Raw genomic sequence first — 57,671 nt, forward strand, 5'->3', positions numbered from 1 at the left:
CGGCCCGCTGGGCATCGGTCACCGACAACGGCGGAATCTTCGGACCCGGACGACTCATGCCCAACCAACGACGAACCTCCGACTCAGGTCACTAGTGTCCGGCCGCCGCCTTCACCAGGGCGACGGCCAGGCCGATGGCGGCGTCGACCAGGCCGGCGATCAGTGCCGGCACCGTGCCTCCGCCCATCCGCAGGCCGCCGACGCAGCCCCAGACGAACAGCGAGGCGATGCCCACTCCGGCCGCCGTCAGCAGGGCGGTGTCCAACGACATGACGTCGAGCGCCGCCAGGGCGATGGTGACGGCCGGGCCCACGGCACAGGACAGCAGGGGGCTGCTGACGTAGAGCATGCGCCGCAGTTCGCCGCCGGTGGCGTAGCGGCGGTGGACGGTGCGGTGGGCCTGCTGGTCGGCGACGAGGGCCGCGAGCCACAGGGCGAGGGCGGTCGTCACGACGGTGGCGATGGCGCCTCGGGGGCCCGCGTCGCTGAGGGACAGGCCGATCACGACGGCGATCATGGTGATGGTCGCGTAGATGCGTTCCTTGAGGCGGCCGGCGACGGCCGCCGTGTCCGTGCCGTCCGCCGGTCCGGCCGGGCGCGGCTGTTCCCGTTCCCCGTCGGTCATCCGGCGGATCCGCCGTCCCCTTCGGCGGGACGCGGCGCCCGTTCCCGGCCCGCTGGGGACGGGGCGTGCGGCATGGCGAGGTGGGCCAGGTCTCCCGGGGGCGGGCTCGTGTGCGGCCAGAGGGGCGCGGGCATGCCGTCGGCGACGGCGGCCGGGGCGTCGGTGAGGTTCATGCGTTCACGGAGCCGGCCGTAGAAGTCCATCGGGCCCAGTCGCGCGACCCGCAGGCGGCGCGGGGCCGCGTAGACGCCGATCCAGTCGCCGGGGTCGAGGACTCCGCGCAGTTGGCCGTCGATGCTGACGGCGGCGCGGCCCGACCGTTCGAGGACGCGCAGGCCGACAGGCTCGTCCGGGGCGGCCACGACCGAGCGGTCGAACGTCATGTGCGGGGCGACCGGGGTGAAGACCAGCATCTCGGCGCGCGGGGAGACCACGGGCCCGCCGGCCGCGAAGCTGTAGGCGGTGGAGCCCGTCGGCGTGGCCACCAGCAGGGCGTCGGCGGAGTAGGACGCCAGCAGCCGGCCCGCGAGGTAGACGCCGACCGAGACCTGCCGGTCCCGGGCGAGTTTCTCCAGCACCACGTCGTTGAGTGCGGCCACGTCCAGCGGCACGCCCCACTCGCCGCTGGTCTCGCAGTCGGGGCGCACACTGGTCGGCGGCAGCAGGGGGCCGCGGCCGTATCTCATGAGGGCCTCGATGTCCGAGGGCACCTCCAGACGGCGGGAGGCCCGCAGGGTGAGCAGCATGCGCTGCTCCACCTCGACGCGGTCGCCGTGCACGGCGTCCAGGGCGGCCCGCACGGTCGTCATGGGCACCTCCGTCAGGAAGCCGACGCGGCCGAGGTCGACGCCGAGCACGAGCGCGTCGACGGCGGCGGCCAGCCGGGCCCCGCGCAGGAACGTCCCGTCGCCGCCGAGGGTGACGACGAGGTCGGGATCGCCCGCGGCGGCCACTTCCTCGCGGGCGCTGCGGCGTCCGCCGTCGGCCCACACGTCGATGTCCGTACACACGACGCCGTGTCCGGCGCACCAGTCCCGGACCGTGCGGGCCGCCTCGGCGGCCTCGGGGCGTCCGCCGTGGACGACCATGCCGACCCGGGTCACCGTCATCTTCGCCTCCCGTGCATCCGTCCGTCCGGGAGGCCGCCGGCCCGTCCCGTCCCGTCACGGTCCGTGGGCCGCCGGGTGCGGTGCGGTCCGGGGATTCCCGGTCACTCACCGCCCGCCATACTCGTCCGACGGCGGCGGGGGCCCGGTGCGCCACGCCGCCCCGGGCGGTCCGTCACCCACGGCGCGCACGCACGACGGACGGCCCGGTACCGCGCGTGCGGTACCGGGCCGTCCGGTGCGGGAGCGGCGCGTCAGCCCTGGCGGGCCTTGAAACGCGGCTCCCTCTTGTTGATCACGAACGTGACGCCCCGGCGGCGTACCACCTGGGCGCCGGGCCGGGACTTCAGCGAACGCAGGGACTTGCGTACCTTCATCGTGGCTTCCTCCGCGAGCGGTCGGGGTGCCGTGCCTCAGCCGCCGCCGGCCCGGGCGGCGGCGGGGGCAGGGGCGAGGGCGAGGGCGAGGACCGGGGTCAGCGTTCCTCGCGGAACAGGACATGCCCGCCCGCGACCGGGTCGTACTTCCGCAGGACCAGCCGGTCGGGGTCGTTCAGCCGGTTCTTCCGGGTCACGTAGGTGACCCCCGTACCGGCCGTCGACCTCAGCTTGACGACCGGACGTGTCGTGCTGCGTGCCATGGGGTGCTCCTTCCGCCACTGCCCGAGCCATTGACTCGAACATGTCAGACATGGTGGGAAACGGCGTCGGGGGACGCCGTATTCCGCTGCTGCGGGGCCGTGGAGGGCGGTCGCCTGCGCGGCGAAGGGCTCTGCGGGGCTTCAGCCGGACGATCTTCCCCGCAGGCTGGGGGTGAGGCCCGGGGACACTGTCCCCTGCACGGCCACGCACCCCACAACACGGCACCCGTCGCGGTTGTTCCCGGGCGGCGGGTCGGGGGAAAGGCGTGCGCGCGGGCGCGGACCGTAGTAGGCCTGGGGAGGTCGTGTTCGCCCGTCCTTCCCGTCTCGCCCGGAGGCTTTCGATGACCGTCCGCCGTGTCGTGCCCATCGTCCAGTCGGACGCCCTGCAGGAACACCGGGAGTTCTACGGCCTGCTCGGGTTCGAGGAAGTGATGGACCTGGGCTGGATCGTGACGCTCGCGTCGCCGACCGTGCCGGCGGCGCAGGTCAGCATCATGACCGCCGACCGGACCGCCCCGGTCACCCCGGACATGAGCGTCGAGGTCGACGACGTGGACGCGGCGTACGCCGTGATGCGGGACAGTGGCGCGGAGATCGTCCACCCGCTGCAGGACGAGGACTGGGGCGTACGGCGGTTCTTCGTCCGTGCCCCGGACGGCCGGGTGGTCAACGTGCTCGGCCACCGCCGCTGACGCCCGGCCGGCCGGGTTCCCTACAGGTCGGGCACACCGAGCGGCTGTTCCGTCCAGATGATCTTGCCGTCGGGGGTGTAGCGCGTCCCCCACCGGCCGGCGATCTGCGCCACGATCATCAGCCCCCGGCCCCCCTCGTCGGTCGTACGGGCGTGGCGGGGACGGGGCGAGGCGTTGCCGGTGTCGGAGACCTCGCAGATGAGGGTGTCGTCCCGGATGAGGCGCAGGGAGACGGGCGGCGCGGCGTAACGGATGGCGTTGGTGACGAGTTCGCTGACGATCAGTTCGGTGGTGAACGCCAGATGGTCCAGGCCCCAGTCGGACAGCTGGCGGACGGTGAGGCTGCGGGCGTGGGAGACGGCGGCGGGGTCGCTCGGCAGGTCCCAGGAGACGACCTGGTCGGGGGCCAGCGCCCGGGTCCTGGCGAGCAGGAGGGCGGCGTCGTCCGGCGGCTGGCCGGTGATCAGGGCGTCGACGGCCCCTTGGCCGATCTCCTCCAGCGCCGTCGGTCCGGGCGCCGTCAGGGCCTCGGTCAGGCGGGCCAGACCGGCGTCGATGTCGCGGTCGTGGGTGCCGACCAGGCCGTCCGTGAAGAAGGCCATGAGGGTGCCCTCGGCCAGGCGCAGCTCGGTGGACTCGAAGGGCAGGTATCCGAGGCCGAGCGGCGGCCCCGCGGGCAGGTCCAGGAGCTCGGCGGTGCCGTCGGGGCGGACGACCAGGGGCGGGAGATGACCGGCGCGGGCCATGGTGCAGCAGCCGCTGACCGGGTCGTACACGGCGTAGAGGCAGGTCGCGCCCATGAACGCGGCGCCTGCTTCGGCGTGCTGCCCGTCCGTGGAGGCGGGGCTGCTGTCCGGCCGCATGAGGCCGTCGACGAGGTCGTCGAGGTGGGCGAGCAGTTCGTCGGGGGCGAGGTCGAGGTTGGCGAGCGTGCGCACCGCGGTGCGCAGCTGTCCCATGGTGGCCGCGGCGTTGAGGCCGTGCCCGACGACGTCTCCGACGACGAGGGCGACCCGGGCGCCGGACAGGGGGATGACGTCGAACCAGTCACCTCCCACGCCGCTGGGCGCGTCGGCCGGCTGGTACCAGGAGGCGACCGTGACGGCGGATCCGCCGCTGAGTCCGCGCGGCAGCAGGGAGCGCTGCATGGCGCGGGCGGCGGTGCGTTCGCGGGTGAAGCGGCGGGCGTTGTCGACGCAGAGGGCGGCGCGGGAGACGATCTCCTCGGCGAGGCGTATGTCGTCGTCCTGGAAGGGGCCGGATCCTCCGGACCGGGCAAAGGTTGCCACGCCCAGGATGACGCCCCGGGCCCGGAGCGGGACCACCATCAGGGAGCGGAAGTCGTACTTCAGGAGTGAGGCGCCGAGGGTGGGGTCCTGGGTCACCCACGGGCTGGCGACCCGGTCCAGGCTGCGTTCCACGAGGGTCCTGCCGTCCTGGAGGCACCGGGTCACCGGGGAGGTGTGGGCGCGCCGGACCGCCTCGCCCACGGACAGGGTGGCTTCGGGGCAGCCCGCCCGCACCGACGCCTGCCCGGCCCGGCGGATGACGGGTGTCATGCCCACGGGTCCGGGGGCGGGTTCCTCGCCGCGCATGACGGAGTCGAGCAGGTCGACGGCGACGAAGTCGGCGATGGGCGGCACGGCCTCGTCGGCCAGTTCCTGCGCGGTCCGGGTCACGTCCAGGGTGCTGCCGATGCGGGCGCCCGCGTCGTTGACGAGGGCGAGGCGTTCCTGGGCGCGGTGGCGTTCGGTGGCGTCGATGACCATGTAGAGGATGCCGACGGTGCGGCCGTGGCGGTCGCGCATCGGGAAGAACGACACGGAGGAGGCGCGTTCGCGGCCCGAGTCGTCGGTCTTGGTGCGGATCTCGTAGTCGGTGACGGCGTGGCCGGTGTGCATGACCCGGCGCATCCGCTCCTCGAGGGGTGCGGCCTCCGCCGGCGGCAGGATGTCGGCGGCCCGTCGGCCCAGGCGGCGTTCGAGGGGGATGATCCGGTTCAGGGTGGCGTTCACCCAGACGTAGCGCAGGTCGGTGTCCAGCACGGCCATCCCGATGGGCGCATGCATGACGAACGGGTTGAGCATCAGCTGGCTCACGCCGCCGCCGGGCACGCGCCAGAACGCCCGCCCGGGCGGTCTGCCGACGTAGCGGCCGAAGAGGAGGGCGGCGAGGGTGGCGACGAGGACGCCGGGGACCATCTCGTAGATGCCCGACTCCAGCGGGCCGAGCAGCGGGTTGACCCACTCCCACAGCAGGACGGTGGTGGCGCCCGCGACGATGCCGGCCATGGCCCCGGCCCAGGTCATGCGGGGCCAGTACAGGGACAGCAGCACGACGGGGCCGAAGGCGGCGCCGAAGCCGGCCCAGGCGTGGGCGACGATGCCCAGCACCCCGTCGCCGCGCAGGGCGACGAGGCAGGCCACCAGGATCACGAGGACGACGGCGCCGCGCCCGATCCGCACCAGGGACCGGTCGGTGGCGCTCCGGTTGAGGAACGCGCGGTAGAAGTCCTCCGTCAGCGCGACGGAGGACACGAGGAGCTGGCTGTCGGCGGTGGAGATGATCGCGGCCAGGACGGCGATCAGCATGATCCCGGCGACCCACGGGTCGAGCAGGGCGCGGCACAGGGCGATGTACACCGTCTCGGGGTCGGTGAGCGGCACTCCGAGCTGCCCGACGCCCGCCAGGCCGACGAGGGTCGCCGCGGCCAGCACGACGACGACCCAGCCGGTGCCGATGCGGCGGGCCGCCGGGATGTCCCGCACGCTGCGGATGCCCATGAAGCGGGCCAGGATGTGCGGTTGGCCGAAGTAGCCGAGGCCCCAGGCGAGCAGCGAGATGATCGCGAGGGCGCCGAGCGACCCGTCGGCCGTCCACTGGCCGCCCTCGTAGGCGACGCGGACGCCCAGCCGGGTCATGCCGGGTTCCGCGCGGTCGAGGTCGTCGCCGAGTTGCCCGAAGCCGCCGAGGGCCGCCACGGCGGTCAGGGAGACCACGACCAGGGCGACGGCCATGAGCGTGGCCTGGAGGACGTGGGTGAGGCTGACCGCGAGGAACCCGCCCAGGCAGGAGTAGACGACGATGAGCAGGGCGGTGAGGGTCACGCCGACGCCGAAACGCACGTCGAAGATCGTCTCGAAGAGCAGGCCCCCCGCGACCAGGCCGCCGGCGACGTACACGGTGAAGAACACCAGGATGACCGCGGCCGAGACCATTCTGAGCATCCGGGTGCGGTCCTCGAAACGTTCCTCCAGGTAGGCGGGCAGGCTGACCGCGTTCTCGGCGCGTTCGGTGTAGGTGCGCAGCCGGGGCGCGACGAACAGCCAGTTCAGGTAGGTGCCGATGGCCAGGCCGACCGCGATCCAGACGGCGCCGATGCCCGCCGCGTACACGGCGCCGGGCAGGGCCAGGAACAGCCAGCCGGACATGTCGCTGGCCCCCGCCGACAGGCCGGACACGAACGGGCCGAGGCGGCGCCCGCCGATGGCGAAGTCGGCGAGGGTGCGGGTGCGGGTGTACGCCCAGAGGCCGGTGCCGATCAGCGCGCTCGCGTACAGCACGAATACCGTGACCGTCGGAGCACTCGTGGGGAACATGAACGTCCTCGTCGGCGAGGTTCACGATCAGGGGTGCGCCATTTGCTCCACCCGATCAGTCGGCACCTTGTTCCCAAATGTACTCACGCATGTCGCCTGCCAGCATCCGGCCGGGACGGCCCGTCCGGCGGGGAGAGGGCTTCCGGAAGCGGCGGCGGCCCGGGGACGGGCCTGCGGGGACCCGCTTCGGCTGTGGCGGGAAGCGGCTCGCGGAGGAGGGCCCGGCGGGAGAACGGGGCGGCCCGGGCGACGGCGGGGCGGGCCGCGGCGACGGCGGTGCGCGCCTCTGCCGGGGCCGCTCAGGCCAGGGCGAACCGTTCCGCGTGGATCTGCCGGCCCGGCACGTCCAGCGCGCGCAGGCCGCGCAGCACCGCGGAGGTCATGGCGGGCGGCCCGCAGACGTACACGTCGCGTTCGGTGATGTCGGGGACCAGGCCCCGGAGGTTCTCCGGGGCGAAGGGCGGCCTGTCCTGCTGCGTCCGGCCGGTGAGCAGGTGCAGCCGCCGGCCGCGGACGGCGACCAGGTTCCGTATCTCGTCGACCAGGACGGCGTCGGCCTCGCTGCGGGCCCGGTAGAGGACGACGACGTCGCCGTCCGGGTCCTCCTCCTCCAGCAGGGCCCGGACGGGGGTGATGCCCACCCCGCCGGCGATCAGCAGCGCGCCGGGCCGGGTGCGGTGCAGGGAGGTGAAGGCGCCGTAGGGGCCCTCCAGGTACACCCGGCTGCCGACCGGGAGGTGCCGCAGTCCGGCGCTGGTGCTGCCGACGGCCTTGGCGGTCAGCCGCAGTGTCCGGCCGTCGGGGGCCGCCGACAGCGAGAACGGGTTCGCGAGCCACCAGTGGTGGTGCCCGGGGAACCGCCAGACACAGAACTGGCCGGCCCGGGCGGGCAGCCGGTCGAGACGGTGACCGGTGACGTGGACGGACACCACGTCGTCGGACTCGGGCACCACGGCCTCGACCCGGAACCGGTGGTAGCGGTTGCGCCACACCGGCAGGACGATCCGCCCGGCCAGCAGGGCGCCGAACGCGAACAGCCACATCGCCCACCAGTACGCCATGGCGAACGCCGACGACGTGAACGTGGTGGTCTCCAGGAGCTGGTGGGCGAAGGCCAGGGCGAGCACCAGGTACAGCAGCAGGTGCAGGGCGTGCCAGGTCTCGTACCGCAGCCGCCTGCGCAGGGGCCGGGTGGACACGGTGGCGACGAGGACGACCCCGGCGGCGGCGAGCATGCCGAGCAGGGACGCCGGGACCCCGGCCAGGGCGCCGAACGTCCTGGCCATCGACGCGTCGTCCAGCCGGGCGTAGCCGAGCACGACGAGGACGGCGTGGGTGAGCACCGTCCACAGCAGCGTGAAGCCGGTCCAGCGGTGCCACACCGTCAGCCGGTCCATGCCGAGGCGGCGGTCCAGCCACGGCAGCCGGGCCACGAGCAGGAGCTGGAACAGCATCAGCAGGGCGGCGTGCAGTCCGAAGAACTTGGCGACGGTGAGCGTCCCGTTCTTGCCGCTGCCGCCGGTGAGGAACAGTGCCTCGACGATCACCACGTTGAGGACGACGAACGCCCCCAGTGCCCACCGTGCCGCGACGACCGGTGGCACCGTGCCGTGCCGTTGTCCGGAACCCAACGCCGCCATCGTCGCCCCCTCGCGCCGAGCCGCCGGTCTCCCGGCGCGGCGCGGGCGCACGGCAGGCGCGAGCATGCCGCGGGTCCGGTCGGGACGGGAGCCGTGAACGCGGAACAGCGTACGCGGGCGGGGGCGTCACGTCCCTGATGGATGGAGGGGACAGCCAGTCCACGACCGGGTGGACGGGACGCCGGGGGCTCCGGGGGCTCCGGGGGCAGGGGGGTGACGTCCGGTGACGCGGCGGGCGTCTCGGGCGGTGGTCCGGTCGGCGGGGCTCTCGGTGGTCCGGCCGGGGGTCTCGAGCGGTGGTCCGGCCAGGGGTCTCACGCGGTGGTCCGGCCGGAGGTCTCGAGCGGTAGTCCGGTCACGGGTCTCACGCGGTGGTCCGGCCGGAGGTCTCGAGCGGTAGTCCGGTCACGGGTCTCACGCGGTGGTCCGGCCGGAGGTCAGGAGCGCGGCGACGGCCGCGGCCGTGGTGCGGTGCCAGTGGCCGGCGCGGCGGAGCATGGCGTGGTCGCCGCCGGGCACGGTACGCATCGCGGCCCGCGCGCCGGATTCCCGGGCCCGCCGGACGAACGCCGCCGACGCGCGGGGGTCGGTGACCCGGTCGTGGTCCCCGTGCAGCACGACCACGTCCTTGTCCCGCAGATGCGCCACCGGCTCGCCCTCCGGACACCAGGGCGCGAGCGCCACGACGCCCCGCACCTCGGGTGCGTCGGCGGCGCGCAGGGCGGCCCGGCCGCCCATGGAGTGTCCGACCAGGACGACCGGGAGGTCTCCTCCGGCGAGGCCGGTCAGTTCCCGCAGCGCGCGGCGGGTGTCGTGGACGGGGTCGGCGTCGGTGCCGTTCCAGCCGCGGACGCGGTAGCGCACCTCCGCCAGCAGGACGTCGCCGGGCACGGTGGCGGCGACGGCGCGCACGAACGGCCGCATCCGGAGCGGCGCCGGGTACCAGGGGCGGGAGACGGCGCGGCCGGTGTCGCTGCCGCCGTGCAGGAAGAGGACGGCCGCCCGCGGGTCGCGCGGGGTGTGCCGGGGCCGCAGCGCGGCGGCGGGACCGCGCGCGGTCCCGGGCGGGCGTGGGCTCTCGTGCCCTGGCATGTGTCCCCTCTCCTGGGTGGGCCCCATTCTCATGGGTGGGCCCGGTCGTGCCGGCCCCCGCACGGTGGCCGCAGGCGGAGGGGCGTGGCCGATCCCGCTCCGTCCGGCCCCCCGTCCGCGGTGCCGCACGCGGCGTGGAGGTCTTCGTATCACGCGGGTCTGTGGGTGCCGGGCTCCTCCCCCGGGCCGGTGGCCGTCCGAGGGCCGTCCGGGGCCCGGGCGGGTGGTCAGGCCAGGCCGCCGGTCCGCAGGGCGAGCCACAGGTGGCTCGCGACGTCGGGGTCGTCGAGGTCGGCGCCGAGCAGCCGGGTCGCGGTGGTGATGCGGTACCGCAGAGTGTTGCGGTGCACGCCGAGGTCGGCGGCGGTCGGCGGCGGCGACGTGGACGGCGCCCTGTACGGGCACACCGGCCCGGTGCCCAACTCCTACGGCGTGGACCCGAAGGCGGACGCGTACGCCTTCGCCGCGATCCGGGCGGCGGAGCGGGCGGGCCGGCCGGTGTTCGGCATCTGCCGGGGGTCGCAGCTGGTCAATGTGGCGTTCGGCGGCACCCTCGTGCCCGACATCGAGGACTACCGGCTGCACCGGGGCGGCCCCGGCCGGCCGATGTTCCTCGACGAGCAGGTCACCGTCCTGGAGGGCACCCGGCTCGGGGCGATCACCGGCGAGCGCCGGCTGACCGTGCGGTCCGGCCACCACCAGGCGGTCGACCGGCCCGGCGACGGGCTGGTGGTCGCGGCCCGTGCCGACGACGGGGTGGTGGAGGGCGTGGAGCATCCGGACCAGTGGATCGTCGGCGTGCAGTGGCACCCCGAGGACCCCGACGGTTCCGACGAGCACCGGATGCGTCTGTTCGACGCCTTCGTCACCGCCTGCCGGGGGCGGTGACGAACGGACTTCGGTGCCCCGGATGCCGCCAAGGCCGGAGGCAGCCCGCTGGGGCCGCCCCCGGCCGGTGCCGTTGCCCGCCGGGGGCGGCTGCGCCGGGCGTTGCCGGACCGGATCCTGCCGGGGCCGGCCGAGGCGGCCGGTGGCCCCTCCCCTACACCCGCCAGTAGCTGCGGCGCAGCAGCACCGCCAGGGGCACGATCTCGATGCGCCCGAGGAACATCAGCACGACGAGGATCACCTTCGACAGCCCGCCCAGCGGCGCGTAGGAACCGAACGGGCCCGTCTCACCGAACGCCGGACCCACGTTGCCCAGGCAGGAGGCCGCCGCGCCGAGGGCGCTGAACGCGCCCGTGCCGGGCGGGCCGGGTTCGGCGTCGAGGGCGAGTCCGAGCGTGCCGAGGGCGAAGACGAGCAGGTAGAGGACGGCGAACGCGAGCACCGAGCGGAGGGCGGCACCATCGACCACCCGGCCGCTGACCCGCACGGGGACGACCGCGTCCGGGTGGACGGCCCGGTCCAGCTCCCGGCGGGCGAAGCGGAACAGCACGAGGTGCCGGACCACCTTCACCGATCCGCTCGCCGACCCCGCGCAGGCCCCGACGAACATGAGCAGCAACAGGGTGAACATGGCGAGCGTCCCCCACGTCGACCAGTCCAGGGTGGCGAATCCGGTGGTGGTCGTCACCGACACCGTCTGGAACACCGCGTGCCGTACCCCGCCGAACCCGTCCACCAGCCCCTCCGCGAACAGTTCGGCGCCGAGGACGGCCGTGGCGACGGCGAGCAGGGCCAGGTACAGGCGCAGTTCGTCGTCGCGGGCCGCCGCCCGTACCTGGCGCAGCGCGGCGAGCCGGTACAGCCGCAGCAGGTTCACCCCGGCCACCACCATCAGCCCGCACAGCACCCACTGCGTCACCGGGGCGAGCCCCCGGGCCGAGTCGGCGTCCGGGGTGAACCCGCCGAGGGACACGGCCGACGTCGCGTAGGAGAACGCGTCGAAGACGCCCATCCGCCGGTCCAGTCCGGCCCAGCCGAGTGCGGCGAGGGCGAGGAAGCCGGCCGCCGTGACGGCGAGATAGACCTTCCACAGCCGCTGGGCGGTCCCCCGGACGGTCGCGTCGAGCGACTCGACGGCGACCGGGCCGGGCAGCTCCGAACGCAGCAGCTCGCGGCCTCCGATCCGCAGTCGCGGCAGCACCGCCAGGGCGAGCACGATGATGCCCATGCCGCCCAGCCAGTGGGTGAGCTGGCGCCAGAACAGCATGTCGGCTCCCAGCGCCTCGACGTCCGTCAGGACGGTCGCGCCGGTGGCGGTGAAGCCCGACATGGCCTCGAAGTAGGCGTCGAGCGGGTGGTCGAGCTGCGGCACCCCTCCGAGGACGTACGGCAGCGCGCCGAAGGCGGGGACGAGCAGCCAGACGGCGACGACGACGAGGAACCCCTCGCGGACGCCCAAGGGGGGCCGCCTGCCGGTGAGCCGCTTGAGGAGCAGAGCCGTGGCCGCGGTGGCCGCTCCGGCGGCGAGGAAGGGCCACGGCGGCCGGCCCGTGCCCAGCGCGACGGCCGCGGGGGCGGTGAAGGCGAGGGCGAACCAGATCAGCAGGGCCCCGACGACGCCCAGCGCGGTCCGCACGTCCACCCCGGTCCGCGGCCGGGTCCGCGCCCGCCTCACAGGTCACGCTCGAGGGCGAGGACGTGTTCGGGCTCGGTCAGGACGATCACCCGGTCCCCGGGCAGCAACGCGTCCTTGCCGTCGGGGAAGATCACCTCGCCGTCGCGGACGAGGGCGCCGACGCCCGCCCCGGGGAGCGCGTCGACCGGGCGGTGCGCGAACCGGCTGTCGGGGCGGACGGTGATGTCGAGCACCTCGAAGCGGTCGTCCTCCAGCATGGCGAGCTGGCGGGTGCGCCTGTCGAAGGTGAAGCGGGCCATCTTCTCGGCGGTCTCGTCGCCCGGGTCGATGGTCACGTCGACCCCGGCGGCCTCGAACACCTCGGCGGCTGCCGGGTCGTCGAGCACGGTGAGGGTCATGCCGACGCCGTGGACCTTGGCGAGCACCGCGGCGTGCAGGTTGCGGGAGTCGTCGCCGCCGGCGAGGACGGCCGCTCCGGCCGCGCCGATGCGCTCACGGCGCAGGAACTCCGGGTCGAGGCCGCTGGCGTGGTAGACCCGCGCCCGGTCCAGGGCGGCGGCGGCCGCCTGCGCGCGGGCGGCGTCGTGCTCGATCAGCCGCACGCCGATGCCCTTGTCGAGCAGGACCCGGGCGATCGCCGTTCCCACCCGGCCGGCCCCGAAGAGCGCGACGTCGCCGACCGGGCCGGCCCCGGACACCATGCGGCTCCAGGCGCGCGCCCCTTTCAGCGAGGCCATGGCCACGACCAGGTCGCCGGGCCGCACGGACTCCGTCGCCGGGGGTCCGACGACCGCGCCGTCCCGCACGACGGCGACCACCCGGGAGGCCTCGGGAAGGTCCGCCTCGCCCAGGGGACGGCCGGCGAACGGGGGCGGGTCCGTGCCGGGGACATGGACGCCGATCACGGCGACCTTGCCGTCGGCGAAGAAGTCCACGTGCCGGGCGCCGGGCACCTCCAGGACCCGGGCGACGGCCTGCGCGGTCTCGTACGCCGTCGACACGAGCAGGTCGACGTCGAGATCGCCGGCGTGCCAGGCCGCCAGGTAGTCCGTGCCGGTGGCGCGGACGGCCGTGCGCGCCGACGACAGCCGGCGGGCGAGCATGGCGGTCACCAGGTTCACCTCGTCGCGCGAGGTGCAGGCGAGGACGAGTTCCGCGTCGGCGACCCCGGCCCGCAGCAGCGTCTCGCGCCGGGTGCCGCTGCCGTGGGTGACCCGCACGTCGTAGGCGTGAGAGAGGGCGTCCAGGCGCGCCCGGTCGACGTCGATCACCGTGCAGTCGTGTGTCTCGGCGAGCGACTTGACGACGGTGTGCCCGATCTGCCCCGCACCCACGACGATGACCCGCATAGCGGCATCGTGGCACGCAGGCGGGCCCGCTGCGGCGACCGGCTCGCTCGGTGTCGGGGGCGGTTGCCGCGCGGCGGCGCCGTGCCGGGCGTCGGCGGACGCGGCCGGCCGCGTCCGTTTGACACTCCGTGCACGGCTGCGAGTCTGGTAGGCGGGGGCGACGACCTCGTGAGGAGATCCGACATGGCACCGCGACCGGCATGGCGCTCCGCGGCACGGCAGCTTCCGCTCAGGCTCTCGGCCGGCCTGTTCTTCCTGAACTCCGGTCTGGCCAAACGCGGAGCGGACGACGCCACGGCCGAGGGACTGCATCAGTTCGCGTCCGGCACCTACCCGGTCCTGGAGAAGTACAGCCCCGCGCAGTTCACGCGGGCGTTGTCGGCGGGAGAGATCGCCATCGCGGGCGCCCTGCTCCTGCCGGTCGTCCCGGCGGCCGTGGCCGGCGGCGCGGTGACCGCGTTCGCGGCGGGCACGCTGGGGCTCTACCTGCGGACCCCGGGGATGCGGCAGGAGGGCAGCCTGCGCCCCACCGAGCAGGGGCTTCCGCTGGCCAAGGACGTGTGGATCCTGGGGATCGGCCTCTCCCTCCTCGCCGAAGGGCTCCGGAGGCGCCGCTGCTGAGGCGGCGCGCCGGGCCTCCCCCCCGGGGGGCGTAGGTCCGCCGGGGGCCCGCGGGGCCCGGGCGGGGCCGTCATTCCGGGACGCGCCAGATGTTGTCGTAGGCGGCCTGTTCGATGAGCCGGCGCTGCCGTTCGGCCTCCAGTTCCTGGACGGCCTCCTCGGCGGCGCCCAGCACGCGCTCCACCGCGTAGTCGATGACCTGCGGCCGGTCCCCGCCGTCGGGACCGTCGGCGAGGCCGACGATCTCCGCCAGCGTCAGCAGGACGGGTTCGCGGGCGTCCCGGCGGTCCGACGCCTCACGGCGGGCGGGCGAGTCGGTGAGGACCCGTTCCCCGTCGCGGAAGGGGCGCCCGCCCCGCCGTTCGAGCGTCCCGTCCGACTCCAGCGCGTCGAGGTAGGCCACGGCCAGGCCCTCGCCGCGTCGCCACAGCCAGTCGTCGACGCGTTCGTACGGGTCGTCCGTCGCGAAGGCGGCGGCGGCCTCCTCCAGGAGGGGGTCCGCCGGTCCCGGCAGATGGCCGGGCACGATGCGTCCGCCGTCGAGGCGGGCTGCGGGCACCCGCAGCAGGTCGATCAGCTCGGCCGCCGCAAGGCCCAGTGACAGCTCGCCCTGCGTGACCGGTCCGCCGTCCTGCAGGGCGACGATCAGCAGGTCCTTCGGTGTGCTCATGAGGACACCCGGGGTCGCGGACGTAGCGCGTGCGGGCGGGCGCTGTGGCCCGGCTTGCTCACGTGTGCTCCCAGCGTACCGGCGGCCGGGTCGCTCCTCAGCGCGCGTGGCTGTGGAAGCCGCGGCCGGACTTCTTGCCCAGCAGGCCCGCCTCGACCAGGCGGGACAGCAGCGGCGGCGGCGCGTACAGGGGCTCGGCGTACTCCTGGTGCATGGCCTCGGCGACGGCCTTGACGACGTCGAGGCCGATGAGGTCCGCCAGCCGCAGCGGGCCCACCGGGTGGCCGCAGCCGAGGGTCATGCCCCGGTCGACGTCGTCGGCGGTGACCCGGCCGGACTCGACCATGCGGATCGCGCCGAGCAGGTAGGGGATGAGCAGGCCGTTGACCATGAACCCGGCGCGGTCGGGCACGTCGACGACGGTCTTGCCGAGGGGGCCGGTGAGCAGGGCTGACGCCCGGGCGCGGGTGGCGTCGTCGGTGCGGAGCGCGCCGACCAGTTCGACGAGCGGCATGACGGGGACGGGGCTGAAGAAGTGGACGCCGACGACGCGTTCGGGGTGGCGGGTGGCACCCGCGAGGCGGCTGACCGGGAGGGAGGAGGTGTTGGTGGCGAGGACGGCGTCCGCGTCCTTGAGGATGCCGTCGATCCGGGTGAACAGGGCGGTCTTGAGGTCCTCGCGCTCGGGGACGGCCTCGATGACGAAGTCGCGGTCGGCGAGCGCGTCGAGGTCGGCGGTCACCTCGATGCGGCTGAGGGCGGTGTCGCGGTCGGCGTCGGTGAGCCTGCCCTTGCGGACGCCCTGGTCGAGGGAGCCGCGGATACGTTCGTGGGCGGCCGGTACGGCGCCGGGGCGGGCGACGACGACGCGGACGTCGAGGCCGGCCCGGGCGGTCACGTCGGCGATGCCTGCGCCCATGACGCCGCAGCCGACGACGCCGATCCGGGAGGGGGTTTCCATGGTCATGTCTGCTCCTGCCAGCGGATCAGGGTCGCTCCGATCGACATGCCGCCGCCGAATCCGGCCAGGAGCACCAGGTCGCCGTCGCCGAGCGCGCCGGAGCGGCGGGCGGCGTCGAGGGCGACCGGCACGGAGGCGCTGCCGATGTTGCCGTACTTCTCCAGGGTGCGGTGGGTGTGGACGTGGGACAGCCCGGCCCGTTCCACCAGGCGCCGCAGCAGCACGCCGTTGGGCTGGTGCGGCACGAGGTGGTCCACTCGTTCGGCGGGGATGCCACTGCGCCGCAGCAGGCGGTGCAGGGCCGGGGGGACGTGGTCCATGACGAAATCGCGCACGCCGCGTCCGTCCATGCGGAAGAAGTGGCCGCCCTCCTCCAGGAGTTGCGGGGTGAGGGGTTGGCGGCTGCCGCCGGCCTCCACGCGGATGAGACCGTGCGCGTCGCCGCTGCTGGACAGTTCGGTGCCGAGGAAACCGTGACCGTCGCGGACGGGGCCGACGACGGCGGCGCCCGCGCCGTCGCCGAGGAGGACGGCGGTGCGGTGGTCCCCGTGGTCGAGGATGCGGGAGTAGACGTCGGCGCCGACGACCAGCGCGTACCCGTCCGGGTGGGCGGCGAGCAGGCGGTGGGCCAGTTCGAGGCCGTAGACGAAGCCGCTGCACACCACGTTGATGTCGAGGCAGGCGGCGGCGTGCGCGCCGAGTGCGTGCTGCACGAGGTGGGCGGTGGGAGGCTGGGGCGAGTCGCCGGTGGAGGTCGACACGATCAGGTGGGTGAGGGCGCCGGCGGGGATCCCGGCGGCCTCCAGGGCTTGGGCGGCGGCACGGGCGGCGAGGTCGGAGGTTGCTTCGCCGGGGGCCGCGTACCGCCGGGTGACGATCTCGGTGCGTTCCTCGATCCACCCGGCGTCGATGCCGCACCATTCGGCGAGCTCCTTGTTGGTGACCTCCCGTTCGGGGAGGTGGGAGCCGGTGCCGACGATGCCGAGCGCGGTCATCGGCCCGCTCCCGCCGGCGCGGGGGCGGGGCGGCGCCAGGCGGTGAGGCGTTCCTCGCCGATGCGGGCGCGGAGGGCCGGGTCGGTGACGCCGAGTCCGTCCTCGGGTGCCAGGCAGCGGACGCCGACCTTGCCGAGGTGACGGTTCTCCTGCACGAGCCGGGCGGCGTCCGCCACCTGTTCCAGCGGGTAGACGGTGCTGAGGACGGGCACCAGCCGGCCCTGCTCGAACAGGCGCAGGCACTCGGTCTGTTCCTGGAGGTTGGCGATGTGGCTGCCGACGACCCGTTTGAGGTTCATCCACAGGTAGCGGTTGTCGTACCGGTGCTCGTACCCGGTGCTGGATCCGCAGGTCACGACGGTGCCGCCGCGCCGGACGACGTGCACGGAGAGGCCGAAGGTGGAGCGGCCGACGTAGTCGAAGGCGATGTGCGGGTCCTCGCCGGCCTCGGCGCGGATGGCACGCCCGAGGCGGCGGCCGAGTTCCGCCGGGTCGGTGTCGCCGTCGGTGTCCAGGCCGATCTCCCGGCGGTCGATGACCACGTCGCAGCCCTGCCGGCGCAGGAAGTCGGCCTTGTCCCGGGAGCCGACGACACCGACGGCGATGCCGCCGCCGTTGCGGACCATCTGCACCGCGTAGGCGCCGAGTCCGCCGGTGGCGCCCCAGACGAGGACCACGTCGCCCTGTTTCATCCGGGCGCCGTGCTCGCCGACGAGCATGCGGTAGGCGGTGCCCGCGCACAGGGTGACGGAGGCGGCCTCCTCCCAGGTGAGGTGGGGCGGTTTGGCGACCAGCTGGGTGGCGCGGACGACGGTGTAGTGGGCCAGGCCGCCGAAGTTGGTCTCGTAGCCCCAGGCGCGCACGTGCCGGCCCATCATGCCGTCGTCGTGGGAGCCGGGGTCCTGGTCGTCGACGTAGGCGGGGCTGACCACCACGTGGTCGCCGGTGCGCCAGTGGCGCACGCCCGTGCCGACCCGGACGACGACTCCCGCGGCGTCGGAGCCCACGACCTGGTGGGGCAGGTCGTGGCGGGTGGTCCAGCCGCCCTGGCGGGCGAAGCGGCGCAGGGCGGTGAAGGTGGAGATGGGTTCGAACATCGCGGACCACACGGTGTTGAAGTTGATGGAGCTGGCCATCACCGCGACCACGACCTCGTCGGGGGCGGGTTCCGGCATGGCCACGTGCCCCACGTGGAGGGTCCGCCGTACGTCCTTGTCGCTGTCCCCGGCCATGACTGCGGCATCGTCGGCCCGCAGGTGCCCGGCCAGGAACTCCTCGGGCAGGGGAATCCGTTCCAGTTCCTCGGGGGGCGCGCCGTTGAGCACGGCCTTGCTGAGCAGGTCCATGTGGGTTCCTCGCGATCGGCGTCGGGATCCTGCCGGCGGTCGGCGCCGGGCGGTGGTGCGGGCGGCGCCGGGGCCGTGGCGGCAGGCTGGCCGGGGTCGTCGGGCCGCGACGGGGCGGGGCCGGGCCGGGGTCCGGCGTCCGCGGGCGGTCCCGCGGCGGGGCCGGGCGGCGGGCCCGCGTCCTGGGGCGGTCCCGGGGCGGTGTCGGGCGGCGGGTCCGCGTCCTGGGGCCGTCCCGCGGCGGTATCGGGCGGCGGGTCCGCGTCCTGGGGCGGTCCCGCGGCGGTGCCGGGCGGCCGGGTCACTGGGGCGGGGCTTCCAGTCGGATGGCGGAGACCGGGCAGTAGTCGGCGGCCTCCTCCGCGGCGTCGAGCAGGTCGGCGGGCGGGTGGGCGGTCCGCAGGACCACCTTGCCGTCGTCGCCCTGGTCGAAGAGGTCCGGCGCGACCAGGGAGCACGCCCCGCTGCGGCAGCAGGCGTCGGTGTCGACCCGGAGCAGGGCCCGCCCGGGGCCGGCCGGGGCGCTCACGCGGGCGTCCTCTCGGTCCGCTCACCCCAGGTGACGGGCAGGTCGACGGTGCCGAAGACGAGGGTCTCGGTGCGGAACGGGATGTCCGACTCGGGTACGGCCAGGCGCAGATCGGGCAGCCGGGTCAGCAGCCGCTCGAAGGCGATCTGGAGCTCGATGCGGGCCAGGGTGTGCCCGACGCACAGGTGGGGGCCGTGGCCGAAGCTGAGGTGCGGGCGGCCCCGGCGGCGGACGTCGAGGGTGTGCGGGTCGTCGTAGACGCTCTCGTCGCGGTTGCCGAGCAGCGGGGAGACGACGATGCCCTCGCCCGCGGCGACGGTCTGGTCCCCGACCCGGACGTCCTCGGTGGCGATGCGGGTGATGCCGAACTGGAAGATGCTGAGGTAGCGCAGGAGTTCCTCGACGGCGCCGCGCAGCAGCTTCGGATCGTCCCGGACGAGGGCGAACTGCTCGGGGTGCATGAGCAGTGCGGCCGTCCCGGTGGTGATCATGTTGGCCGTGGTCTCGTGGCCGGCGGCGAGCAACAGGTAGGACGTCAGCAGGAGTTCCGGCCGGTCGACCTTGCCGGGCACCAGGTAGTCGGCGACGAGCCGGCTGATCATGTCGTCGCCGGGTTCCTTCTGCTTGCGGGTGACGAGCTCGTCGAGGTAGGCGCTCAGCGCGGCCTTGCTCTTGGCGATCCGCTCGGGGGCGCCGGCCCGGTGCGGGTCGAACAGGGCCTCCAGGTGGGTGGTGAAGAACTCGGCGTCCTCGTAGGGCACGCCCAGGAGACGGCAGATGGAGCTGGACGACACCGGAATGCCGTAGGAGTCGTGCAGGTTGGCGGGCGGCCCCTGGCGGATCATGTCGTCCAGGAGCTGGTCGCAGGCCTGCTCGATCTCCGGGCGCATCGCGGCGACCCGCTTCACCGAGAACTCCCCGGCGAGCATGGTGCGGTAGAAGGCGTGCTCCTCGCCGTCCATCCGCATGAAGGAGCCCTTGAGCACCGGCCGCATCTTCTGCCGGTACAGCGTGGGGAAGCCCTCCCTGCCCATGTCCGAGCTCATCCGCGGGTCGTCCAGCAGGGTGCGCGCGGCGTCGTAGGAGGTGACCAGCCAGGCGGGCCCGGTGGGGAGTTGCACTTTCACCAGCGGTGCCTGCCGCTGCAGGTCGAGCAGACCGGCGGGCGGGTCGTAGGGACAGGTGCGGTCGGTCATCGGGTATGCGGGCAGCTGCTCGGCCACTGCGACCTCTTCTCCTGCTGGGCGGCACAATCCTCAACCTCGCTGGTACGGGCCGAGGTTGGCACAGCGCGGCGCGGCGGGACGCTCAATCGTGAGCGGGCGCCGCTGATCGGCGCGCCTAGGGTCGGGGCGGTTTCCCAGCGCACCAGCCTGGAGGTCGCGGTGACGATGTACGACCACGTCGGAGGCGAGGGCCCGCTGCGGCGGCTGGCCGAGGTGTTCCACCGCAAGGCGGTGGCCGACCCGATGATCGGGCGCCTGTTCGACTACGCCGGTGAGACGCACGTGCGCAATCTGACGGCGTACCTCGTGGAGGTCTTCGGACACGGCAGTGCCTTCACCGACGGGATCGGCGGGTTCGAGCACGTCAAGAAGATGCACGCCGGTCTGCGGATCCGCGACGAGCAGCGGGACCGGTTCGTGCAGCTGATGCTGGAGGCCGCGGACGAGGTGGGGCTGCCCGGGGACGAGCGGTTCCGCGCCCGGTTCGAGGAGCAGTTGCGCCGGGCGGCGGCGATCACCACGCGGGCGTCCCGGATGAGCCAGGAGGACCTGGACACGCGGCACGGGCAGCTGGGGCGGTGGACGTGGTGACCGGGACGCCCGCCACGGCCGGGGACCGGGTGGCCGCGGTCGTCGACGCGGTCCGGGAGACGTGCGGCGGACGGGAACCGGCGGCCGGCGAGCCGGTGCTGCCGCCGGGCGCCGACTCGATGACGGTGCTGGCACTGGCGCTGGCGCTGGAGGACCGGCTGGGTGTCGCCGTGCCGCCGAGCCTGCTGCGGGAGGGCCACGACCCGGCCGCGCTGGCCGGGCGGCTCGCGCGGGAGGTCGAGGACGGCACCGCCGGTCCCGGCCGCCGGCTGGTCCCCGCGGCCGGGCCGGCCGGGGACGGGCCCTTCTCCCCCACGGCCCTGCAACAGGCCTATCTCGCGGGCAAGGAGGAGGAGCTGACGCCGGACGCCGTCGGCTGCCACCACTACCGCGAGTACACGGTGCGGGACCTGGACGCCGGCCGGCTGCGGGCGGCCTGGGCGGCGGTCCGGGAACGGCACCCGGTGCTGCGCTGCGTCCTCACCCCGGACGGCCGGCTGCGGACCGGGCCCGGCGGGGACGCGGCCGTGCCGGTGCATCCGACCGGCCACGACCCGGCCGAGGTCCGGGCACGGCTGTCCCGGCGCCGGTACACGGCGGGCGACGGGCCGCTGCACGAACTGGAGGTGACGCGCCTCCCGGACGGGGACGCGGTGCTCCACCTGGCCGTGGACGGCCTGCTGTGCGACGGCCGCGCCCTGCTGGTGGTGGTGCGGGACCTGTGGCGCGCCTACGAGGACTCCCCCGGCGCCCTGGTCCGGCCGCCCGGCGAAGTGTCCTTCCCCGCGTTCGCCGCGGCCGTGGCCGGGGAGGCGTCCGGGGAGCGGTACGCCGCCGACCTGCGGCACTGGCAGCGGCGGCTGGCCGGACTGCCGCCCGGCCCCGGCATCGTGGCCGCGCCCGCCCGGCGGGACGGGGACGTGGGGGGCGGCCCGGACCGGCTGCCGCTGTCCGGGACGCTCGGTGCGGCCGGCTGGGCCGCGCTGCGGGAGGCCGCGGCGCGGCGGGGTGTGACGCCGACCGCGCTGCTGCTGGGCGAGTTCGCGGCCGTCCTCACGGACGCCGGGGCCCGGCTCCCGTTCAGTCTGGTGCTGACCACCAGCGACCGGGCGCGGACGCGGGGCGCCGAGGACACCGTCGGCGTGTTCACCTCGACGCTGGTGTTCCCGGTGGCCGACACGGATCCCGTCGCGGTGCAGCGGCTGCTGGCGGAGGACCTCGACCACGCGACGGTGCCCGGTGTCGTCGCGCTGCGCCGCCGCCGTGATCCCGTGCCGGACCTGCCGGTGGTGTTCACCGGCATGCTCGACGACGAGCGCCCGCCGGGCGGGTTCCCCGAGCGCTACGCGGTCGGCCGCACCTCCGGGGTGGCGCTGGACCACCAGGTGTGGGAGGCGGACGGCGCGCTGCACTACCGCTGGGACGTCGTCGAGCGGGCCTTCCCCGGGCCCGGTGCCCGGGATCTGTTCGAGGCGTACGGGGCGCGGCTGCGCGCTCTGGCGGGGGCGGCGGACCCGGACAGGCCGGGGGGCCGAGGAGCGGAGGCGGAGGACACGGTGGAGCAGGAGGGCGAGCGCCCGCTCGACGACCTTCAGGAGGCGTACCTGGTGGCCCGGGCGCTGGGCGACGAGGACGCGGGCGGCTGCCGGATGGTGCTCGGCTACGAGGTCGCCGGTCTGGACGCCGGACGGCTGCGGGAGGCGGTGGCCCGGCTGCTGGAGCGGCACCCCGTGCTGCGGGCCCGGGTCGACGCCGGGCACGGGCTGCGCATGCCCTCCCGGAGCGCACCGGTGGCCGCGCCGGAGATACCGGAGGTGCCGCTCAACCCGGAGCTGCGCGCGGAACTGCTGCGGCAGCCCTTCCCGTTGGGCGACGGGCACCTGGACGTACGGGTGGGGCGCGGCGAGGACGGGCGGGACACGGTCCTGCTGACGGTGGACCTGGCCCTGATCGACGCGCGCAGCATCCACCTGGTGGGGCGGGAGTTGATGCGCCTGTACGCGGACGGCCCCGACGCGGCCGCCGCACCCCCCGTCCGGCCCGCCGGGACGGCCCCGTCCCTGGAGCCGGAGGAGGCCGCGGAGCACTGGCGGCGCCGGGTGAACGGGCTGCCCGCGGGGCCGCGGCTGCCGGCGGCGCCCGACGACGGCACCCGCCGCCGGCTGCGCGGCACCCTGCCGGACTGGGACGCGGTGGTGGCCGCCGCGGCGGACCACGGCTGCACACCGGACGGACTGCTGCTCGCGGCCTACGCGCGCGCCCTGTCCCCCGGTCTGGGCGACGTGTTCGCGGTGCCGGTGGTGCGCTGGCCGGACGGCACGGATGCCGCCCGCCCGGCCGAACTGACCGCCCTGAGCTGGGTGTCGGTGACGGCCGAGGCGTGCCCGCTGCTGGACCTGGCGCGCCGCTACGACGCGGTGCTGGCCGAGGACCGGGCCGCCGACGCACGGCGGGGACTGACCGAACTGCGCCGCTCCCGCCGCACCGGCCCGGCCCTGCCCGTCGTCTACACCAGCCTCTTCGACCTGGACGCGCACCCGCTGCCCGACGGTGTCACGGCAGCGGACTGGGTGACCAGCACGCCCGGGGTGGCGCTGGACTGCGTGGCGGTGCAGGAGGGCGGTGTCCTGGAGTACGCGTGGGACGCGCTGCCGGACGGGCTGCCCCCCGACTGGCTGGACGACGCCTTCGCCCGGTTCGCCGCCGACCTGGCGGGCCTGGCCGCCCTCGCTCACACCCCGGCCGACGATCCCGGCCTGCCTCCGGCGCGGTGGAACGACACCGCCCGGCCCTTCCCCGCCGACCTGCCCGTGCAGATCCTGGTCGAGGACCAGGCCAGGATCCGGCCGGCCGACGTGGCGCTGCGCTGGTCCGGCGGCGCCCTGTCCTTCGCCGAACTGGAGCTGCGCGCCAACCGGCTGGCGTGGACGCTGCGCGACGCGGGCGTGGGACGCGGCGACGTGGTCGGGGTGTCGGTGCGGCGCGGTCCGGACATGGTCGTCGCGGTCCTCGGCATCCTCAAGGCCGGGGGCGCCTATCTGCCGGCGCTGCCGTCCCTGCCCCGCGACCGCGCGGCGGTCATGCTCGACGACGCGGCGGCCGGCTGCCTGGTCGCCGACGCCTCCTGCGGCTGGGCGGGGACGATGTCCGGCGTGCGGCGGGTCGACCTCGACGCCGTGCTGTCCCGTCCGCACCCCCGGGAGGCCACGGCGCCCGAACCGGTGAACGACGTCGACGACCTGGCGTACGTGATCTTCACCTCGGGCAGCACGGGACGGCCCAAGGGGGTGGGGGTCACCCACCGGCCGATGCTGAACCTGTTCGAGTGGGCCCGGCGCACCTTCGGCTTCGGCCCCGGGGACCTCGGCCTGTGTGTCACCTCGCTCGGCTTCGACCTGTCCGTCTTCGACATCTTCGGCCTGCTCGGCCTGGGCGCCGGACTGTACATCGCCGACGAGGAGGAGCAGCGGGATCCGCGACTGCTGCTGCGGGTGCTGCGGACCGAGCCGGTCACCTTCTGGAACTCGGCGCCCACCACCCTGGCGCATCTGGCCCCGGAGTTCGGCGGCCCGGCCGACCTGCCGGGCGGGGACACGCTGCGCCTGGTGTTCCTCAGCGGCGACTACACCCCGCTGTGGCTGCCCGGCCGGATGCGGGAGGCGTTCCCGGACGCCACCGTGGTCAGTCTCGGCGGGGCGACCGAGGCGACGGTGTGGTCCAACTACTTCGTCGTGGACCGGGTGGACCCGGCGTGGCGCAGCATCCCCTACGGCCGCCCCATCGACAACAGCCGCTACTACGTCCTGGACGAGCGGCGCCGCCCGGTGCCGGTCGGCACGGAGGGCGACCTGTACATCGCCGGGGACTGTCTGGCCGCCGGGTACTACCGGCAGCCGGAGCTGACCGCGGAGCGGTTCGTCACCGGGGACTTCCCCGGGCTGCCCGGGCCGCCCGAGACCCGTCTGTACGCCACCGGCGACCGCGCCCGCCACGGCCCCGACGGGCTGCTGCACTTCCTCGGCCGCCGGGACGGGCAGGTCAAGCTGCGTGGCTTCCGGGTGGAACTCCCGGAGATCGAGCACCGGTTGCGCGGGCATCCCGGGGTCGCGGACGCGGTGGTGCTGCTGCGGAAGGGGTCGGGCGGGGAGGACCGGCTGGTGGCCTATGTGCTGCCGGACGGCGAGCCGCCCGCCGCCGAGGACGTGCGGGCCCATGTGGCGGCGGCGCTGCCCGACTACATGGTGCCGGGCGTGGTGGGCTTCGTGACGGAGTGGCCGGCCACGGCCAACGGCAAGCTGGACCGCGACGCCCTGCCGTGGCCGGTGCACGGGCCGGGCGCCGCGCCGGCCTCCACGCCGGCCGCCGCGCCGGTGGCCACGGCGGCCCCCGCGCCGGTGGCCGTGCCAGCGGCTGCGTCGGTGGCTGCGCCGGCCCTCACGCCGGTGGCGGCGCCGGCGGCTGCTTCGGCCCCCTCGCCGGCCGCCGAGCCGGTGGCCGCGGGCCCGGGGGCGGCGCCGCCGGTCCCAGCGGTCGGCGCCGAGGTGCGGGACGGGTCCGCGTCCGGTCCGGCGGACGGCGCGGCGGCCGAGGACGTGGTGGCCGAGGACGTGGTGGCGGAAGATGTGGTGGCGGAGATCGGCGTGCTCTTCGGGGAGTTGCTCGATCTGCCGCCGGTCGATCCCGGTGCCGATCTGTGGGACCTGGGCGCCACGTCGTTCACCATGGTGCGGGCCGGGCGCGTCCTGCGGGAGCGGTACGGGCGGGACGTGCCGGTGTCGGTCCTGCTGGCCGAGCCGACGGTACGGGCCATCGCCGCACGGATGTCCGGCGGCGCGACGCCGCCCTCGGGGACCGCGGAGACGGTGGAGGCGGCGGAGACCGCGAGCACCATCGGCTCGGCGGGGCAGCCCCGGAGGCACGAGGCGGCGCCGGTGGCCTCCCCCGAGGACGTGGCCGCGCCGCGCCCCCGGGAACCGGTCACCGAGGATCCGCCACGGGTCGACTTCTTCGCCGCCGACGACCGGCGCCGGTTCAAGGAGGGCGAACACGGTCAGCGGCCCCCGTCCGGCCCGGCCCGGCCGCTGGGCGGCGGCCGGCCGACCGAGGGGCAGCGGCGCTGGCGGGCCAGCCGGCGCCCCACGGCCGCGCGCCGGCTGGACATGGAACGCCTGGGCGACCTGCTGCGCGTCCTGGCCCGGACGGGCGACCGCGCGGACGACGGGGCGCTCTACCCCTCCGCGGGCGACACCTACGCCGTCCAGGTCTACGTCCTGGTCCGGGACGGCGCAGTCGACGGCCTGGGGGGCGGCGCGTACTACTACCGGCCGCGCACCCACACCCTGGAACCGCTCGGCACGGACGCCGACGTGCCGGTCGCCGCGCACGTCTTCTACAACCGGCCGTTCGCCGCCCGCGCGGCGGCCGAGATCCACCTGGTCGGCGAGACCCGGGGCATCGAGCCGCTGTACGGCGACCAGGCTCCGCGCTATCTCGCCCTGGAGGCCGGGCACATGGCCCAGCTGCTGATGCAGCAGCAGGTGCCGTCCGGGGTGGCCGTGTGCCCGGTGGGCGACCTGCGGCAGAGCGACCTCGCGGCGGCGCTGGGGCTGGGCCCGACCCACACGTTCCTGCTGGGCATGCTGTGCGCCCCGCTGGAGGCGGCCGACGACGGCGACCCCGGCGAGCCGCTGTGGACGGCTGCGCCCGCGCCCGCCGTACCGCGCACCGCCGAGGTGGCCGTGGTCGGGATGGCGGGCCGGTTCCCCGGCGCCGCCGGCCCGGACGCGCTGTGGCGGCTGCTGTCCGAGGGCCGGTCCGCGCTGCGGCCGCTGCCGCCCGCCCGGGCGGCGGCCCTCGGCTGGAGCGGTCCGCCGGTCGTCGGCGGGTTCCTCGACCCGGCCGGGCCGGTCGACCTGCGCCCGCTGCGCATCTCCCCCGCCGAGGCCGACGCCCTGGACCCGCAGCTGCGGCTGCTGCTGCCGACCGTGTGGCAGTGCCTGGAACGGGCCGGGCACACGCCCCGGTCCCTCACCGAGGACGGCGGCCGGGTCGGCGTGTTCGTGGCGTCCATGTGGGACGACCACCTCATGACCGCCGGGGACGGCTGGGAACGGGGCGACGCCGTCGAGGTCGTCGCCACCCGGGCGACCCTCCCGAACCGGCTGTCGCACGCGTTCGGCTGGCAGGGGCCGAGCCTCGCCGTGGACACCGCCTGCTCGTCGTCGCTGACCGCGCTGCACCTGGCGATGAACGCGCTGCGGGCCGGCGAGTGCGACAGCGCGGTCGTCGCCGGGGTCAACCTGATCACGCACCGCCGTCACCTGGGACTGCTGGCCGGGCTCGGGCTGCTCGCCGAGCCCGCCGGCGGACGGCCCGGCGGCGCCTACGACGAGGCCGCGCCCGGCTGGTACGTGGGCGAGGCGGTGGGCGCCCTGCTGCTGCGGCGCGCCGACACGGCGGTCCGCGACGGCGACCCGGTCCACGGGATCCTGGAGACGTCGTGGAGCGCCCACGCCGGTGGCACCGGCCGTTTCGGCGCACCGGGTCCGGAGCCGCTGACCGCCTCCCTGCGGCGGATGCTGGACGGGGCGGGCCTGGACCCGGCGACGGTGTCCTACGTGGAGGGCGCGGCGGCCGGCGCGGGACTGGCGGACGCCGCCGAGTTCGCGGCCTTCGCGGAACTCCTCGCCGATCACGGCCGGCCGGTGCCGCTGGGGACGCTGAAGCCGAACGTCGGTCACAGCGAGGCGGCTTCGGGCATCGGGCAGGTGATGAAGGTGCTGCTGCAGCTGCGGCACGGCCGGATCGCGCCGACGATGCTGTCCGACCTGCCGAGCCCGCTGGTGGACTGGGACGACAAGAACCTGTTCGTGCCGGGGCGGCCGACGGCGTGGGAAGCGGTCCACGGGCCGCGGCGGGCCGTCGTCAACGCCGTGGGCTCGGGCGGCACGTACGGTCATGTGGTGGTGCGCGATCCGGAGGGAACACGATGAGCGACGGGGGCCGGACACGATGACGGACAACTGGACGGCCGGCCCGCGCGCCGCGGACGCGGATGCCGTGGCCGCGCACTGGACGGCCGGGGCCCGCGACCCGGACGCGGAGGTCCGGATGATCTGCTTCGCCCACGCGGGCGGCGGCAGCGCCCTGTTCCTGCCCTGGCGCCGTCGGCTGGCGCCGCGGATCGACGTGGTCCCGGTGGTGCTGCCCGGGCGGGAGCGGCGCATCCAGGAGCGGCCCCACACCCGCATGGCCGACCTGGTCGCCGAACTCGTGCCCGCCTTGCAGCCGTTGCTGGACCGCCCGTACGTGCTGTTCGGGCACAGCATGGGCGCGATGGTCGCCTACGAGGTGGCGCAGCGGCTGCGCCCGGCGCCGGGCATGGTGTTCGTGTCCGGCCGCCGGGTGCCGGGGGTGACGGGTGAACGCCATCTGCTCGGCGACCGGGACCTGTTGGGGGTGGTGAACGGCCTCGGCGGCACGCCGTCGGCGCTGCTCGACTCGCCCGATCTGGCGAGCCTGTTCCTGCCCGCGCTGCGGGCCGACTTCCAGCTGGTGGAGACGTACCGGCCGGCGCACACGCCGCCGCTGGACTGCCCGTTGACCGCGCTCACCGGGGACGCCGACCCCGAGGTCACCCCGGCGCAGATGGCGCGCTGGGGCGACCTCACCGCGGGCGGTTTCGGCCTGCACGTCTTCCCCGGCGACCACTTCTACCTCAAGGGGCTCCCCGAGGCCTTGCGCCGCACCCTGCTGGACGGGGTGGGCCGGGTCAGCCGGCCGCCCGCCACACCACGGCGGAGTTGAACCCGCCGAAACCGAAGGCGTTCGACACCGCCCAACGCGGGCAGGCCGGCACGGCGGTGTCCCCGGCCAGTCGGGGGGCACCGTCGATCGGTTCGCGCAGCCACGGGTTGGGGTGCACGAAGCCGTCGCGCAGCTGGACGACGACGGCGACGGCGGACAGCAGGCCGGCGGCCGTGAGCGCGTGCCCGGCGAGTCCCTTGACGGCGTTGACCCACGGTCGCGCCCGGCCGAAGACCTGGGCGAGCGCGTCGGCCTCGACCCGGTCGCCCAGGGGGGATCCGGTGCCGTGCGCGGCGACCAGGTCCACGTCGGCGGGCCCGATGCCCGCGTCCCCGAGGGCGCGGGCCATGACGTCGGCCTCGCCGGCCACCGTCGGATCGGGCTGGCTGTTGGCGTCGAGCCCGGCCGCGCAGCCCGCGAACCCGGCGAGGACCGGGGCGTCACGGCGGCCCGCGGAGTCGGCCGATTCCAGGATCACGGCGGCCGCGGCGGGCCCGTGGACGAAGCCGCGGTGGGAGCGGTCGAAGGGCCCGCCGGGGCCGGATCCGACGGTGGGCACCATCGCGCCCAGGTTCAGGAAGCTGCGCAGCTCGGCCGGCGCGGGCTCGGCGAGGGCGCCCACGACCAGGCACACGTCGAGGATCCCCCAGCGGACGAGGCGGGCGCCGTGGGCGAGGGCGAGGTTGCCTGCGGCCGACGCGCCGCCCACGGTCAGGCCCTCGCCCCGGATGCCGAGGGCCTCGCTGAGGGTGGCCACATGGTCGGTGTCCTGGTACTGGAGGGCCAACCGGGGCGGGACCAGTACGGGGTCGCGGGCCATGCGGGCCGCGGCGGCGGCGCTCTGGGCACCGTTGAGGTTGTTGCCGGCGACGACCACGCCGGTCCGCCGCGGGTCCGGCCCGCAGCGGTGCAGTCCGGCGTCCCGCCATGCCTGGCCCGCGACGGCCAGCGAGGCGCGGACGGTGTGGGACGTGCGACGCGTCGCGCCGGACGGCAGGCCCGCCGCGGCGAGCGCCGCGTCGAGCGCGCCGTCCGGCCAGGCGGCCCGGTAGGGCACCGGTTCCCCGGCGCCGGCCGGGGCGATCGCGCCCCGGCCCGCGCGGAGCGCCTCGGCCGTCCGCGGCACGTCGGGGCCGAGCGGCGACAGCGCGCCCAGCCCGGTGACGACGACCCGGGCGCCGGGCGGGGTCACCGGTGCCGCTCGAACAGGCCGACCAGGTCACCGACCGGCATGGCCTGGCGGAACTCGGTGATGGGGACGAACACGTCCAGGTCGTCCATCACGTTGGTCACGACCTCGCTGCGGTCGACGCTGTTGAGCCCCAGTTCGGCGAGGGTGCGCTCGGGCACGATGTCGGCGGGCCGCAGGCCGGGCAGGATCGCGACGGCGTGGCGGCGGATCGCGGCCAGCACCGCCCCCTCGGCGGGTCCGGTTCCCGTGGCGGGTCCGGTTCCGGTGGCGGGTCCGGTTCCCGTGGCGGTGGAGTGCGCGGTGCCGGTGTCGTCGGTCCGGTCCATGTGATGTCCCCTCAGATCCATTCGTAGTGGCGGTGGTAGTCGTCGATGCTCCGCAGGGCCAGCAGCGGCGGACGGCCGGTGGAGGCCGTCAGCCAGGCGGGCGGCGGGCCGACGGCGTGCTTGCGTCGCGGCAGGAGGCAGGCCCGGCTCTCCGGCAGCAGTTCCCGGTAGGCGTCGAAGTCCAGCCGGCGGCGGGCGGCGAGGCGCGGCCCGATGCCGCGGGCGGCGACGGTCCGCCGTGCGGTGTCGCCGAGGGTGCCGCTGAGGAACTCCGAGGAGCAGCCGGACCCATAGGAGAACAGGCCCACCCTGGCCCGGTCCGTCAGGACCGGCAGGTCGTCGATCAGGCTGCTCAGGGCCAGGTAGAGGGAACCGGAGAAGAGGTTTCCGACCTGGGCCGGGTACCGCAGGCCGGGTTCGACGCGGCGGGCGAAGTCGGCGGCGATCGCGGCCGGTTCGAGGTCGGTGAACTCGCGCATGGCCCGGCGGTGCGCGGCCCGGACCATGCCGGCGAACGGGGTGTGGAAGGCGAGGTGGTCGAACGTGCCGTCGAGGGTCACGTCGGCCACCCGGCGCCGGTAGTCGCCGAAGCTGCGGACGGTGCATTCCAGGTAGGCCACGAGGGACTGGTCGGCGTCGGCCAGTTCGATGTCGGGGCCGGGCCGGGCGGTGTCCATGGTCTCGAAGCTGTGCAGGCCGAACGCGCCGAGGTCGAGGGCGAGGACGTCGGGCTGTTCGCTGAGGAGCAGGGCCACCGCGCCGCTTCCGGTGGCCAGTTCGGCGTACTCGGCGCGTTCGTCGGCGAGTCCCACGTCGGTGGCGATGAGCAGGACGCGGGCGCCCGGGGAGGCGCCCGACGCGAGGTGGCCGGCGGCCAGCTGCAGCGCGGCGGTCGCCGCGTAGCAGGCCTGCTTGACCTCCAGCAGACGGCATCGGTCGGGAAGTTGGAGGTGGCGGTGCACGTAGGAGGCGATCGACTTGCTGTAGTCGACGCCGGACTCGGTGGCCACCAGGACGAGTTCGATCCGGTCGCGGACGGCCGGGTCGAGGTCGTCGAGCATGCCCTTGGCCGCGTTCACGGCGTGGGTGACGGGGTCCTCGAAGGGCAGGGCGACGGAGCGTCCGGTCAGCATCAGGTTGGTGACCCGGCCCGGGTCCAGGCCGCGGCCCGCGGCCAGGTCGTCGGCGCTGATCCAGGCGCTGCCGCCGTAGACGTCGAGCGCCTCGATGCCCACGGTCGCGGGTCGCGGATCGGCGGTCATGCGGTCTCCTCGGTGGGCTCCGGCGCGGACCGGGCGGGGGTGGTGGGGATGGTGGAGGTGGCGGGGGCGTCGGGGTTCTCGGGTGTGTCGGGAGTGGCGGGGGTCTCGGACTGGGCATCGGGGGTGGCGGCGCCAGAATCGTCGGACGGGGCCGGGGTCCGGTCTGCTGCCGCGGTCCGGTCCGCTGCCGGGGAGGTCGCGGCCAGGACGGTCTCGCGCAGGAGGCGGTTGACGTCGTCCGCGTGGGTCACGCAGGGGAAGTGACCGGCGTCGGGCAGTTCCTCGTAGCGCGCGCCGGGCAGGGCATCGGCGAGCCGACGGGCGGTCTCCAGCGGTACCACGGAGTCCAGCCGGCCCTGGATCACCGTCGCCGGCAGGTCCAGTTCCGGCAGCCTGCGCAGCAGGTCCGGTTCGCCGGCGAAGAGATCCAGGTAGGACAGGCCGACGTAGGCGTCCATGCTCTCGCACCGCAGGATCCGTGCCGCGAGGTCCGCCGAAGCGGCGTCGTCGCCCGTGGCGGCGGCCACGGCGGCCATGTCCTCGGCCACGATGACTTCCAGCCGGTTGACCTCGCCGACGCGGTTGGCGTACCGGTAGGAGCCGCCGACGGTGGTCAGGGAGGCGGCACGGCCGGGGTGCCGGAGGGCGAAGGTCTGGGCGAGCAGCGCGCCCCAGGAGGCCCCGACCAGGTGCAGGGGGCCGTCGATGGCGAGCCGGTCCAGGGCGGTCGAGTAGAGGTCGACGATGTGGTCGAGGGACATCTCGCCGGCGGTGCGGGTGGCTCCCACACCGGGGTGATGCAGCACCACGAGGCGGTGGTCGCCGCCCAGGCCGGAGAACTGCCGGGCGAACATCCCCGCCCCGATGTTGAAGGGGTGCATCAGGAGCAGGGTGGGTCCGCCGGTGCCGTGCACGAACGCCTCGACGGTTGCGCCGTCCAGGCCGACCAGGTGGCGGCGCACCTGCGGGGCGTGTTCGGTGAGGACGGCCAGGTTGTCCCCGGCCCGTTCGTAGCCCTCGGCGACCGCGGCGCGGACGTCGTCGGGGATCCGGTCGGCCGGTTCGAAGCGTGCCCTGGCCAGGGCCATCGGCGTGGTCGCGGGCACCGTCGGGTGGAGATCCGCCACGCCGGTGCGGTGCGCGAAGCAGTCGGCCAGCCGGTCGGTGAGCGCGCGGGCGTCGGCGTCGGCCAGTCCGATGGGCACCGCGAGCCGCACCAGCCCGGCCGGGTCGTCACCGACGTGCGGGCCGCCGCGGACCCCGGTGGTGCGGTACAGCCAGGCCAGCAGGGCGGGCGCGGGGTGCGTCAGCGCGCGGAAGGCGTCGTCGCGCCGGGGGTCGAGCAGGACGCAGTGGGTGCCGGGCCCGCCGTGCGCGGGCGCGCCGGCGTCGACGAGCCGTCGGTGCAGCGCACGGACATGGCCCGCGCGGCGGCGGACCAGTTCCCCGGCCACATCGGTGTCGGCGAGCGCGGTGGCGAGGACGGCCTGCTGCTGCGCGCCGAGGTTCCGGCCGTAGGTGTCCTCGTCCTCGGCCAGGCGCTCGGCGAGGTCGCTGCGGCGGGTGGCGACCAGGCCGCCCACGGCGACGGCGAAGTTCTTCGACAGGCTCATGGTCACCGCGTCGGCGGTGTCCAGGAGGGCGCGCACGGTCTCCCAGAGGTCGCTTCCGTCGTCGTCGGCGATCGCCAGGGCGTTGTCGACCACCCGGGTCGCGTCCAGCACCAGCGGGATGCCGCGTGCGCGCAGGGTGCGTGCCGTCCCGCGCAGGGCGCCGAGGGAGAGCGGGACGCCGCCCGCGGCGTTGGTGCTCAACTCCAGGCAGACGAAGGTGACGTCGGCGCCGTGCTCGTCCAGCGCGGCCTCGAGCCCGGCGAGCCGTCCGTCGCCGTTCCCGTTCCCGTTCGCGTCGCCGTTCCCGCTCCCGTCCAGGGGGCCGTCGTCCGGCCGCGGGATCCGGACCGGCCGCAGGCCGGCCTCCGCCAGCGCGAACTGCCAGGTCGGGAAGAGGTCGTTGTGCAGGACCACTCCCCTGCGGCCGGGCCAGGCACGGCACAGGCGCAGCTCGGCGGCCCGTCCCGACGCCGTCCACGACACATGGGGCAGCGGCAGCCAGTCCGGCGGCGCGGTCGTGGCTCGCAGCGGGTCCGCGACGCGGGCGGCCAGGGCGGCCATCCGGTCGGTGACGAAGGAGTCGGTGCGCTCGAACCACGAGTCGGTGAGCAGGTCGTGCTCCACGCGCTCGTGGTCGAGGAGGACGGGGTTGTGGCCGGCTCGGGCGAGAACGGCGGCACGGTCGTCGTCTCCGGAGGCGGGGTTCGCCGCGCTCGGAGTGCCGGCGTCCGGGCCACGGTCGGGGCCGGGCCCGGAGTCCGCTGGGGCGCCGTCACCACCCGGTTCGTCCTCGGCACCCGGTTCGTCCTCGGCGGAGTTGGCGATCATCATGATCAGATCGACGGCGTCCGTGCGGCCCGTGGCGGGCTGGCAGAGGTAGAGCGGCACCTCGACGGGCCCGAACTTCTTCTTGAACCGGTAGTTTCCCTCGTCGAAGATGCCGACGGAGCGCAGCTCGGCCAGGGCCTGACGCACGTCCTCGGCCGGATTGGGCGTGGACGTCACCTCGACGCCGAAGCTGCCGCCGAAGCTCAGCACCTCCGCGCCTTCCGCCGCGAGCCGCCCGATGATCTCGACCAGGCTGAACTCCAGCCCGCCGAGCGGCAGGTCGCGCGGGTAGAACTCGACGTCCAGGAGGTAGCCGTTCTCGGCGGGCAGCGCGGCGAGGACGATGGCGCTGAGGAGCCGGTCGTCGCGGTAGGTCAGGAAGATGCGGTGCCGGTCGGGCAGTTCGCCGGCCCGGATCAGCTCGCGGGCCTCCGCGACGTACGCGTTGACCATCTGCTTGCCCTCGGACCAGCGGTCGACGAGGTCGGCGACGGCCGCGTCCGTCTTCGGGTCGGAGCCGCTGACGTACTCCTCGACGCGGTTGTCGCCGTGCCGTGCGAACCGCTTGACGAGATAGCGGAGTTTGCTGCGCCGGCCGCCGGAGAGCGAGAACGATGCGAGGTCCTCCAGCCGCTGCACGACGCCGAAGGAGGTGGCCAGCATCGGGGTGCCCGCGAGGTCGGTGAGGGGTTCGGTGGACAGCAGGTTCAGCCGGAGCCCGGCGCGCTCGCAGTACGCCAGCAGCTCTCCGGCCGCGTCGGTGAACCGCTCCGGCGCCCCCGTGTACCGCCACACCAGCACCGAGTCACCGCGGCGGCCGATCGCCAGATAGCCGTCCCGGGTCGACGGGAAGAACAGCAGCGGGGCGATGCTCACTCCGGCGAGCCCGGCCTCCATGCCGTGCCGTTGCTCCACCTCGTCCACGAGGCGCGAGAGTCCGGGGTGGTCGGCCAGATCGGAGCGGGGCACGACGAGGGGGGCCGGACCGGTGGGTGCGGGCACCGGCACGGGCGGGCGCGGAGAGCCGTCGGTACCGGTGGCGGAGGCGGCGGCGGTCTCGGCGAGCCGGAGTACGGCGGCCGTACCGAACCGTTCGACGAGGTGGCCGGCCAGTGCGGTGCAGTCGGGGTGGTCGAACAGCAGGGTCTTGGGCAGCGTGCCCAGCACCGTCTCCAGCGCGCGCACCGAGCGCAGCATGTCCAGCGAGGTGAGGGCGCCGTCGGTGAAGCGGCCGTCGGAGCCGAGGTCGGCGTCCACGGCCCGTTCCACGGCACCGCGGACGACGGCGACCGGATCGGGCTCCGGATCCGGGGTCTGCGCGGACGGGGGCGGGGGCAGTGGTCCGGTGGCGGGTGCGGCTTCGGGCGCGGGCTCGTGCGTGGGCTCGGTCGATGTCACCGGTACGGGCGCCGGTCCGGGCGGGGGCCCTGCGGCCACCGCGGCCGCCGGCTCGGGTGCCGGTGGTGCGGCGTCCAGGTACGCCGTGAGTCCGGCCAGCGTGTCGTGTTCGTACAGCTCGCTGGTCGGGACGGTGATGCCGTGCCGGTCGTGCAGCCAGCGGACCAGTTCGACGCGCATGATCGAGTCGAGGCCCAGTGCGGTCAGCGAGTCCTGGTCGCCGATCTCGTCGGGGGGCAGGCCGAGCGCTGCCGCCACCCGTTCGCGCACGGTGTCGGCGCCCGGGGCGGTCCGCGGTACGCCGGGAGTCTCGGGGCCGGGTACGGCGACGGGCGCGGACCGGCTCCGGTGCGGTGGCTCCTCGGGGCCCAGGGGCGTCAGCAGGACCCTGCCGTCCGCCGACCGGCGCGGGCCGGCGGCCACGGAAGCGGCGGCGGTGCCTGCCGGGGCGTCGTCCGCCGCCCGCGGGAACCAGTGGGCGGTGCGGGTGAAGCCCGGTACGGGCAGGGAGACACGGCCGGGCGGGGCGGGCCAGAGAGCGTCCCAGTCGACCGCGTGACCGGTGCACCAGCCGGCCGCGAGGTCCGCCGGGCCGGCGCCTGTGGGACCGTCGGCCGCCCGGCCGGTCACGACACCCCGGTACACCATCTGCGGGGCGGTGTCGCGGAGCGCGGCGATCAGCCCGGCGCGGTCGGAGGCGACGACGGCGAGGCGGTGCGGCAGTTCCTCCCGTCCGACCTGGAGGGTGTGGGCCACCTGGTCGAGACGGAGGTCCGGGTTCCGGTCGAGGGCGTCGGCGAGCCGGGAGCGGTAGTCGGCGAGGGTCTGTTCGTCGCGCGCCGACAGGGGCACGACGAACGGGCCGTCGGCGGTGACCGGTGCCGTCCCGGCACGGGGCAGGCCGCCGGTCTGCAGCACCACGTGGGCGTTGGACCCTCCGAAGCCGAACGAGCTCACGCCGGCCCTGCGGACCGGCCGGCCCGACTCGTCCGGCACGGGCGCCCAGGGGCGGGCGGTGCCGTCGGCGAGGGTCAACGGGGTGCCGTCCAGCCGCAGATGGCGGTTGGGCCGCCGCAGGTGCGGGTTGGGCGGGACCAGTCCGTGGTCCATGGCCAGCACGGTGGTGAGGAGTCCGGCGATCCCGGCCGCCGCCTCCAGGTGCCCGATGTTGGTCTTGACGGACCCGACCGTGAGGTGCGGGGCGGCAGGGGCGGGCAGGTTCCGGTCCTCGTAGAGCCGGGCGTACGCCTGTTTGAGGCCCTCGATCTCGACCGGGTCGCCCAGGGCGGTGCCGGTGCCGTGGGCCTGCAGGTAGCCGATGGTGCGGGGGTCGATGCCCGCCGCGCGCACCGCGTCGACGACGACCTGCGCCTGGGACTGCGGGTTCGGGGCGGTGAGCGAGGGCGAGCGGCCCCCGTGGTTCACGGCACTGCCGAGGATCACGGCCCGTACCGGGTCGCCGTCCTCCAGGGCGCGGTGCAGCGGCTTGAGGACGACGGCGCCGACGCCCTCGCCGCGGACGTAGCCGTCGGCGGAGTCGTCGAAGGAGGCGCACCGGCCTTGGGCGCTGAGCATGCCGGCCCGGGTGAACGTGTCGTAGAGGGCGGGGCTCAGGGTCAGGTTCACGCCGCCGGCGACGGCCAGGTCGCAGTCGCCGTCCCGCAGCGCCCGTACGGCGTGGTGCACGGCGACGAGCGAACTGGAGCAGGCGGTGTCCAGGGCTTCGCTCGGGCCGCGCAGGTCGAGCAGGTGGGAGACGCGGTTGGCGAGGACGGCGTGGGCGACTCCGGTGGCCATGTGCGCCTCCGAGGCGCCGCCCCGGGACGCCATCAGCTCGTTGTAGTCGCCGGTGGCGACGCCCACGAACACTCCGGTGGCCGTGCCGGCCAGCTCGCCGGGGCGGCTGCCCGCGTCCTGGAGGGCCTCCCAGGTGACTTCGAGGAAGTGCCGTTGCTGCGGGTCCATGAACCCGGCCTCGCGTGGCGAGATCCCGAAGGCGGTGGCGTCGAACTCGGCGACGCGGTCCAGGAATCCGGCGCGCACGCCCCTCATCCGGGGATCGGCGAGCAGGTCGGGCCGGTCGGCGGGGACGGGCCCGATGCGGTCCTCTCCGGCCGCCACGACGTCCCACAGGGCGGTCAGGTCGTCGGCGCCGGGGAACCGGCCCGCCATGCCGATGACGGCGATGGGCGTTCCGGTGGCCCCGGCCGCCACGGCAAGGGGCTCCGCCGGCGCCTGTTCGGGCTCCGGGGGCGAGGGCTGCTGCACGGGGGCCGGTACGTGCCCGGGGGCGCTGTCCGCGACGGGTGTCGGAGTGGCCGGGGCGCCCGGGACAGCCGGGGCGACCGGCGCGGCCGGTGTGCGGCCGATGTCGGGGTGGTCGCGGACGAGGCGGTCGGCCAGTGCCTCCAGGGTGGGTGCCTCGAACAGGACGGTGGGCAGCAGGTCGAGGCCGTAGCGGGCGTTGACCCGGGTGATCAGTTCGGTCAGGGAGATGGAGTCGAAGCCCAGCTCCATCAGGTTGGTGGAGAGGTCCACGTCGTCGTCCGCGACCATCAGGAACCCGGCGGCGAGGGAACGCAGTTCCTGTTCCACGGTGCCGGTCGAGGCGGCGCTCGCGCCCGCCGGGGTTCCGGCGACGGGCCGCGCCGCCGCCGGGGCGCCGACCGCCGCCGCCTCCGTCCCTTCGGCCTTGCGCGCTTCCGACGTCCGCCGGAGACCCGGGTCGTAGGCGACCACGCCGGGGCGTGGTTCGGCGCCGGCGAGGAACGCGTCGAAGGCGCGCAGGGCGTCCGCGGCCGGCAGGGACACCATGCCGGAGTGCTGCGCCATCAGGGTGCGGCTGGCCTCGGGCACCGCCAGCCCGCTGTCCGCCCACAACGGCCACGCCATGGACACCGTGCGGCCGGGGCGCAGCCCTGCCGTGTGCAGGGCGGTCCGTTCCTCGGCGAAGGCGTCGAGGAAGGCGTTGGCGAAGGTGTAGTCGGCCTGTCCCAGGTTGCCCGTGGACGCCGCCACGGAGGAGAACAGGGCGAGGAAGTCGAGCGGTTCGTCGCGGGTGGCCTCGTCGAGGTGCACCGCGCCCCACACCTTGGGGGCGAGGACGGCGGCCGCGTCGTCCGGCGTCTTGCGCACCGCGAGGGCGTCGCGGGTGACTCCGGCCGCGTGGACCACGCCGTGCAGGGCGCCGAACCGCTGCCGGACCGCGGTGACGAGCTCGCGCACCTGGTCGCGGTCGCCGACGTCGGCCGGGTGGTACATCGCCTCGACGCCCGTCGCGGTCAGGTCCCGCAGGAGGTCCGCGACGGCGGCGTCGGCGGGACGGCGCCCGCACAGCACGAGGTTGGCCCGGTGGGTCATGGCGAGGTGCCGGGCGACTGTGGCGCCGATCCGTCCGGCGCCTCCGGTGATCAGGTAGGTGCGGGCCGGGCTCGTCGGGGCCGGCGGGCCGGCGGGTTCCGGTGCGTACTCCTCGTACTGCAGGGTCTCCCGGTGGCCGCCGGTGAGCCGGATCTCTCCTTCGTCCGCGCCGAGGAGTTCGTCGACGAGCAGCCGGGCGCCGTCCGCCGGGTGGGCGTCGAGGTGCACGGTGAGACCGGAGAAGCCGCTGTGTTCCAGGGCGAGGGTGCGCAGCAGGGCGGTGAGCGCCGTGTAGGCGGGGCGGGCGCGGCCGGTCTCCGGGTCGGCGTGGTGGGCGACGAGGACGCGCAGGGGTGCGGCGGGGGCCGCCGCCAAGTGACGTGCGGCGAGCGGGAGTACGGTCTCGAAGCCCGCCCTCAGCTGCTGCGTCAGGCCGTCCGCCGTGCCGGGGCAGACGTGCAGGAGGGCGTCGGCCGGGCCGTCGTCGTCCGCGAGCCCCCAGGTGATCGAGCGGCGGCCGAGTTCCGCGGCCAGCGCGGCCCGCAGGCGCGGGTCGTGGCAGTCGAGCAGCACGTGGCGCAGCGGGCGACGCCCGGGCTCGGGCGGGCCGGCCGGGACCGGGCGGGGGCGCCGGTAGCGGACGTCGACGACGGCGTCCGGTGAGGCGGCCGCCGCCGTGCCGGTGCGCGGCGTGGTGCCGGTGCGCGGCGCCGTGTCGGTGAGCGGCGCCGTGTCGGTGCGCGGAGGGGCGGGCGGGGTGGTGGCGTCTCGGCGGACGGCCGTCAGGTGCAGCCCCCGCACGGCGAGGACGTGGTCCCGGCCGTCGAAGACGTCCAGGTCGACGGTGCGTGAGCCGGTGGTGCCGGGCGGGGTCACGTCGCGGGCGTGGACGCGGCAGCGGGCCGGGAGCGGCCGGAGGCAGGTCAGTTCGGCCAGGGAGGTGGGGAGGTAGCCGGTGGTCCCGTCGAGCACGGCGAGCGCCTGGAACGCGCCGTCGAGGACGGCCGGGTCGAGCCACTGGCCGGGAGCGGGCGCCGCGGCCAGATCGGCCAGGCACTCGCCCGGCCCGGCCCACAGCGCCTGGAGCACCTGCAGGCCGGTGCCGTGCCGTACGCCGCCGGCGGCCAGCCGGGCGTAGACGACGGCGGGCGCCACGGCCGGGCCCACCTCGTCGGGGGTGGGTGCGGTCACCGCGAACGGTGCGGGGGCGGGCAGGGGTTGCGCACGGCCGCTGACGTAGGGCACGCCGTCGGGGCCGGTGATCGTGAAGGGGACGGGTGGCGTCGGCGGGTGTCCGGCTCGGCCCTCGGTGACCACCCGGACCTCGTCCGTGTCGTCGAGGCCGAGGGGGCGCAGCCAGGTCAGTCCGGTGAGACGGACGGCGCCGGCCGGCTCGGGCAGCGCGGCGTGGACGAGTTGGGGCGCGGCGGCGCCGGGCAGGATCCGGCGGTCGCCGACGTGGTGCTCGCGGACGACGTCGCCGAGGGTGCGCAGGGAGACGGTCGCGGACACGGCCGGGGCGGACGCCGGTGCGGCGGGCGAAGGCAAAGGGTCCCCCGGAGAGTTGACCATGGCGGCCGGGGGCGTCTCGTGCGCCCCGGGCTCGGTCTGCGGGCTCCACCAGATCCTGCGGCGCTGCTGCGGGTGTCCCGGGAAGGCGGCGACGCGGGGCGGCGTGGGCCAGCGGGCGGCCCAGTCGACGCGTTCACCGTCGACCCACCTCCGGGCTAGGTCCGCCCAGCTCCCGCCGGATCCGTCGGCGGCCGTCCCCCGGTCCGCGGCGGCCGTACCGCGCCAGGTCCCCGGCCCGGTCTCGCCCTTGGCGATCTCGGTGAGCCGGGCGGCCAGTTCGCGCACGTCGCCGCACAGGACGGCGACGCGTTCGCGGAACGCGGGGCGTCCCACCTGGCTGGTGTGGGCGAGTTCGCGCAACCCGGTCCCGGCGGGCAGGGTGCCGGAGAGGGCGGCGGCGACGTCACCGGCGTACTGGGCCAGCAGTTCGGGCGAGCGCGCCGACAGGACGAACAGCTGCTCGGCGTCGGCCGGTCCGGCGGGCTCGGCGGGAGAGGTGGCCGGTCGGTACTCCTCCAGCACCACATGCGCGTTGGCACCCCCGGCACCGAAAGAACTGACCCCGGCCCTGCGCGGAGCCGGTCCGGACCGCCAGGGCCGGAGTTCCCGCGGCAGCTCCAGGCACTCGCCCAGGTCGATGCGGGGATTGACGCTGTCCAGGTTGGCGCACGGGGCGATGGCACCGTGGCGCAGCTGGAGGAGCACCTTGGTGAGCCCGGCGATGCCCGCGGCCGCCTCCAGATGGCCGACGTTGGCCTTCACCGAGCCGACCGCGAGCGGACCGCTCCCCCGGGTCCCCGTGGCGGACCCCGACGGGTCGAACACGCGGCGCAGACCTGCCATTTCGATGGGGTCGCCGAGCGCGGTGCCGGTGCCGTGGGCCTCGACGTAGCCGATGGTGGCCGGGTCGACACCGGCCCGGGTGAGGGCCTCGGTGACGACCTCGGCCTGGGCGTTGGGGTTCGGCACGGTGTAACCCGACGTGCGGCCACCGGCGTTGACCGCGCTGCCCTTGACCACGGCCCAGATGTCGTCGCCGTCGGCGATGGCCCGCCGCAGAGGCTTGAGCAGGACGGCACCGACCCCCTCGCCGGGGACGAAGCCGTCGGCGTCGGCGTCGAACACCCGGCACACGCCCTGCGGCGACAGCATGCTCAGCGAGCACAGCGAGACGAAGTGCGCGGGATGGATGATCACGTTGACCCCGCCGGCGACGGCCGTGTCGCATTCGCCGCGGCGCAGGCTCTCGCACGCCAGGTGCAGGGCCGTGAGGGACGAGGAGCAGGCCGAGTCGACCGCGTAGCTGGGCCCGGACAGGTCCAGCAGGTAGGACACGCGGTTGGCGACGGACCAGTACGAGGAGTGCGCCCCGGTCAGTTCGCCCTGTGGCCACGCGGTGGCGCCGAGCTGCCCGTAGGTGCCGTACATGACGCCCGCGAAGACACCGGTGCGTCCGCCCGCGCGGTCACCGAGGTGGCCGCTCTGTTCGAGAAGATCCCAGCAGGTTTCCAGGAACAGCCGTTCCTGCGGGTCGATCCTGACGGAGTCGCGGGCCAGGATGCCGAAGAAGCCGGGGTCGAACCGGTCGACGCCGTCGATGAAGCCGCCGTTGGCGGTGTAGAGCCGGTTGGGTGTGCCGGGCCGCGGGTCGTAGAGCTCCCGCCATGCGAACCGGTCCGCCGGGACCTCGGTGACGGCGTGCTCGCCGGACGCGAGCAGCCGCCAGAACGCGTCGAGGTCCGGTGCGCCGGGGTAGCGGCCGCTGACACCGATGACGGCGATGTCGTCGGGCCGAACAGCGGGGTCGTCGGTGGGCGGGGTGAGCGGCTCGGCCTTGGGCGGGGCGATGTCAGGGCTTGTCACGGGCACGGGCCGGTCGGCAAGTCCGGCAGGGACGGCGGAACCGTTGGGCACTGGAGGCTCGTCGGACAGCGCTGACGAGATCGACGCGGCCGGCACGGAGGAATCGGCCGGAACTGCGGGGGCGGTCGGAGCGGCGGCCCGCTGGGGAGCCGTAGCTGCTGCCAGTGGGCCGGCCCGCTCCGTCCGCAGGTGGTCGGCGAGCGCGGCGATGGTCAGGTGCTCGAAGAGCAGCGTCGAGGGCAGGGGACCGAGGTCGGCCTCGAAGCGGGCCACGAGGGTGAGGCTGACCAGGGAGTCGACGCCGAACTCGTCGAACGCGGTGTGGTCGCCGAGGTTCTCCGGGTCGTGCCGCAGGACGTCGGCGAAGACGGACCGCACGTACCGCCGCGCGGTGTCCGGGGTGACGCCGGCCGCCGCTTCCGGCTGCCCGGTGAGGCGGGGACGCCGGGCGGTGAGCAGGCACGGCGTCGCGGGCCCGTCCGCGGTGCCCGCGGTGCGGACCTCGACGTCGCCGAGTCCGGCAGCCCCGGCCACGGTCCGCCAGGTCGCGGGGGCGAGCAGCGGGGAGTGCGGGAGGCGCAGCTCCGGGTCCTGGTAGCGCCACCAGCCCTGGGTCAGGCCGAAGGTCAGGGTCAGGAAGTCGGAGTGGCCCGTGGTCTCGTGGACGAGGAGCAGCCCGCCGGGGCGCAGCAGCCGGGCCGCGTTGCGCAGGGCGGCGGTGACGTCCGTGGTGGCGTGGAGCACGCCTGCGACGACCACCACGTCGTGGTCGGCGCCGAGGCCCTGGGCTGCGGGGTCCTGCTCCACGTCGAAGCGGGCGAACTCCAGGGCGACGCACGGCGGGGCGTCGGGCCGCAGGGTGTCCTCGGCCTGCCGCAGGAAGGTGGGCGACAGGTCGGTGAAGGAGTAGGTGAGCGGGGCGGCGTCGGCGAGGGCGGCCAGGACGACGCGGGTGGTGGCGCCGGTGCCGGCACCGATTTCGAGGATGCGGGCGCCGCTGCCGGTCGCGTCGACGTGGCGGCGGACCCGGGCGGCGAGGTCCCGGTTGGCGGCGCGTTCGGCGGGGCCGCCGCCGTAGAAGCGGGCGAGCCCGTCGGTTGAGCCGCCGGGGAACAGAACTTCGAGCGGGTTGAGGCGCCCGGCCAGGACGTCGGGGAGCGCGGCCGTGCACCGCCGCAGCAGGTCCTCCTCGGCTTCCGGTACGGCGACCGAGGGGACCGGGACGGGGCCGGTGCCCACGAGGTCGGAGCCGTCGCGGCGGACCGCCCCGGAGCGTTCCAGGACGGGCAGCAGGGCCTCGAACAGGCGTTGGTGGGTGGGCTGGACGGCAAGCCGCCGTGCCGTCGTGGCCGCCGGCAGGCGTTCGCCCGGGGCGGGCAGCGCGCCCGCGGTGGTCAGTTCGGCCGCCAGCAGGGCGCCCGCGAGGGTGTCCAGGGGGTCCTTTCCGGCGACGGATTCCGCTTCCGTCACCAGCCCTCCCCCGACGACGGTTTCGCCGCCGACGGCTTCACCGACGAAGGCGTCACCGCCGGAGGTTTCCTCTGCGACCGGCTTCCCGACGGCCGCTTCCTCGACGACCAGACCGAGGTCGCGCAGGGCCCGCGGTGTCGCCCGGGCGACCAGCGCCTGCGGTGTGCGGGCGGCGAGGATCCGTTCCAGGGCGGTGAATCCGTCGGCGGGTTCGATGGAGCCCACCCCGGTCTCGGCCATCGCGCGGGCCCGCCGGGGGTCGGCGACGGCGCCGACGCTGCCCCAGTAGCCCCAGTTGACGACGGTCACGGGTACGGGCCCCCGGGTGTGCAGGGCGCGGCCGAGGGCGTCCTCGACCGTGGTGGCGGCCGCGTAGGCGGCCTGGCCGGGCGAGTCGATGGCGGACACGGCCGAGGAGAACAGCACGAAGTGGTCGAGGGGTTCGTCGCGCAGGACCTCGTGCAGCACCCGGACTCCGCGGTCCTTGGCGAGCATCGCCAACCGCAGGTCGTCCGCCCCGGCGAAGGCGAGGGTCCGGTCCCGCAGGTCCAGGGCCGCGTGCACGGCCGTGGTGACGGGGCCGAACGAGGCGTGGGCCACCGCGAGCGCGGCCCGCACGTCGTCGGGACGGGACACGTCGCCCTGGACATAGCGGGCGCGTCCGCCGGCCGCTTCCACGGCGGCCAGCCGTTCGGTGACGGTGGCGTCGGTCGCGGGGCGGCGGCCGAGCCAGACGACATCGGCGGCGGTGGTGCGGGCCAGGTGGCGGCTGAGGGCGTACCCGATGCCACCGGCGCCGCCGGCGATCAGGTGGACGCCCCGGGGCCGCCAGGGGGATGGGGTGCTCTGGCCGGTCCCGTCCGGCAGGGGGCGGAACACCTGGGTGAGCCATCGGCCCGCACGGTGGGCGAGTACGGGATGCCCGGGCGGGGCGCGCAGGACCGTCTCCGCCTCTACCTCGGGCTCCGCTCCCCCGTCGGCCACGTCTCCGCCGCCTCGCGGGTCTCCCAGGTCTCCCGCGGCCCGCGCGGCTTCCAGGTCGAGGCAGCGGACGTCCCAGCTCGGGTGTTCGGCCCGGGCGGTGCGCAGGATGCCCAGGACTCCGGCGCGGGCCGGGCAGGTGACCGCGGTCCCGGCGGCCGGCAGCGTCCCGTCGAGGACGGCGGTCAGGTCCAGGGGGCGGCGGGCGGCGGGGCCGGCCGCGAGGGCGCGGACGCAGTCGAAGACCTGGGCGACGACGGGGTCGCTGTCCGGGTCCTCCGCTGCGCCGCCGGTGAGCACGAAGTGGACGGCGTCCACGTCGGCACGGGCGAGCCGCTCCGGGCCCTCGGCCAGGGGTGCCCTCGGGCCGTCGCACCGGTCGGCGAGGGTGCGGGCGAGGTCTTCGCCGCCGCGCGCATGGAGCACCAGGGTGCGTCCCGGGGGTGCGGTCGTCGCCGGGGCCGGGGTGCCGGCGTCGGCCTCCGTCCAGTGCGGGACCAGCACGGACACCGGGGGCCGCGCGTTCTGACGCCCGGTGGGGGCGGGGCGGGCCACCAGGCCCTCGATACGGGCCAGTTCGCGCCCCTCCTCGCCGGCCAGCAGGACGGTGATGCCGTCGGGTGTGCGGCGGACGTGCGCCCAGGCGGGCGGCCCGTCGGCCCGACGCACCACCACGCGGGCCGCGGCGAACGGCAGCAGCAGCTCCCCGTCACCCGCGAGCACGGAGGCCACCTGGATCGCGCCGTCCAGGGCGGCCACGTCGACGAGGGTGCTCCAGGAGGGGCGGTCGGTGCCGGTCAGCCGGCCGAGGGCCTCGCCGTCGCCCACCCGGACCTCGTCCACGACGCGGAAGGCCGGTCCGTAGTGCAGCCCCGCCGCCCCGAACCGGGCGTAGAGCTCCTCTCCCGACCGGATGCGGGGGCAGCGGCCGGCGAGGGCTTCGATCGGCAGGCGGGACGGGGGTTCGGTGGACGGCCGCACGGTGGCGGTGGCGATGTCCGTGTCGCCGTGGCGGAGGGTGAGGCGGGTGCCGTCGGTGTCGATCCGGACCTGCTGGGCGGTGTCGGCGTGCAGGGGGCGCAGCCACCGGACGCCGGAGAGTTCCAGCGGCCCCTCGTCACCGGCCGCGACCGCGGCGAGGGCGAGGGCGCCGGTGCCGGGCAGTACGGGCGTGTCGGCGACCCGGTGGTCGGCGACCTGCCAGGCGTCCGGGTCCACCCACCAGGTCAGGCCCGGCGCGGCGGCCGCCTGTTCCGGCCAGTGCCGGGTGCCGCGCAGCGGGTGGGCGGGCAGCGGCGTCCTGCGGGCGTCGACCTGGGCGAACTGGGCGGCGAAGTCGGGCCGGCCGCCGGCCAGGTAGGCGTCGGCGAGCCGGCGTTGTTCCGGCCTGGCGTCCGCGAGCGACGGCGGGGTGCCGTCGCGGGCGGCCCGCAGGGCGGCGGCGAGACCGTCGAGGGTGTGCGCCAGGACGACGACACGCTCCGGGTGGTGGCGGCGGCCGACGCACAGCGTGTACGCCACGTCGGCCAGCCGCGGTGCGGCGGGCACCGCCTCCGCCAGCGCGCCCAGATGGGCGGCGAGTTCGCGTGGCGTTCGCGCGGACACGGGGACGACGAAGTCGCGGGCGGAGTCGGTGTGCCGGGGCCGCGTGGGCGCCTCGGAGACGACCAGGTGGCAGTTGGTGCCGCTGACGCCGAAGCTGCTCACGGCGGCGACCCGCGCGCCGCTCGGTCCGGGCGGCCAGTCACGCAGTTCGGTGACGACGTGGAAGGGGCTGTCGTCCAGGTCGAGCCGCGGGTTGGGCGAGGAGTAGCCGGCGGTCGGCGGGAGTTGGCGGTGCCGCAGCGCCAGCAGCACCTTCAACAGGCCGGCGATGCCCGCGGCCATCGTGGTGTGGCCGACGTTGCCCTTGACGGAGCCGATCGCACAGGACGCCCCGGGAGCCGCACCCGTCCGGCGGAACGCCTCGGTGAGCGCCTTGACCTCGATCGGGTCACCGAGCGGTGTGCCGGTGCCGTGCGCCTCGACCAGTCCGATGTCGTCCGGCGTCACCCCGGCCCGCCGCCACACGCGGGTGAGCAGGTCTGCCTGGGCCCGGCCGTTGGGGGCGGCGATGCCGTTGCTGCGGCCGTCCCCGTTGGCGCCGGACGCCCGGATGACGCCGTGCACGTGGTCGCCGTCGGCCAGGGCGCGGGCCAGCGGCTTGAGCACCACGGCACCGACCCCCTCACCTAGGACGATCCCGTCGGCGGAGGCGTCGAAGGGCGCGCTGCGCCCGGTCGGTGAGAGGATGCCGGCGGCGCTGGTCTGGACGTGGATGTCGGGGCCCAGCATGAGGGCCACCCCACCCGCGACGGCCATCTCGCAGTCGCCGCTGAGGACGCTCTGGCAGGCGAGGTGCACGGCCAGCAGCGACGACGAACAGGCGCTGTCCACGGCGGTGGTGGGCCCGGTCAGGTTGAGGAAGTACGAGACCCGGGCGGCCAGCACGGACGGGGCGCCGCCGAGGAAGCTGTGCGCGGTGTCGTGGCGGCCGGCGGCGTGCCGGATCTGCCGGTAGTCGGACTGCGTGCAGCCGACGAACACCCCGCAGGACAGGGGCGTTTCGGGGCCGACCGCGTATCCGGCGTCCTCCAGTGCGCGCCATGCCTCGGTGAGGAACAGCCGCTGCTCGGGGTCCATGTCCTCGGCCTCGAGCGGGGACATGCGGAAGAAGGGTGCGTCGAACGCGTCGATGCCGGAGAGGGACGCCGCCCATTTGCTCGTCGTGGTGCCGGGGCGGCCCGCCGGGTCGTAGTGGGCGGCGGTGTCCCAGCGGTCGGGCGGGACCTCCGCGGTGCGCTGCCGCCCGGCGGCCACGTCGGCCCAGAAGCCGTCCAGCGTCGGCGTGTCGGGGAACCGGCCGGCCATCCCGATCACCGCGACGGCGTGCTCGTCGTACCGCTCCTCGGGGGACGGTGACGGCTCGGACACGGGAACGGGTGCCACTGCGGGCGGGGCCGGGGGCGGGGACACGGCCGGGGGCGGTGCCAGGGGCGCGGAGGAACGCGGGCGGCCGTCGCGCACGGAGGCGCCGCGCAGGACGAGCGGGGGCGGTGAGGGCCGGGACGCGGAGGCCGCAGGGGGTGGCCCGGACGGGGCGGGACCGTGCGCGTCGGCACCACTCAAGGCGGGGCCGGGGGCGCCGGGTGCGGGCTCAACGGGAGCCCGCACCGTGTCGGGCTCCGGATCCGGCGTCGGCGTGGTCGTCGGGTCGGGCAACTGCCTCCCGGCCGACGCCGGTTGGGGAGCCCCCGAGGCAGGCGCCAGCGCGGCCTGAGTGACCTGCTGCCGGTGCCGGACGGCCGCGGCGACGGCGTCGGCCAGCTCGGGGACGGTCGGACACTCGTAGACCAGCACCGATTCGAGGTGCACGCCGAACCGGGTGGCCAGCGTGTTGGTGACCTCGACGGCTCCGATCGAGTCGAGGCCCATGTCGGAGAACGTCTGGCGGGCGTCCACCTCGTGCGGGGCCAGGTACAGCTGGGCCGCCACCGCCTCCACGACGGCCTCCCGCACGTCGTCGCCGCTCGGCCCGGTCTCCGGCACGGGCCCGGCCGGCGCGGCGGGCGCGGCCGGCGCGGCGGGCGCGGCCGGCGCGGCGGGCGCGGCCGGCGCGGGAGGCGTGGGAGGCGGTGCCGCCGACGCGGCCGGCTCGGGCGCCACGACTCGGCCCGGGACGGGGCCGGGGTCGGCTTCGGCGCCGGGCGGCGGGGCGACCGGTGGTGCCGTGTCGCGGCCGAGGCGGCTGTGGACCCGTTCGACGGCCTCGCCGCCCAGCACTCGCTCGTGCATACGCAGTTCCCGTTCGATCACGTCGGACAAGGCGGAAGTGGTGCGGCGGGCCAGCTCGCGTTTGAGTTCGGCGGTGGCGGCGCGGGACTGGCGGGCGACGGACTGGGCGTGGGCGAGGGCCGCGGACAGGACGTCCGCCCGTGCCCGCACGTCGACCGAGGCTCCGCGCTCGCGCAGTTCGGCACCGGTCAGCGGGCGTCCGGTGTAGAAGAGCTGCTGGGCGACGGCCGTACCCAGCTTGCGTTCGACGAAGTAGGTGGCTCCGGCGCCCGGGGTGAAGCCGTAGGTGAGGAACGGCAGGCCGTAGCTCGCCTCCCGGGCCATGACCACGACGTCGGCGTACAGGCCGAACACCAGGCCGCCGCCGCTGGCGTGTCCCTGGAGGGCACTGATGACCGGCTTGTCGCAGGCGAGGACGAGCTGGTGCAGGAACGACACGTCGGCGAACGTGCCCTGCTTGGCGGCCAGTCGGGCCATCGCCTCCGGGGTGGCCCCCATGCTGAACACCTCGCCGGTGCCGGTGATGACGACACAGGACACCGAGTCGTCGGCGGCGGCCGAGGTGAGCGCGTCGCGGAAGCCGTCGAGGAGCTCGTCGGTGAACGTGCTCCGGCCCAGTGTGATCAGCAGGATCCCGTCGGGCAGGCGTCGCACCTCGCAGGCCGGCCGGCCGGAGTCGTCCGCCACAGCCTCTGTCGCCGCCACCGCCATTGACACAGCCTCCAGTTGGTCTTCCCTCCGCCGTGCGGAAGGCGGGGAGAGAGGTGCGAGTGCGGGGGCGGACCCGGCGGATTCCGACCGCCACAGCCCGGGCCAGCAGCGTTCTCCCCGGAAGGGGTACGGCGGCAGGGGCACCCGTCGCCGGCCCGGCGGGTGGCAGAGGTGCCAGGGCACGTCGGCCCCTGCCGCCCACGCCTCTGCCAGCCGTTCCCACTGGCGCCGCTCGACGGCGTCGGTGAGGTCGGCCGGAGCGGCGGCGGGATCGGCGTCCCGTCCCCAGAAGGCGCCCGGGGGCGGGGCGCCGCCGTCCAGGTAGGTGCGCAACGCGTGCCGGGCGGCGGACGCGTCCGCACAGACGACCGCCAGGCGGCGGGCCCGCGGTGTACGGCCGACCTGCGACGTGTGGGCGATGTCGTGCAGGAGCGGAGCCGCTGCGCCCCGGTCCTGCCCCCGGTTCGGGTCCAGGTCCAGATCGGCGAGGGTGCGGTGGGCCAGTTCGTCGGCGCGCAGCCCGGCAGTGGACGCGAGCAGTCCGAGGTCCACCCGCTCCAGGCCGAGGTCGCGCAGCGGCACGGTGACCGGTACGTCGTCGGGGCTCACGCCGAGCAGCCCGGCCAGTTCGCGGCGCACCGCGTCCCCGTCCCGCCGGTCCAGGACGGCCAGCATGTCCTGTGCCACGCGGGCGAGTTGGTCGTCGTCCTCGGCGGACAGGACCAGGACGGCGGGGCCCTCGGCCGGGGCTGGGGCCGGGACGGGGGGCGTGGGGGCCTCCTCGACGACGAGGTGGGCGTTGGAGCCTCCGGCACCGAACGAGCTGACGCCGGCCCGCCGTACGCCCGCCGGTCCCGGCTGCCAGGGCTCGGCGGTGCGTTGCAGGCGGAAGGGGCTGTCGTCGAGGCGCAGCGCCGGGTTGACGTCGTCGCTGTGCAGGGTGGGGACGAGCGTCCGGTGCCGCAGCTGCAGCAGCACCTTGGTCACCGCGGCGACCCCGGCGGCGCTCTCCAGGTGCCCGATGACCGACTTGACGGAACCGAGGGAGCAGGTGGTGTCGACGCCCGCGTACGCCTCGCGCAGGCCCTGGACCTCGATCGGGTCCCCGAGCGAGGTGCCGGTGCCGTGCGCCTCGACGCAGGTGACGGTGGCGGGGTCCGTTCCGGCCGCCGTCAGGGCGCCGGCCACCACCTCCGTCTGGGCGGCGGGGTTGGGCACGGTGAATCCGCTGGCACGGCCGCCGTGGTTGAGGCGCGAGCCGCGGATGACGCCGTGGACGTGGTCTCCGTCGGCGAGCGCGGCGGCGAGCGGCTTCAGGAGCAGTGCGCCCACCCCCTCGCCGGGCACGTATCCGGTGCCGCCCTCGCCGAAGCTGCGGCACCGGCCGTCGCGTGACAGCCACTGGCCCGCCGCGAGTTGGAGGTACTTCTCGGGGTGCGGCATCAGGTTGACCCCGCCGGCGAGGGCCCAGGCGCACTCGCCGGCGCGGAGGGCCTGCACGGCGAGGTGGATGGCGGTCAGGGAGGAGGAGCAGGCGGTGTCGACCGCGATGCTGGGGCCGCTGAGGTCCATCCGGTAGGAGACGCGGTTGGCGACGGACGAGTGCAGGGCCAGCGGCAGCGGTTCGTCCGGTGCGTCGTCGACGAGCTGGAAGTGCGAGGACATCACGCCGACGAACACGCCCATGCGCCGGTCGTGCAGCCGGTCGGGCCGGTGGCCGGCGTCCTCGACGGCCTGCCAGGCCGTGGTCAGGAACAGCCGCTCCTGGGGGTCCATGCGTTCGGCCTCCCGCCGGGAGATGCCGAAGAAGGCGCGGTCGAACCGGTCGATGCCGTCGAGGAATCCGCCCCACTTGCCGTAGGTGCGGCCGGGTGTGTTCGGCCGCGGGTCGAAGTACCGGTCGTGCGGCCATCGTTCGGGCGGCACCTCGGTGACGCAGTCGCGCCCCGCCCGCAGGTTGTCCCAGAACTCCGCCAGATCGGATGCCCGGGGGTAGCGTCCGGCCATCCCGATGACGGCGATGGCGTCCGGGTCGGCGGGAGCGGACTCTTCGGACGGGACGGGCTTCCCCGTGCGAGCCGGCGCCGGGTCCGTCCGCGTCGCCGACGTCTCTGCGGTACCCGCACCCGTGCTGAAGGGTTCGAGCCGGTGGTCCCCGTCCGGGGCCGGGCCGAGGGCGGCGAGGACCCGGTCCGGTTCGCCGTACCCGATGAGGACGTGGCGCCGGCCGGAGGCGAGGGCGCCGCCGAGGGCGCGGAGGGCGGCGTCGGTCGGCATGGGCAGCAGGCCGTGGGTGTCGTGGTCGTGCCGCAGGGCGCTCTCCGGGGCGGTCATGCCGCCGTCCGCCCAGTACGGCCACTCCACGGCGAGGCTGCGGCCGGGCCCGGTGCGGGCCCGCATCAGGTCGGCGAGTGCGGCGTTGGCGTAGGCGTAGTCGCACTGGCCCGGGCTGGGCAGGGTCGCGGCGAGCGACGAGAAGGCCACGAAGACGGAGAGGTCGTCCGAGGCGGTGGCCCGGTCGAGCAGGGTCACCGCCCGCGTCTTCGCCGCCAGGACGGCGGCGGACCGCTCCGGGCTCTTGCGGAAGAAGACGCCGTCGTCGACCACGCCCGCGCAGTGGAACACGCCGTCGAGGCGGCCGTGCGCGCTGCGGGCGGTGTCGGTCAGCCGGTCCACGTCGGCCGGGTCGGAGAGGTCGGCCCGCACATAGCGAGCGGTGACACCGAGCTCGCGCCATGCGTCGATGTGCCGGGTGATCTCGGCGGACGCCTCGCCGCGGGCGGCGAGGGTGAGGTGGGCGGCGCGGTGTTCTCGGGCCAGCCAGTCGGCGATGTGCAGGCCGATCCGTCCGGCTCCGGCAACGAGGTGGGAGCCGCCCGGCGGGACCGGGATCCCTTCCGGACCGGGCAGGGCGACGGGCCGGTGCCGGCGCACCCAGCGCCGTCCCCGGTGGTGACGGACTTCGGGTTCGGCCGTCGTGTCGTCCAGTTCGGCGAGCACCGCCGCCACGTCGGGCGGTCCGTCCGGGAGAGTGACCGAGCGGCAACGCAGGGACGGCACTTCGGCGTTGACGGTGCGCAGCAGCGCGCCGAGTGCGCGGTGGCCGGCGTCGGCACCGGCGCCGTGCAGTGCGAGCAGCCGGTGCGGGCCGGGCCTGTGGCTGTCGACCACGGCACAGGCGAGGGTCCACAGCCGGTGGTAGGGGGCGGGTGCGGGCCAGGTGGCGTCGATGAGGACGGCGGGATCGCGTCCCTCCGCGGCGAGTTGCCGCAGCAGGGCGGTGAGGGCCGCGCGGTCCTGCCGGTCGACGCGGTGGCCGCCCTCGGGGACCGGGCCGTCCTCGACGACGGGGATGAGCCGCAGGTCGGGCCGGGCGGCGCGCAGCGCCTCGGCCCACTCGGCGCCGAACACCACGATGTCACCGCCGCCGGAGCCAGGAGCGGGACCGGACACGGGACCGGGACCGGACGCGGGACCGGGACCGGACGCGGGACCGGGACCGGACGCGGGACCGGGACCGGACACGGCACCGGGACCGGACACGGCACCGGGACCGGACGACGGGTTGGGACCGGGTGCCGGGGCCCAGACGGGTTCGAAAGCGCGGAGTTCCCCGGCCGGGGCGGACGAGGCGCCCGCAGACGCCGGAGTTCCCGAGGAGGCAGGGCTGCCCGTGATGTCCGCGGTGGCCGCAGCCGGTTCGCCGTGTTCGGCGACGAGGTGCGCGGCGACGGCGTCGACGGTGGTGTGCTCGAACAGCAGCGTGGGGTAGAGGGTGGCGCCGACGAGCTGCTCCAGCCGCTCGGTGGCCTTGAGCACGTCGACCGAGTTCAGGCCGAGTTCGTAGAAGCCGACGTCGGAGGGGATCTGCGCTGCGGGCCGCCCGAGGTGTTCCGCGAGCACCTCGCGGACCCGGTCGGCCATGCTGCCGGTCTCACCCGGCTCGGGGGAGGCGGCCGCCCGCTCCGCCGGCGCCACCGTGGCTGTCGAGGGCGTCCGCGAGGCCCCGGCGTCGGACTCCTTCCGCGCGCTGCCCGGGGCCGTGATGTGGGCGCCGGGGCGCAGGCGCTTGGAGGCGAAGCCGACGATCTCGGCCACCGGACGGCCGTCCAGGTCGTGGACGTACACGTCGTTGCTGAGCAACTCCCCCGATTCCGTGAGCCGTTCGACGGCGGGTACATGGACCAGGACCGGTCCGCGCAGCGGCCGGACGGCGCGGAACCGGCCGACGAACATCGGGACGAAGGGGTCCTCCCCCGCCTCCGACCGGCAGAAGCCGAGCAGGGTGGCCGCATCCAGTCGTGCCGGGTGCAGGTGGTAGTCCTCGTCGGCGCCCGAGCCGGTGTGGAGGTCGATCTCGGCGAGCAGGGCGTCCGGTCCCCGCCGCACCGTGCCGGTGCAGGTCATGCGCGGCCCGTGGTGCACCTGCTGGGCGCGCGCCCGGGCGTACACGGCGGCCATGTCGTCCGCGTCGCCGGGCGCCTCACGCACCTCGGGTGCGAGGGCGGGCAGCGGGCGGTCGGTCCAGCCCAGGCGGCCCCTCAGGTTCTCCACCCAGGGTTCGTCGGGCCGATCGGCTCCCACCGGGCGGCTGGTGGCGCGCACGTCGGCCGTCCCGTCCGCGCCGCCCTCGATGACGATCCGCAGCTGCCGGCCGGTGCCCGGTGCGGTGGTGACGGGCTCGGTGAACAGGACGTCGGTCAGTTCGGCCCGTTCGGGGTCGAGGCCGCGGGCCTCGAGCATCCGCCAGATCACGTCGAAGAAGGCGCTGCCCGGCATCAGGCAGACGTCCCGGAGCCGGTGTTCCTGGACGACGAAGTCGGTCGGGTCCAGTGCGACCTCTGCTTCGACGCGGGATCCCGGACTGAGCATTGACTACCTCCCGTACGCGATCCGTTGTGCCCCGGACCGGGTCAGCTTCGTGGGCGAGGGGGCCGGTGCCCGCTCAGAACTGAGCGGACCGGTGTCACGACGACTGCAGGGACGCCAGCCGCCGTTCGGCGACCCGGCGCAGGTATGGGCGATCGACCTTGCCGTTGGCGTTGAGGACGGGCGCCGGCACCCACCACAGCAGCCGGGGCATCATGTAGGCGGGCAGGCGGCGGGCGGCCCGGCCGAGCACCTCGGCCTGGGTGACGGGCTCCCCGCCCATCAGGCAGGCGACGAGCTGCGGGCCGGTGGCGGCGCCGACGGTGAGGACGGCCACCTCGGCGCCGGGGGCGGCGGCGCGCAGGGCCGCGGCGACCTCCCCCAGCTCCACGCGGTAGCCCTGGACCTTGACCTGGCTGTCGGCCCGGCCGAGGTGGACCAGGCCGCCGCCGGGGCCGCGGCGCACCCGGTCGCCGGTGCGGTACCAGCGCCGTCCCGCGTGGTCGAGGAACCGGCCCTCGTCCTCGGCCGGGTCCAGGTAGCCGGAGAACACCTGGGCGCCCCGCAGGCAGAGTTCGCCGGTGTCCGCGGGGGTTCCGTCCTCGTCGACGACGAGGGCGTGCACGCCGGGGAAGGGCCTGCCGATCGGCACGGCCGCGTCGTCCGGCGCCTCGTCGGCGGCGTCCCAGAGGTGCCCCGTGCAGGCGACGGCGGCCTCGGTCGGGCCGTAGAGGTTGTCGATGACGGAGGCGGGCGCCGCCGCCTGCCAGGCGCGGGCGATGCCGGTGGTGAGGGGCTCGCCGCAGAAGAGCGTCGTCCTGATGTCGGGCAGGGAGCCGGGGCTGAGCCGTCCGGCGATGCGCAGTGAGGCGGCCAGGCTGGGGGTGGCGTGCCAGACGGTGATGCGGCGGCCGGACAGCCGGGCGGGTGCCAGGGCCTGGAGGCGGTTGAGGACGTGCAGGCACGCGCCGGAGCCCCAGGCGAGGAACAGTTCGCTCATCGACAGGTCGAAGGTGAGCTCGTGGATCTGGCTGAAGCGGTCGCCGGGTCCGAAGGCGTGCCGGTCGAGGGCGGCGCCGACGAAGGCGCTGACGTTGCGGTGCCGGACGGGCACGCCCTTGGGTGTGCCGGTGCTGCCGGAGGTGAACATCAGGTAGGCGAGGTCGTCCGGGTGCCGGGCGGGTGCGTGGACGGGTCCGGGCGGGCCGGGCCGGCGGAACGGGGCGCCCCCCGGCGGGTCGGGCAGGTCGGGAGTGAGGACCGCGCCGGGGCCGAGCAGGGGGAGCAGGGTGCTCAGGCCGGCGGCGCCGGAGGCGTCCGCGACGACCGCGTCGAGCCGGGCGGCCGCGGCCACGGCGGCCAGCCGGTCCGGGGGTGCGTCGGGCGCCAGGGGCACCGCGCAGGCACCGGCGCGCAGCGCGGCCAGGAACCCGGCGCAGGCAGTGACGCCGCGGGCCGCGAGGATGCCGACGCGGCGGCGGCCGTCGGCGGCGAGCGGGCCGGCGAGCGCGGACACCTCGCGGTCCAGCGCGTCGTAGGTGAGGGTCCGTCCGCCCGCGCACAGGGCGGGGCCGTCGGGGGCGAGGGCGCGGCCCCGGTCGAACCACTGGTCCAGCAGGGGACCGCCGTCGGCGCCCATCGTCCGTCAGCCGTTCGCCAGCTCGTCCAGGACCGCCCACAGCGAGCCCGGTGTGCGGAAGGTGGCGGGGGCGATCGTGTGGTCGGGGAAGGTCACGCCGAGGATGTCCTCAAGGGTGTCCATCAGCACGACCGTGGCGACCGAGTCGAGTCCGACGGCGGCCAGGGGCAGGTCCTTGGGCACTTCGGGTTCGTGCTCCAGCGCGGGCAGCTGGGCACGCAGGATCTGTTCCAGTGTCTCGTACGCGACCATTCCGCGACGCCCTTCCACTCGGTGACCCCCACAGCGAACCGGCGCGCGGCGCGGGGTGCCGCTCACTACTGAGCGGCACCCGTGCGGGCGCCCGATCATGCTCGGAGGGCGGCCGAGGAGGGGGAGGACCCTGGCATGCCCGAGACGCTGGAGGCGTTCCTGTCCGCCGTGCACCGGACGTTCACGGAGGTGACCCGGAAGGCGCCCGACTACTTCGCCGGCCGCCCGTTGCGGGCGGCCGGTCCGCCCGCGGGGGCCGAGGAGGCGGTGCGTGCCGCCTTCGGTGCGACGCTGCGGGCGGCGGACCGGGAGGAGTTCACGGCCGTCGACCGCCTGCTGGACCTGCGCCGCACCGGCCCCGACGGGACGGACGGCCGCCGGGAGGAGAGGGAGAACAGGGAGGACGGGGAGGGCGGGGAGGGCGGGGACGACTGGGCCGGGTGGCGGCGGCGGATGGACCGGCGGACCGCGGTCCGGTCCGCGCGGGCGGCCCGGCTGGCCGGGGTCATGGACCGCCGGGAGGCGCGGGCCGCGGGGTCGCGCGTCCGCTACCGGGCGGGCGGGCAGGGACCGCTCGTGGTGCTGCTGACCGCCCTCGGCCACACCGACGAGGTCTGGTATCCGCTCGCCGAGCGGCTGTTGCCGGGCCGGCGGGTGGTCATGTGGGACGCGGAGGACGCCGCCGGTCCGCCCGGGCCGGCGGAGCGGCGGCTGGACGCCGTGGACGCGGTGCTGGCCGCCGAGGGGGTGCGGTCCTGCGACGTCGTCGGCTGGTGCTCGGGCGCCCAGTTGGCGGTGGAGTACGCGCACCGCCGCCCCGGCGCGGTCCGGGCCGGGGTGCTGCTGCACGGCTCGTATCCGCGCACGGCCACCGACCCCGCCTCCGCCTACGAGCGCAACCTGGCCACGGTGTGCGCGTCCGTGGCCGCGCGGCCCCAGCGGGCCGGGCGCGCGCTGCGGATGCTCACCGGCGCGGGCGGGACCGCCCCGCTGCCCGCCGACGAGCACCTCGCCGCCGTGGAGGCGCTCGCCCGTGTGCCGCCGGGCCTGGAGGCGGTGCTGCGCCACCCGTTCCGGGACGCCGACGCGCTGGTGCGCTACAGCCGGACGCTCGACGGGCTGTGGCGGCGGCCGCTCCCGGAGCCGGCCCCGGGGTCACCGCCCCTGCTGTCGCTGGCGGGCGAGCTGGACCGGGTGGCGGCGCCCGAACCCCCCGCCGCGCTGGCCCCGTGGCTGGCGGGCCGGCACGGGGTGCTCGCGGGGGCGACGCACTACAGCCTCCTCGAACGCCCGGAGGTGGTCGCGGACGTGTGCCGTGCCTTCCTCGACGGTCCGACGGCGGCCCCGCCCGCCACCCGCACCACCGGGGAGGTCCGGTGGGCCGAGGCCGGCGGCCGGGCGGGCCCCGGCCACGCAGCCGTCAGCGCGGGGGCGACGCGATGACCCCCGTCCGCGAACCGGTGCGCCCTGGAGCAACCGATGACCCCCGTCCACGAACCGATCCCTTGGGAGGACGCGATGAACCCGTCCACGAACCGAACCGCGTGGGAGTGACGCGATGAACCAGTCCGTGAAGTTCGACAAGCTGGCCGCCACCTACGATGCCGCCCGCGGGGGCGAGGGGCGCGGCCACATGACCGCGGCCACGATCTCCCCGCACCTGGCGCCCGGCTCCGTGCTGGAGGTCGGGGTGGGCACCGGCGTGGTGGCGGCCGGGCTGGCGGCCCTCGGGCACACCGTGCGCGGGGTGGACGTCTCGCAGCCGATGCTGGACGTCGCCGCGACCCGCTTCGACGGTGAACTCACCGTCGGCGACGGCATGGCGCTGCCCTTCGACGACGCCTCGCAGGACAACGTGGTCTACGTGCACGCCCTGCACCTGATGCCGGACATGACGGGCGCACTGGCGGAGGCGGCGCGGGTGCTGCGGCCCGGCGGCCGGGTCGTGGTGCGCCACGGCGACCCGGTGTCGGAGGCCGACGACCTGGTGCTGATCCTGCGTCAGGTGCAGGCGCGGCAGCCGGACCGCCCCGACGCGCCGGACGCGGTGCGCGAGGCGGTGGGCGCGGCCGGGCTGCGGCTGTGCGAGCAGGGCATGCGGCCGGAGTACGAGAGCGGGATGAACCCGGAGACCTTCATCGCGCTGATCACCGACCGGCAGGTGCCGTTCCTGCAGCGGCTGTCCCCGGAGCGGGCGGCGCAGGTGGTGGAGCCGATCCTGGCGCAGTTGCGGGCGCTGCCGGATCCGCAGCGGGTGCGCCGGCAGGCGTGGTCGTGCTGGCTGACGGTGGCCGAGAAGCCGGCCTGACCCGCCGCGGAGTCCGCGGTGGCCCCGCGGCGGTCCCGGTCAGCAGGGGATCAGTTCGAAGGCCACCGCGGGCACCCCGCCGAAGCGGGCGCCGGTCGCCTGCGCCTGCCCCGCCACGGCGGGGCGTACTGCTTCCCGGGTGTAGCCCAGGCCCTCGAGGTAGGTCGCGTGGGCTTCC

At 75.6% G+C, this 57,671-nt stretch carries 30 protein-coding genes and 1 pseudogene (1 of these 31 running past the window's edge); 8 read left to right on the forward strand and 23 right to left on the reverse strand.

The window, feature by feature from the left end:
* Positions 1-91: 91 nt before the first annotated feature.
* The 4 genes from ACIRPP_RS25900 to rpmG form a co-directional block, all read right to left on the reverse strand.
* The gene (locus ACIRPP_RS25900; RefSeq protein ID WP_403647286.1) at positions 92-625 is read right to left on the reverse strand and encodes a hypothetical protein; all 534 of its coding nucleotides are present in this window, start codon (positions 623-625) and stop codon (positions 92-94) included.
* Positions 622-1,734, reverse strand: coding sequence for an NAD(+)/NADH kinase (locus tag ACIRPP_RS25905; protein ID WP_403647288.1), 1,113 nt, complete (start codon positions 1,732-1,734; stop codon positions 622-624). The genes ACIRPP_RS25900 and ACIRPP_RS25905 overlap by 4 nt, the downstream gene beginning before the upstream one ends.
* Positions 1,735-1,985: 251 nt before the next feature.
* Positions 1,986-2,108 carry a type B 50S ribosomal protein L36 gene (gene ykgO, locus ACIRPP_RS25910; protein ID WP_403647291.1) on the reverse strand — a complete coding sequence of 41 codons (123 nt, stop codon included), beginning with the start codon at positions 2,106-2,108 and terminating at the stop codon, positions 1,986-1,988.
* 98 nt (positions 2,109-2,206) lie between these two features.
* Positions 2,207-2,371, reverse strand: coding sequence for a 50S ribosomal protein L33 (rpmG, locus tag ACIRPP_RS25915; RefSeq protein WP_164334076.1), 165 nt, complete (start codon positions 2,369-2,371; stop codon positions 2,207-2,209).
* 344 nt (positions 2,372-2,715) lie between these two features.
* Between rpmG and ACIRPP_RS25920 the strand changes: the two genes are divergently transcribed.
* On the forward strand, positions 2,716-3,066 hold the full coding sequence (locus ACIRPP_RS25920) for a VOC family protein (protein ID WP_403647294.1): 351 nt from the start codon (positions 2,716-2,718) through the stop codon (positions 3,064-3,066).
* A 20-nt stretch (positions 3,067-3,086) separates the two neighbouring features.
* Here ACIRPP_RS25920 and putP read toward each other — a convergent pair whose 3' ends face one another.
* The 4 genes and pseudogenes from putP to ACIRPP_RS25940 all read right to left on the reverse strand — a co-directional run.
* On the reverse strand, positions 3,087-6,665 hold the full coding sequence (putP, locus tag ACIRPP_RS25925) for a sodium/proline symporter PutP (protein WP_403647297.1): 3,579 nt from the start codon (positions 6,663-6,665) through the stop codon (positions 3,087-3,089).
* A gap of 299 nt (positions 6,666-6,964) precedes the next feature.
* Entirely contained in the window at positions 6,965-8,305 is a 1,341-nt protein-coding gene (locus ACIRPP_RS25930; RefSeq protein WP_403647300.1) for a ferric reductase-like transmembrane domain-containing protein, read from the reverse strand.
* 414 nt (positions 8,306-8,719) lie between these two features.
* On the reverse strand, positions 8,720-9,397 hold the full coding sequence (locus ACIRPP_RS25935) for an alpha/beta hydrolase (RefSeq protein WP_403647303.1): 678 nt from the start codon (positions 9,395-9,397) through the stop codon (positions 8,720-8,722).
* 227 nt (positions 9,398-9,624) lie between these two features.
* Positions 9,625-9,762, reverse strand: a pseudogene (locus ACIRPP_RS25940) (helix-turn-helix domain-containing protein); the annotation flags it as partial.
* Here ACIRPP_RS25940 and ACIRPP_RS25945 point away from each other — a divergent pair.
* Positions 9,719-10,285 carry a gamma-glutamyl-gamma-aminobutyrate hydrolase family protein gene (locus ACIRPP_RS25945; protein ID WP_403647305.1) on the forward strand — a complete coding sequence of 189 codons (567 nt, stop codon included), beginning with the start codon at positions 9,719-9,721 and terminating at the stop codon, positions 10,283-10,285. The pseudogene ACIRPP_RS25940 and the gene ACIRPP_RS25945 sit on opposite strands and share 44 nt — an antisense overlap.
* Before the next feature lie 154 nt (positions 10,286-10,439).
* Here the strand turns inward: ACIRPP_RS25945 and ACIRPP_RS25950 are convergent, their stop codons facing one another.
* Together ACIRPP_RS25950 and trkA are read right to left on the reverse strand one after the other, a co-directional pair.
* A complete protein-coding gene (locus tag ACIRPP_RS25950; protein WP_403647308.1) occupies positions 10,440-11,921 on the reverse strand; it encodes a TrkH family potassium uptake protein in 1,482 nt (493 codons plus the stop codon).
* 35 nt (positions 11,922-11,956) lie between these two features.
* Positions 11,957-13,270, reverse strand: a complete 1,314-nt coding sequence (gene trkA, locus ACIRPP_RS25955) for a Trk system potassium transporter TrkA (RefSeq protein WP_403647311.1) — start codon at positions 13,268-13,270, stop codon at positions 11,957-11,959.
* A 183-nt stretch (positions 13,271-13,453) separates the two neighbouring features.
* On the opposite strand from trkA, the gene ACIRPP_RS25960 reads away from it, so the two are divergent.
* A complete protein-coding gene (locus ACIRPP_RS25960) occupies positions 13,454-13,891 on the forward strand; it encodes a hypothetical protein (protein WP_403647314.1) in 438 nt (145 codons plus the stop codon).
* A 70-nt stretch (positions 13,892-13,961) separates the two neighbouring features.
* Here the strand turns inward: ACIRPP_RS25960 and ACIRPP_RS25965 are convergent, their stop codons facing one another.
* The 6 genes from ACIRPP_RS25965 to ACIRPP_RS25990 form a co-directional block, all read right to left on the reverse strand.
* Positions 13,962-14,561: a GPP34 family phosphoprotein gene (locus ACIRPP_RS25965; protein WP_403647317.1), complete on the reverse strand. Its 600-nt coding sequence runs from the start codon at positions 14,559-14,561 to the stop codon at positions 13,962-13,964.
* A 97-nt stretch (positions 14,562-14,658) separates the two neighbouring features.
* Positions 14,659-15,528 carry a 3-hydroxybutyryl-CoA dehydrogenase gene (locus ACIRPP_RS25970; protein WP_403647320.1) on the reverse strand — a complete coding sequence of 290 codons (870 nt, stop codon included), beginning with the start codon at positions 15,526-15,528 and terminating at the stop codon, positions 14,659-14,661.
* Positions 15,525-16,517, reverse strand: coding sequence for a 3-oxoacyl-ACP synthase III family protein (locus ACIRPP_RS25975; protein WP_403647323.1), 993 nt, complete (start codon positions 16,515-16,517; stop codon positions 15,525-15,527). Before ACIRPP_RS25975 ends, ACIRPP_RS25970 begins: the two co-directional genes overlap by 4 nt.
* Complete coding sequence (gene ccrA, locus ACIRPP_RS25980; protein WP_403647326.1) at positions 16,514-17,863, reverse strand: crotonyl-CoA carboxylase/reductase; 1,350 nt, start codon at positions 17,861-17,863, stop codon at positions 16,514-16,516. The genes ACIRPP_RS25975 and ccrA overlap by 4 nt, the downstream gene beginning before the upstream one ends.
* A gap of 301 nt (positions 17,864-18,164) precedes the next feature.
* Complete coding sequence (locus tag ACIRPP_RS25985; protein WP_403647329.1) at positions 18,165-18,392, reverse strand: ferredoxin; 228 nt, start codon at positions 18,390-18,392, stop codon at positions 18,165-18,167.
* Positions 18,389-19,615: a cytochrome P450 gene (locus ACIRPP_RS25990; protein ID WP_318653315.1), complete on the reverse strand. Its 1,227-nt coding sequence runs from the start codon at positions 19,613-19,615 to the stop codon at positions 18,389-18,391. Before ACIRPP_RS25990 ends, ACIRPP_RS25985 begins: the two co-directional genes overlap by 4 nt.
* 168 nt (positions 19,616-19,783) lie before the next feature.
* Between ACIRPP_RS25990 and ACIRPP_RS25995 the strand changes: the two genes are divergently transcribed.
* The 3 genes from ACIRPP_RS25995 to ACIRPP_RS26005 are packed head-to-tail and all read left to right on the forward strand — an operon-like array spanning position 19,784 to position 28,015.
* On the forward strand, positions 19,784-20,209 hold the full coding sequence (locus ACIRPP_RS25995) for a group II truncated hemoglobin (RefSeq protein ID WP_403647590.1): 426 nt from the start codon (positions 19,784-19,786) through the stop codon (positions 20,207-20,209).
* Positions 20,206-27,201 carry an amino acid adenylation domain-containing protein gene (locus ACIRPP_RS26000; RefSeq protein ID WP_403647333.1) on the forward strand — a complete coding sequence of 2,332 codons (6,996 nt, stop codon included), beginning with the start codon at positions 20,206-20,208 and terminating at the stop codon, positions 27,199-27,201. Before ACIRPP_RS25995 ends, ACIRPP_RS26000 begins: the two co-directional genes overlap by 4 nt.
* 19 nt (positions 27,202-27,220) lie before the next feature.
* On the forward strand, positions 27,221-28,015 hold the full coding sequence (locus ACIRPP_RS26005; protein WP_403647336.1) for a thioesterase II family protein: 795 nt from the start codon (positions 27,221-27,223) through the stop codon (positions 28,013-28,015).
* On the opposite strand, the gene ACIRPP_RS26010 is transcribed toward ACIRPP_RS26005, so the two are convergent.
* From ACIRPP_RS26010 to ACIRPP_RS26035, 6 genes are all read right to left on the reverse strand, one after another.
* Positions 27,981-29,207 (reverse strand): beta-ketoacyl synthase N-terminal-like domain-containing protein, encoded by a 1,227-nt coding sequence (locus ACIRPP_RS26010; protein ID WP_403647339.1) that lies wholly within the window; start codon positions 29,205-29,207, stop codon positions 27,981-27,983. The genes ACIRPP_RS26005 and ACIRPP_RS26010 overlap by 35 nt on opposite strands.
* Positions 29,204-29,533, reverse strand: coding sequence for a phosphopantetheine-binding protein (locus ACIRPP_RS26015; RefSeq protein WP_403647342.1), 330 nt, complete (start codon positions 29,531-29,533; stop codon positions 29,204-29,206). The genes ACIRPP_RS26010 and ACIRPP_RS26015 overlap by 4 nt, the downstream gene beginning before the upstream one ends.
* Before the next feature lie 11 nt (positions 29,534-29,544).
* Positions 29,545-30,795, reverse strand: coding sequence for a hydroxymethylglutaryl-CoA synthase family protein (locus ACIRPP_RS26020; protein ID WP_403647345.1), 1,251 nt, complete (start codon positions 30,793-30,795; stop codon positions 29,545-29,547).
* A complete protein-coding gene (locus tag ACIRPP_RS26025; RefSeq protein ID WP_403647348.1) occupies positions 30,792-53,297 on the reverse strand; it encodes an SDR family NAD(P)-dependent oxidoreductase in 22,506 nt (7,501 codons plus the stop codon). Before ACIRPP_RS26025 ends, ACIRPP_RS26020 begins: the two co-directional genes overlap by 4 nt.
* A 94-nt stretch (positions 53,298-53,391) precedes the next feature.
* Positions 53,392-54,933 carry an amino acid adenylation domain-containing protein gene (locus ACIRPP_RS26030; RefSeq protein WP_403647351.1) on the reverse strand — a complete coding sequence of 514 codons (1,542 nt, stop codon included), beginning with the start codon at positions 54,931-54,933 and terminating at the stop codon, positions 53,392-53,394.
* A 6-nt stretch (positions 54,934-54,939) separates the two neighbouring features.
* Positions 54,940-55,185 carry a phosphopantetheine-binding protein gene (locus tag ACIRPP_RS26035; RefSeq protein ID WP_403647354.1) on the reverse strand — a complete coding sequence of 82 codons (246 nt, stop codon included), beginning with the start codon at positions 55,183-55,185 and terminating at the stop codon, positions 54,940-54,942.
* A gap of 135 nt (positions 55,186-55,320) precedes the next feature.
* On the opposite strand from ACIRPP_RS26035, the gene ACIRPP_RS26040 reads away from it, so the two are divergent.
* Positions 55,321-56,628 carry an alpha/beta fold hydrolase gene (locus ACIRPP_RS26040; RefSeq protein ID WP_403647357.1) on the forward strand — a complete coding sequence of 436 codons (1,308 nt, stop codon included), beginning with the start codon at positions 55,321-55,323 and terminating at the stop codon, positions 56,626-56,628.
* A gap of 115 nt (positions 56,629-56,743) precedes the next feature.
* Positions 56,744-57,493, forward strand: coding sequence for a class I SAM-dependent methyltransferase (locus ACIRPP_RS26045; RefSeq protein ID WP_403647359.1), 750 nt, complete (start codon positions 56,744-56,746; stop codon positions 57,491-57,493).
* Between the two features lie 39 nt (positions 57,494-57,532).
* Here the strand turns inward: ACIRPP_RS26045 and ACIRPP_RS26050 are convergent, their stop codons facing one another.
* Positions 57,533-57,671, reverse strand: partial view of a PIG-L deacetylase family protein gene (locus tag ACIRPP_RS26050; protein WP_403647362.1) — the end only. It continues 572 nt past the right edge of the window; 139 of the gene's 711 nt are visible here — the last part of the coding sequence; its start codon lies off the right edge, out of view; the stop codon is at positions 57,533-57,535.

Source organism: Streptomyces sp. NPDC101219, from assembly GCF_044767675.1.
Lineage (GTDB): Bacteria > Actinomycetota > Actinomycetes > Streptomycetales > Streptomycetaceae > Streptomyces.

Coding starts and splice junctions, on each gene's coding strand:
- rpmG (WP_164334076.1), bottom strand. CDS start 2,371: ATGGCACGCAGCACGACACGTCCGGTCGTCAAGCTGAGGTCGACGGCC.
- trkA (WP_403647311.1), bottom strand. CDS start 13,270: ATGCGGGTCATCGTCGTGGGTGCGGGGCAGATCGGGCACACCGTCGTC.
- ACIRPP_RS25905 (WP_403647288.1), bottom strand. CDS start 1,734: ATGACGGTGACCCGGGTCGGCATGGTCGTCCACGGCGGACGCCCCGAG.
- ACIRPP_RS25920 (WP_403647294.1), top strand. CDS start 2,716: ATGACCGTCCGCCGTGTCGTGCCCATCGTCCAGTCGGACGCCCTGCAG.
- ACIRPP_RS26030 (WP_403647351.1), bottom strand. CDS start 54,933: ATGGGCGCCGACGGCGGTCCCCTGCTGGACCAGTGGTTCGACCGGGGC.
- ACIRPP_RS25970 (WP_403647320.1), bottom strand. CDS start 15,528: ATGACCATGGAAACCCCCTCCCGGATCGGCGTCGTCGGCTGCGGCGTC.
- ACIRPP_RS25935 (WP_403647303.1), bottom strand. CDS start 9,397: ATGCCAGGGCACGAGAGCCCACGCCCGCCCGGGACCGCGCGCGGTCCC.
- ccrA (WP_403647326.1), bottom strand. CDS start 17,863: ATGGACCTGCTCAGCAAGGCCGTGCTCAACGGCGCGCCCCCCGAGGAA.
- ACIRPP_RS25900 (WP_403647286.1), bottom strand. CDS start 625: ATGACCGACGGGGAACGGGAACAGCCGCGCCCGGCCGGACCGGCGGAC.
- ACIRPP_RS26040 (WP_403647357.1), top strand. CDS start 55,321: ATGCCCGAGACGCTGGAGGCGTTCCTGTCCGCCGTGCACCGGACGTTC.
- ACIRPP_RS25960 (WP_403647314.1), top strand. CDS start 13,454: ATGGCACCGCGACCGGCATGGCGCTCCGCGGCACGGCAGCTTCCGCTC.
- ACIRPP_RS26045 (WP_403647359.1), top strand. CDS start 56,744: ATGAACCAGTCCGTGAAGTTCGACAAGCTGGCCGCCACCTACGATGCC.
- ykgO (WP_403647291.1), bottom strand. CDS start 2,108: ATGAAGGTACGCAAGTCCCTGCGTTCGCTGAAGTCCCGGCCCGGCGCC.
- ACIRPP_RS25945 (WP_403647305.1), top strand. CDS start 9,719: ATGCGGTACCGCAGAGTGTTGCGGTGCACGCCGAGGTCGGCGGCGGTC.
- ACIRPP_RS25965 (WP_403647317.1), bottom strand. CDS start 14,561: ATGAGCACACCGAAGGACCTGCTGATCGTCGCCCTGCAGGACGGCGGA.
- ACIRPP_RS26035 (WP_403647354.1), bottom strand. CDS start 55,185: ATGGTCGCGTACGAGACACTGGAACAGATCCTGCGTGCCCAGCTGCCC.
- ACIRPP_RS26015 (WP_403647342.1), bottom strand. CDS start 29,533: ATGGACCGGACCGACGACACCGGCACCGCGCACTCCACCGCCACGGGA.
- ACIRPP_RS25930 (WP_403647300.1), bottom strand. CDS start 8,305: ATGGCGGCGTTGGGTTCCGGACAACGGCACGGCACGGTGCCACCGGTC.
- ACIRPP_RS25975 (WP_403647323.1), bottom strand. CDS start 16,517: ATGACCGCGCTCGGCATCGTCGGCACCGGCTCCCACCTCCCCGAACGG.
- ACIRPP_RS25995 (WP_403647590.1), top strand. CDS start 19,784: ATGTACGACCACGTCGGAGGCGAGGGCCCGCTGCGGCGGCTGGCCGAG.
- ACIRPP_RS26025 (WP_403647348.1), bottom strand. CDS start 53,297: ATGCTCAGTCCGGGATCCCGCGTCGAAGCAGAGGTCGCACTGGACCCG.
- ACIRPP_RS26005 (WP_403647336.1), top strand. CDS start 27,221: ATGACGGACAACTGGACGGCCGGCCCGCGCGCCGCGGACGCGGATGCC.
- putP (WP_403647297.1), bottom strand. CDS start 6,665: ATGTTCCCCACGAGTGCTCCGACGGTCACGGTATTCGTGCTGTACGCG.
- ACIRPP_RS26020 (WP_403647345.1), bottom strand. CDS start 30,795: ATGACCGCCGATCCGCGACCCGCGACCGTGGGCATCGAGGCGCTCGAC.